At 42.2% G+C, this 57,671-nt stretch carries 48 protein-coding genes and 1 tRNA gene; 32 read left to right on the forward strand and 17 right to left on the reverse strand.

Going from position 1 to position 57,671, the window contains the following annotated elements; all coding sequences use genetic code 11:
- The 10 genes from KFV02_RS00820 to KFV02_RS00865 form a co-directional block, all read right to left on the reverse strand.
- Nucleotides 1-91, reverse strand: a tRNA-Ser gene (locus tag KFV02_RS00820).
- A gap of 60 nt (nucleotides 92-151) precedes the next feature.
- Nucleotides 152-685 carry a tRNA adenosine(34) deaminase TadA gene (gene tadA / locus KFV02_RS00825; protein ID WP_252379631.1) on the reverse strand — a complete coding sequence of 178 codons (534 nt, stop codon included), beginning with the start codon at nucleotides 683-685 and terminating at the stop codon, nucleotides 152-154.
- A 1-nt stretch (nucleotide 686) separates the two neighbouring features.
- The gene (locus KFV02_RS00830) at nucleotides 687-1,502 is read right to left on the reverse strand and encodes a phosphoribosylformylglycinamidine synthase subunit PurQ (protein ID WP_252379632.1); all 816 of its coding nucleotides are present in this window, start codon (nucleotides 1,500-1,502) and stop codon (nucleotides 687-689) included.
- Nucleotides 1,503-1,809: 307 nt separating this feature from the next.
- Complete coding sequence (locus KFV02_RS00835) at nucleotides 1,810-2,580, reverse strand: metallophosphoesterase family protein (RefSeq protein ID WP_252379633.1); 771 nt, start codon at nucleotides 2,578-2,580, stop codon at nucleotides 1,810-1,812.
- On the reverse strand, nucleotides 2,571-3,893 hold the full coding sequence (locus tag KFV02_RS00840; RefSeq protein ID WP_252379634.1) for a serine/threonine protein kinase: 1,323 nt from the start codon (nucleotides 3,891-3,893) through the stop codon (nucleotides 2,571-2,573). The genes KFV02_RS00835 and KFV02_RS00840 overlap by 10 nt, the downstream gene beginning before the upstream one ends.
- Nucleotides 3,894-4,177: 284 nt before the next feature.
- Nucleotides 4,178-4,495: a hypothetical protein gene (locus KFV02_RS00845; protein WP_252379635.1), complete on the reverse strand. Its 318-nt coding sequence runs from the start codon at nucleotides 4,493-4,495 to the stop codon at nucleotides 4,178-4,180.
- A gap of 9 nt (nucleotides 4,496-4,504) precedes the next feature.
- Nucleotides 4,505-5,059 carry a hypothetical protein gene (locus KFV02_RS00850; RefSeq protein WP_252379636.1) on the reverse strand — a complete coding sequence of 185 codons (555 nt, stop codon included), beginning with the start codon at nucleotides 5,057-5,059 and terminating at the stop codon, nucleotides 4,505-4,507.
- 5 nt (nucleotides 5,060-5,064) lie between these two features.
- Nucleotides 5,065-5,511, reverse strand: a complete 447-nt coding sequence (locus KFV02_RS00855) for a universal stress protein (RefSeq protein WP_252379637.1) — start codon at nucleotides 5,509-5,511, stop codon at nucleotides 5,065-5,067.
- Between the two features lie 100 nt (nucleotides 5,512-5,611).
- On the reverse strand, nucleotides 5,612-5,788 hold the full coding sequence (locus KFV02_RS00860) for a hypothetical protein (RefSeq protein ID WP_252379638.1): 177 nt from the start codon (nucleotides 5,786-5,788) through the stop codon (nucleotides 5,612-5,614).
- 14 nt (nucleotides 5,789-5,802) lie between these two features.
- Complete coding sequence (locus KFV02_RS00865) at nucleotides 5,803-7,443, reverse strand: putative sulfate exporter family transporter (RefSeq protein ID WP_252379639.1); 1,641 nt, start codon at nucleotides 7,441-7,443, stop codon at nucleotides 5,803-5,805.
- A gap of 443 nt (nucleotides 7,444-7,886) precedes the next feature.
- On the opposite strand from KFV02_RS00865, the gene KFV02_RS00870 reads away from it, so the two are divergent.
- From KFV02_RS00870 to thpR, 4 genes are all read left to right on the forward strand, one after another.
- A complete protein-coding gene (locus KFV02_RS00870; protein ID WP_252379640.1) occupies nucleotides 7,887-10,265 on the forward strand; it encodes a c-type heme family protein in 2,379 nt (792 codons plus the stop codon).
- An 80-nt stretch (nucleotides 10,266-10,345) separates the two neighbouring features.
- Complete coding sequence (locus tag KFV02_RS00875) at nucleotides 10,346-11,734, forward strand: sigma-54-dependent transcriptional regulator (protein ID WP_252379641.1); 1,389 nt, start codon at nucleotides 10,346-10,348, stop codon at nucleotides 11,732-11,734.
- 119 nt (nucleotides 11,735-11,853) lie between these two features.
- Nucleotides 11,854-12,336, forward strand: coding sequence for a CinA family protein (locus tag KFV02_RS00880; protein WP_252379642.1), 483 nt, complete (start codon nucleotides 11,854-11,856; stop codon nucleotides 12,334-12,336).
- A gap of 15 nt (nucleotides 12,337-12,351) precedes the next feature.
- On the forward strand, nucleotides 12,352-12,903 hold the full coding sequence (gene thpR, locus KFV02_RS00885; RefSeq protein ID WP_252379643.1) for an RNA 2',3'-cyclic phosphodiesterase: 552 nt from the start codon (nucleotides 12,352-12,354) through the stop codon (nucleotides 12,901-12,903).
- A gap of 36 nt (nucleotides 12,904-12,939) precedes the next feature.
- On the opposite strand, the gene KFV02_RS00890 is transcribed toward thpR, so the two are convergent.
- Entirely contained in the window at nucleotides 12,940-13,401 is a 462-nt protein-coding gene (locus KFV02_RS00890; protein WP_252379644.1) for a hypothetical protein, read from the reverse strand.
- 255 nt (nucleotides 13,402-13,656) lie between these two features.
- On the opposite strand from KFV02_RS00890, the gene KFV02_RS00895 reads away from it, so the two are divergent.
- Nucleotides 13,657-14,283, forward strand: coding sequence for an L-threonylcarbamoyladenylate synthase (locus tag KFV02_RS00895; protein ID WP_252379645.1), 627 nt, complete (start codon nucleotides 13,657-13,659; stop codon nucleotides 14,281-14,283).
- Between the two features lie 774 nt (nucleotides 14,284-15,057).
- On the opposite strand, the gene KFV02_RS00900 is transcribed toward KFV02_RS00895, so the two are convergent.
- Entirely contained in the window at nucleotides 15,058-16,035 is a 978-nt protein-coding gene (locus KFV02_RS00900) for a glycosyltransferase family 9 protein (protein ID WP_252379646.1), read from the reverse strand.
- 138 nt (nucleotides 16,036-16,173) lie between these two features.
- Here KFV02_RS00900 and KFV02_RS00905 point away from each other — a divergent pair, with 138 nt between their 5' ends.
- The 12 genes from KFV02_RS00905 to KFV02_RS00960 all read left to right on the forward strand — a co-directional run bounded on the left by KFV02_RS00905 (nucleotide 16,174) and on the right by KFV02_RS00960 (nucleotide 28,586).
- Nucleotides 16,174-16,629 (forward strand): NUDIX domain-containing protein, encoded by a 456-nt coding sequence (locus KFV02_RS00905; protein ID WP_252379647.1) that lies wholly within the window; start codon nucleotides 16,174-16,176, stop codon nucleotides 16,627-16,629.
- Nucleotides 16,630-16,640: 11 nt separating this feature from the next.
- Nucleotides 16,641-17,549, forward strand: a complete 909-nt coding sequence (locus KFV02_RS00910; protein WP_252379648.1) for an ROK family protein — start codon at nucleotides 16,641-16,643, stop codon at nucleotides 17,547-17,549.
- Nucleotides 17,550-17,633: 84 nt separating this feature from the next.
- Nucleotides 17,634-19,091: a glycogen synthase GlgA gene (glgA, locus tag KFV02_RS00915; protein WP_252379649.1), complete on the forward strand. Its 1,458-nt coding sequence runs from the start codon at nucleotides 17,634-17,636 to the stop codon at nucleotides 19,089-19,091.
- 91 nt (nucleotides 19,092-19,182) lie between these two features.
- On the forward strand, nucleotides 19,183-19,380 hold the full coding sequence (locus tag KFV02_RS00920; RefSeq protein WP_252379650.1) for a hypothetical protein: 198 nt from the start codon (nucleotides 19,183-19,185) through the stop codon (nucleotides 19,378-19,380).
- Nucleotides 19,381-19,413: 33 nt separating this feature from the next.
- Entirely contained in the window at nucleotides 19,414-20,433 is a 1,020-nt protein-coding gene (gene pdxA, locus KFV02_RS00925; RefSeq protein ID WP_252379651.1) for a 4-hydroxythreonine-4-phosphate dehydrogenase PdxA, read from the forward strand.
- A gap of 119 nt (nucleotides 20,434-20,552) precedes the next feature.
- On the forward strand, nucleotides 20,553-20,843 hold the full coding sequence (locus KFV02_RS00930) for an STAS domain-containing protein (protein WP_252379652.1): 291 nt from the start codon (nucleotides 20,553-20,555) through the stop codon (nucleotides 20,841-20,843).
- Between the two features lie 191 nt (nucleotides 20,844-21,034).
- Nucleotides 21,035-24,193, forward strand: coding sequence for a hybrid sensor histidine kinase/response regulator (locus KFV02_RS00935; protein ID WP_252379653.1), 3,159 nt, complete (start codon nucleotides 21,035-21,037; stop codon nucleotides 24,191-24,193).
- Between the two features lie 154 nt (nucleotides 24,194-24,347).
- Nucleotides 24,348-24,809 carry a chemotaxis protein CheW gene (locus tag KFV02_RS00940; protein ID WP_252379654.1) on the forward strand — a complete coding sequence of 154 codons (462 nt, stop codon included), beginning with the start codon at nucleotides 24,348-24,350 and terminating at the stop codon, nucleotides 24,807-24,809.
- Between the two features lie 22 nt (nucleotides 24,810-24,831).
- Complete coding sequence (locus KFV02_RS00945) at nucleotides 24,832-25,956, forward strand: SpoIIE family protein phosphatase (protein ID WP_252379655.1); 1,125 nt, start codon at nucleotides 24,832-24,834, stop codon at nucleotides 25,954-25,956.
- A 172-nt stretch (nucleotides 25,957-26,128) separates the two neighbouring features.
- The gene (locus tag KFV02_RS00950; RefSeq protein ID WP_252379656.1) at nucleotides 26,129-26,551 is read left to right on the forward strand and encodes an ATP-binding protein; all 423 of its coding nucleotides are present in this window, start codon (nucleotides 26,129-26,131) and stop codon (nucleotides 26,549-26,551) included.
- Between the two features lie 59 nt (nucleotides 26,552-26,610).
- The gene (locus KFV02_RS00955) at nucleotides 26,611-27,702 is read left to right on the forward strand and encodes a protein-glutamate methylesterase/protein-glutamine glutaminase (protein ID WP_252379657.1); all 1,092 of its coding nucleotides are present in this window, start codon (nucleotides 26,611-26,613) and stop codon (nucleotides 27,700-27,702) included.
- Between the two features lie 32 nt (nucleotides 27,703-27,734).
- A complete protein-coding gene (locus KFV02_RS00960) occupies nucleotides 27,735-28,586 on the forward strand; it encodes a CheR family methyltransferase (protein ID WP_252379658.1) in 852 nt (283 codons plus the stop codon).
- A 1-nt stretch (nucleotide 28,587) separates the two neighbouring features.
- On the opposite strand, the gene KFV02_RS00965 is transcribed toward KFV02_RS00960, so the two are convergent.
- Nucleotides 28,588-28,986, reverse strand: coding sequence for a response regulator (locus tag KFV02_RS00965; RefSeq protein ID WP_252379659.1), 399 nt, complete (start codon nucleotides 28,984-28,986; stop codon nucleotides 28,588-28,590).
- Between the two features lie 104 nt (nucleotides 28,987-29,090).
- Here KFV02_RS00965 and KFV02_RS00970 point away from each other — a divergent pair, with 104 nt between their 5' ends.
- The 5 genes from KFV02_RS00970 to thiC all read left to right on the forward strand — a co-directional run bounded on the left by KFV02_RS00970 (nucleotide 29,091) and on the right by thiC (nucleotide 41,312).
- Nucleotides 29,091-29,927 carry a biotin--[acetyl-CoA-carboxylase] ligase gene (locus tag KFV02_RS00970; protein ID WP_252379660.1) on the forward strand — a complete coding sequence of 279 codons (837 nt, stop codon included), beginning with the start codon at nucleotides 29,091-29,093 and terminating at the stop codon, nucleotides 29,925-29,927.
- A 557-nt stretch (nucleotides 29,928-30,484) separates the two neighbouring features.
- The gene (locus KFV02_RS00975; protein ID WP_252379661.1) at nucleotides 30,485-34,171 is read left to right on the forward strand and encodes a pyruvate carboxylase; all 3,687 of its coding nucleotides are present in this window, start codon (nucleotides 30,485-30,487) and stop codon (nucleotides 34,169-34,171) included.
- 360 nt (nucleotides 34,172-34,531) lie between these two features.
- Complete coding sequence (locus KFV02_RS00980) at nucleotides 34,532-38,104, forward strand: PEP/pyruvate-binding domain-containing protein (protein ID WP_252379662.1); 3,573 nt, start codon at nucleotides 34,532-34,534, stop codon at nucleotides 38,102-38,104.
- A 44-nt stretch (nucleotides 38,105-38,148) separates the two neighbouring features.
- Nucleotides 38,149-40,041: a 1-deoxy-D-xylulose-5-phosphate synthase gene (dxs, locus tag KFV02_RS00985; RefSeq protein ID WP_252379663.1), complete on the forward strand. Its 1,893-nt coding sequence runs from the start codon at nucleotides 38,149-38,151 to the stop codon at nucleotides 40,039-40,041.
- Nucleotides 40,042-40,043: 2 nt separating this feature from the next.
- Nucleotides 40,044-41,312, forward strand: a complete 1,269-nt coding sequence (gene thiC, locus KFV02_RS00990) for a phosphomethylpyrimidine synthase ThiC (RefSeq protein ID WP_434800273.1) — start codon at nucleotides 40,044-40,046, stop codon at nucleotides 41,310-41,312.
- A 76-nt stretch (nucleotides 41,313-41,388) separates the two neighbouring features.
- Here the strand turns inward: thiC and KFV02_RS00995 are convergent, their stop codons facing one another.
- Nucleotides 41,389-41,721: a DUF190 domain-containing protein gene (locus KFV02_RS00995; RefSeq protein ID WP_252379665.1), complete on the reverse strand. Its 333-nt coding sequence runs from the start codon at nucleotides 41,719-41,721 to the stop codon at nucleotides 41,389-41,391.
- Nucleotides 41,722-41,781: 60 nt separating this feature from the next.
- Here KFV02_RS00995 and KFV02_RS01000 point away from each other — a divergent pair, with 60 nt between their 5' ends.
- The 9 genes from KFV02_RS01000 (at nucleotide 41,782) to phoU (ending at nucleotide 51,979) form a co-directional block, all read left to right on the forward strand.
- The gene (locus KFV02_RS01000; RefSeq protein WP_252379666.1) at nucleotides 41,782-42,369 is read left to right on the forward strand and encodes a class IV adenylate cyclase; all 588 of its coding nucleotides are present in this window, start codon (nucleotides 41,782-41,784) and stop codon (nucleotides 42,367-42,369) included.
- Nucleotides 42,370-42,385: 16 nt separating this feature from the next.
- A complete protein-coding gene (locus KFV02_RS01005) occupies nucleotides 42,386-43,600 on the forward strand; it encodes an aminopeptidase (RefSeq protein ID WP_252379667.1) in 1,215 nt (404 codons plus the stop codon).
- Between the two features lie 1,138 nt (nucleotides 43,601-44,738).
- Nucleotides 44,739-45,554, forward strand: a complete 816-nt coding sequence (locus KFV02_RS01010) for a phosphate ABC transporter substrate-binding protein (protein WP_252379668.1) — start codon at nucleotides 44,739-44,741, stop codon at nucleotides 45,552-45,554.
- Between the two features lie 179 nt (nucleotides 45,555-45,733).
- Entirely contained in the window at nucleotides 45,734-46,624 is an 891-nt protein-coding gene (gene pstC, locus KFV02_RS01015; protein WP_252379669.1) for a phosphate ABC transporter permease subunit PstC, read from the forward strand.
- A gap of 415 nt (nucleotides 46,625-47,039) precedes the next feature.
- Nucleotides 47,040-47,888, forward strand: coding sequence for a phosphate ABC transporter permease PstA (gene pstA / locus KFV02_RS01020; protein WP_252379670.1), 849 nt, complete (start codon nucleotides 47,040-47,042; stop codon nucleotides 47,886-47,888).
- Between the two features lie 46 nt (nucleotides 47,889-47,934).
- The gene (locus tag KFV02_RS01025) at nucleotides 47,935-48,618 is read left to right on the forward strand and encodes a response regulator (RefSeq protein WP_252379671.1); all 684 of its coding nucleotides are present in this window, start codon (nucleotides 47,935-47,937) and stop codon (nucleotides 48,616-48,618) included.
- A 119-nt stretch (nucleotides 48,619-48,737) separates the two neighbouring features.
- Complete coding sequence (locus KFV02_RS01030) at nucleotides 48,738-50,519, forward strand: sensor histidine kinase (protein ID WP_252379672.1); 1,782 nt, start codon at nucleotides 48,738-48,740, stop codon at nucleotides 50,517-50,519.
- Nucleotides 50,520-50,537: 18 nt separating this feature from the next.
- Complete coding sequence (pstB, locus tag KFV02_RS01035; RefSeq protein WP_252379673.1) at nucleotides 50,538-51,299, forward strand: phosphate ABC transporter ATP-binding protein PstB; 762 nt, start codon at nucleotides 50,538-50,540, stop codon at nucleotides 51,297-51,299.
- 8 nt (nucleotides 51,300-51,307) lie between these two features.
- On the forward strand, nucleotides 51,308-51,979 hold the full coding sequence (phoU, locus tag KFV02_RS01040) for a phosphate signaling complex protein PhoU (RefSeq protein WP_252379674.1): 672 nt from the start codon (nucleotides 51,308-51,310) through the stop codon (nucleotides 51,977-51,979).
- A gap of 361 nt (nucleotides 51,980-52,340) precedes the next feature.
- Here the strand turns inward: phoU and KFV02_RS01045 are convergent, their stop codons facing one another.
- Entirely contained in the window at nucleotides 52,341-54,560 is a 2,220-nt protein-coding gene (locus tag KFV02_RS01045) for a bifunctional diguanylate cyclase/phosphodiesterase (protein ID WP_252379675.1), read from the reverse strand.
- 349 nt (nucleotides 54,561-54,909) lie between these two features.
- On the opposite strand from KFV02_RS01045, the gene KFV02_RS01050 reads away from it, so the two are divergent.
- Complete coding sequence (locus KFV02_RS01050; protein ID WP_252379676.1) at nucleotides 54,910-55,170, forward strand: transposase; 261 nt, start codon at nucleotides 54,910-54,912, stop codon at nucleotides 55,168-55,170.
- Between the two features lie 255 nt (nucleotides 55,171-55,425).
- Here the strand turns inward: KFV02_RS01050 and ftsY are convergent, their stop codons facing one another.
- Both ftsY and KFV02_RS01060 read right to left on the reverse strand, forming a co-directional pair.
- Complete coding sequence (gene ftsY / locus KFV02_RS01055; RefSeq protein WP_252379677.1) at nucleotides 55,426-56,796, reverse strand: signal recognition particle-docking protein FtsY; 1,371 nt, start codon at nucleotides 56,794-56,796, stop codon at nucleotides 55,426-55,428.
- 167 nt (nucleotides 56,797-56,963) lie between these two features.
- Nucleotides 56,964-57,641, reverse strand: a complete 678-nt coding sequence (locus KFV02_RS01060; RefSeq protein ID WP_252379678.1) for a Smr/MutS family protein — start codon at nucleotides 57,639-57,641, stop codon at nucleotides 56,964-56,966.
- Between the last annotated feature and the right edge of the window lie 30 nt (nucleotides 57,642-57,671).

Consider the following 57,671-nt stretch of genomic DNA (forward strand, 5'->3'; position numbering starts at 1 on the left):
GGAGAGGGTGGGATTCGAACCCACGTGCCCTGCCTTCACAGGACAAAGCGATTTCGAGTCGCCCCCGTTACGACCACTTCGGTACCTCTCCGTTTTTTAATGTTGAATTTAATAAGCATTGGATGCGGTTGATATTTCCTGGCTGCAATATCTAAGCTCTGTCAGTCTGTTTTCTTTTAAGAGCAAAGAAGCTTTTTAAAAGGGAGCCGCATTCTTGTTCCAGGACGCCGCCCAACACCCAAAATTTGTGGTTAATCCAGTCCATTTGCTTATAGTTTACGCGAGAGCATATCGCGCCTGCCTTGGGGTCTTTGGCCCCAAATACCAATCCCTCAATACGAGCCTGCACCAGGGCCCCGAGACACATTAGACAGGGCTCTAGGGTTACAGCCAGAATAGTACCGGGTAAACGATAATTTTGTCTTATTTTACTGGCCATGCGCAGGGCCGTTATCTCGGCATGGGCAGTAGGGTCACTTAAGCTAATAGGAGAATTTTTGCCTTTACCGATAATTTGGCCTGTATGTGTGTCAATGAGCACAGCTCCAACGGGTACTTCTTGGTTCCTTAGAGCATCAAAGGCCTGGTCCAGGGCTTTAAGCATTATCTCTCGCCACGACTTCCAGCCTGGAGGAAGGACTGCAGTTTGTGTGTATTCGGAAAAGTAAGTAAAGGCGTTGTCCATGTCAACTAGCTTTATTACTCAAGTACTTCACTCCGTTAGCAATAAGCTCTGTTCCCAAGGTGGCGCTTACATTTCTGGTCCAGCTAGGATGGTTAGTAGGATGATTATAGGCTTCTGGATGTGGCATAAGACCCAATATATGCCCGGATGGGTCAGTCAGACCAGCAATGGCTAAAGGTGAGCCATTTGGGTTGTATGGATATTCTTGAGTAGGCTCTTTGCTCAAGGGATGAACGTATTGCAGGGCGATAAGGTTATTTTCTTCTAATTTTTTCAAAATATGCTCATCTTTGGCCACAATCTTTCCTTCTCCGTGGCGGACAGGCAGATAAAGATAATCCAGACCCTTAGTAAAAACACAGGGAGAATTTTGATTGCATTTCAAAGCAACCCAGCGATCTTCAAAGCGTGCGGAATCATTATAACTTAAACTGACCTGACGCTGGAAATAATTTCCGTCAATGGCAGGCAAGAGGCCAAGTTTGACCAAAAGCTGGAATCCGTTGCAAATACCTAAAATAAGTTTTCCCGAAGAGTAAAATTTTTGCAGTTCTTCCTGTAGAGAGATCCCTGAGCTGGTTTTGGTATATTTCCAGCGTAAGGCCGCGGCCTGTGCCGCGCCCAGATCATCTCCATCTAAAAAGCCTCCGGGGAAAATGAGAAAGTTATAATCCGATAAAAAAAGTTTTTCTGCTACAAGGTCAGAAAAAAAGCAGATATCTACCTGCTCTGCACCGGCTTTTTGGGCCGCGTAGGCGGATTCACGTTCACAATTGGTACCATATCCGGTAATCACCAAAACTTTTACTTTGGACATATTTACCTCATTTGGAACTATTGTTTAACAGATTTTCCCTCAAGAGTCTGTGGCCAAACCCTACTTAAGAGGACAATTTTTCATATTTTTTTCAATCCTGATTTCTTTCATGCTGGCCGCAAATGCCCGGACCCAACCTATGGTTTACCAAGCTCTTTGCAATGCTATCAATAAAACAGGATTTCTAATCTGGTAGCCAAAACGGGGTTTGGCCACAGACTCTTAACATTGAATTTGAGATTCTAATGTAAGTTATGTGCTTAGTAAAGATGAGAGTTGAAGGAGTTATAAGGTGATATCCAAAAAACTATAAAATTCTGGGGATCTCTATTTCTTTATAGTCTGAATTGTCATCTTTTGAACTGTTCTTTTCCCGGATAAGTCTCTCGATTTTTTCTAGCTCACCAGCGGGATCAAAGGATATCCTTTCCCGGCGCAGCATCTGTTTTTTTGTATCGTAAAGCAAAATATCCGCAGCTGCATCACTTTGAGGCAGGTAACCAACAGTGCCGGATTGTATCAGGATTTTAGTTTTTGATGGCAAAATTAGATCTTTCTGCGGACAGAGCTCTTTTCTCGATAAATTCCAGTGATTTTTTCTGGTCCAGATCTGAGTTTTATGGGTATGCCCGGTAAAAACAATTTTTGGACCAGATCGGATCAGATTGGCTCCAACTTGCCATTTGTGAATGAGATAAGGAAAAGATTTTGCCTTGGTCCAAGATGCATGAGTAAAGCCAAGGTTATTAATTTCTCTACGCAGGGGAAGTTTCTGTAGCCAAATTTTTTCTTCCTGATGTAATATTTTTTGCGTCCAGATTAGACTGGCCAGAGCCCGTGGAGAATAACCTTCCAGACCAATAAAATCTCCGGCCACGCTTCGGTCATGATTGCCTTGAACAGCCAGCAGTCCTTTCCATTCAGAAAGTAACTGTATACATTCCCTGGGACTTGCCCCGTACCCTACAGCGTCGCCCAAAAAGATAGTCAGGTCGGGTTTTATTTTTTGAATGAATTGATACACTTTTTCCAGGGCGGTAAAATTTGCGTGAATATCAGAAAATATGGCTAAGAGCATTGGGTTACTTCCAATAAAGGTTTAAAGGTAGATTTTTGGATTTTTCTGACCACTCCTGGCTTAATAATAGCTTTTAAACCTTGTCGCCCGGGATTTCCAGCCAGAATTTTTTTTGGTTTATATTTATTGACCATGTTCATGGCAGCAACAGAAGGAACAACGTCTTCAATAATGCGCAATCCCCAGATGAGTCTTTCCTGTCTTAATTTAATTAATACCTTGCTCAATAATGAAAAGGTTTTAATTCTGAAAATTTCAGCCTCCTGGGGAATAAGGTTATTGGGAATAAAGGTGATGTAAAGTATCCCCCAATTTTTGCGGGCAAGTTTTACACTTTGTTCCAAAATCTGGGCAGCATACTGGTCTGGTCGGATAAAGACTATGCACAGTGGTTTTCCGGCCAAGTATCCGGGATTGAATAGTGGATGTCCACTTTCACCCAGGATGCATGGGGATAGGGAAGAAATATCTTTTAAATATGGTGAGAAAATTTTCCCTAGATAGACCAGGTCCGGTCTGTTTTCAGGTTTGGGTTCCAGACAGGCCATAATTGTCTCGGATATTTTCGTTGATAGCCCAGGTTTTAGTCTACTAAGTGGTGCCGGCTTTATCCATTTTCTAAGGTCGGACACAAACTTAGATTTGGCTTTGAGAAAAGGTAGCCGGCCTGTAATAAGCTCATAGCATAGTACACCTATGGAAAAAACATCACTTTGCCACAATCCTCGTTCTCCTTGCAGGCATTCCGGAGCAATGTAGTCAGGAGTTCCTATTGGCCTGTTCGTTTCTAACCAGAAATCATCCCAGTTTTCCCGCCAGGCCAGGCCAAAATCAATGAATTTCATTCGTTGTGTCTGTGGATGGTAGAGAATATTTTCCGGTTTGAGATCATGATGGACTATGCCCAGACCATGGAGACAACTTAATTCCAAAACTAATTTTGCGCATAAGTTTAGTGCCTGAGAAGTTTCCAAAGAGTGGTTTTGGAGATAAGTGCGCAGATCCTGTCCGGGAAAGTAGGGAAAAATTAGTCCCTTTTCCCATTCTTTTATAGGCCAGATAAAAGGGGAGGGATCAGATTTTTCTAATTCCAGAAAGCGTGATTCATTTTGCCAGGACAAAAATCCGTCCACAGTACTCCCTTTTAAAACTTTGATCACAAATTTTTGGCCATCAGATTCACCCAGATAGAGAAAGCTGAAAACACCCTGGTGGAGTACCTTTTTTATGGTTATGCCCAGGACACTATCTCCTGTCTGGAGCGTTGGTCTCTCGGAGGCGGAGAGATTAATATTTTGGAAGGGAGTCCACATGGTAACTTTATAATTTGTAAAGTTTCAGTTTCGACCAGGGTGGAAGTGGAGATAGATGATGTTTAAAGTTGGAAGTGGTGGGTATAAATTGTGGCAGGACCGGATTCACTTGTGGCTCACCCCATCCCTTGCGATGAATGAGGTGAGCGTTGGTTATATAAAGTAAAGTATTTTTTAATCCGTGCAGCGAAAGATTTTTATTTTCCCATATATGATTAAAATAAGTTTGAGAGAGGGCAGGAGATTTAAGATTGCATTTGGAGCTTATCTCGACCCGATTGATGTTAAAATCCGGGCTGACTTTCGATGTCAGAGTCACGGTAGTCACGGTAGTCGTGCCTCCTGAGAAAAGCATATCCTAGGGCAGCAATAGCTAAAATGCTTAAAAAAGAAATGAGCACCGGATGTGTCCAGTAAATACCTACCCACCAACTTCCATCAGCAGAGACACTTTTGTATAAAAAGATGCCTGGTAGATCTATCGCCAGCAGTCCAAGAAATTGGTAAATTAGCAGAAATGGGAGCAGGATATGATTAAGAGAATAGAAGGCCATCCAGAAATGACGTAAAAAATTAAGCCATACAGGTTTGTTTTGGTCCATAATTGCCTCCTATTTGTTTTTAATATAAACAAAGTAACCTATGAGAATGGCTGCAATGAGGACCATCTCCACGAAAGTAAATTTGAAAATAAAGAGAGAGATTTTCCTCTGGGTGGGGTTCATGGGCAGCCAGATTTTATTCATGATAAAACGCCATATGGTCTTGTTTATGCCTTTACCCGTGTATAAACGGTAATACTCACGTAGACTTGTTAGCCAGTAAAGGGCCCATTTGCTTAAGTTCTCATCTTCGGGCTCAGAGAATGAATAGGCGATTTCCGTGTTGTTGCCTGCATCAGCCTCTCTCGCCCATAAGCTTAGGCCTAAAGGTTCTATCTTAGCCTGCCAGATTTTATCCTGAGGATTAAATTTTTGTTCCAGACTTATCTTTAGGTTTTTTTTCAAAAATGCATCTTCTACTTCGAAGCTTTTAGTCTCAAACTTTTTGGGCAGATACCAATGGGGATTAAGTCTGGCTAAATTGTGCAAATTTAGATCTTCCCAAAATCTGTTTATCCAGGGAAGATTGATTTTATGCCAGTTTATTTTTTGTTGTGTATCCATAATATTTAGACAGCGATGACCAGAGGACATGGCATTATAGGATGAAGATCCTTGTTTGTTAGTCTGGCCTTAAATCCAGGTGCCTGTTTTTTTTGATAAGCACCGATTATTGCCACGTCTGCATTAATATCTTCGGCGACTTGGGCCAGTACTTCTTCTAATTTGCCCGCTTTTCGTATATATTCAGTTGGCAGATGGTTAAACTTTTGTTTTAGCCTGTCCCATAGCTTGTCAATCTCCGAGTTTATCTCATTTTCGACATACTGGGCAAAACGATTACGCGTAGCAGAGGTATTTAGCCAATCATCACCCGTCATAAACTGCCAGTCACTGTTAATAATACTCAAAACATAGAGTTGGGCCTTACTTTTTTCTGCCCAACTTAAGGCCAGGTCTTCAGCCTTTTGTGCACCAGGCGTACCGTGTGTGGCTAAGAGAATTTTTTTAAACATAAACACCTTCGTTAATTGTATAGGGCAAGTTTGAGCTTTACTCTTAAAATTTTTGATTAGAAAGGGGGCCTAAGGCCCCCTTAGTTTGTTTAAGCTGAGCTTAAGCCAGCCACTTGGTAAAAAGTAGAACAAAAAAGACAACGATCATGACCAGAACCAAGGCGGTCAGGTCTTCGTTGCGTTCGCTGGCAAACACAGACAGCGCACGCTCTTCCATTACTTTCTGGTCGTCTGCTCCAGGAACACCACATTTGTTTTCACAGTTATTTTCGGCCATATTTTATCTCCTTTTTACTTTAAGACAACATCCTTTACAAAGAACATGACCACGATAAAGGACAGTACTGCCTTGGCGGTACCGGAAATGGCACCCATGACCAGTGGCCATCCACCAGCTTGCGCCAGGGCTTTCTTGGTAATTTGCATGCCCAGACCAATAAGACCGTAGGCAAAGAACCAAATCATGGCATCAGTAAGAACAACAATGGTCTTGGATTTTTTATGTACCTGTTTTACCGCGTGTTTAATAGCACTTTTTAGCTCTTTGGAGATTGAGATTTGTTTAGCCTTGGCCTTTGCTAAGATTGATTGCAAGGCTTCCATTCTCTTGCGGGCTTTGGCATCAAATACTTTTTTATTGTTCCTGTCTTTGTAGTCACCAGCAATTTGTCTCTGTTTGTAAAGATCTTCCAGTGCTTCCTTTTCTGCCGCAGTTAGTCCTGGAACGCCTGCTTTTACAGCTTCACCAATGACAGCCAATTCTTCTGCTGTGACCTCAGTTCTCTTATTATAGCTGAAATCCAGGTATTTACCCTTATAGTGGCTTGGAGGGCTGAATAAACCTAAAGAGGAGAGGAAGAATAAGAGCAAGAAACCAAGTACGAAGATAGGGAACTTATCAATGACAACTTCTTTAAAAGAAAGCTTGGTGCCTTCGCTTTTACCATACCAGGTGGCCAGTACCAAAACAATAATGGGCAAGAACAAAACGCGTGTAATGTTGAAAATTTCACCCACTTTCAAGGTGTGAATATCAACAGCATTAAAAGCCAAGCAAGCAGCAGCTACCTGGGCGGAGTTCAGGATACCTGTTCCGGCCCAAGCACCGAACTGGGTGGGGTTCATACCCACGATCTTACCAATGGTTGGGAAAGCAAACATACAAAGGACACCCCAACCAAGAATAGTACCTATTGTATAGGCCATCTCTGAACACTTGGCCCGGACAACAGGAGCACAGGCTACAGTTGCGGAAACACCACATACGCCCATACCCGCAGAAAGAACTCCAGTCATAGACTTAGGCTGACGGAAAATGTGTCCAAGCCAGAGAACAAAGAAAACAGTGCCCAATACAAAAAAACCGATCATCCAGACGGAAACCATACCCAGCTTGGCCAATTCAGCGAAAGAATAACGGGCACCCAAGAGGATAACACCCATCTTCAGAACGAACCGGGCTGTTTTAACGCCTGAGGCCGCAAAGTTGGGAATTCCCCAAGTGTTAGTGATAATAATACCGACCAGGATACCCAATACAACATAGTTCAGGTTGAGTACCTTGTGGATCTTGAAGCCAATAACCGGAACCAGGTTGTTACTGATAATTTTAACAACTGGCTCTGCGTACCAGCGAATAGCCATGGCCAGAATCAAGATAAAAAGTATGCCTGGAATTGTTTCCAGGACAAAGGTATCAAAATTTGTCATTGGCTTATCTTTTCTGGCCTGACGCAGTACGGCAGCAGCAACACCCAAAACACCGCCGACGATGCTTAAAATAAATTGCAGATCAGCACTTTTATGAGTGTGCAGGCTGTGCATGATCCCATCGAGAACGCCGGCTTTGACCAAAAACGCATAGCCCAGCATAATGATACTGATGATCCACAAAGGACCATTGCTGGGACGACCAACTTGACCGTTTGCCATAAAAAACCTCCCGTTATAATTTTTTTTCTTTTACATCAGCAAAACACGTGCCACGTTCTTTGTTTTTCTAATGTGTTGAAATTATTAATTTTAATTTTTTGATTCCGTGTTGAGTGTAAACTTGAGTTAGCAGGATGTATGTTCGAGGTTGCAAAATTTTGTTTTTTGTATCAGCTAGAGAGTTTGGGTTTGGGGGGAGGTTATTACGAAACTTGATTTACACGGTTGATTTTCGTTTCCCTATCTTAACTATTTTTAATAAATACCAAGTTTGAGCTTGCTTATAGGTATTGTTTACGCTCATTTTCCCGGACATTCTGTCCGGTTCCGAGGTATTTCTCCTCACTGAACAACATCGCTATAAGAAAATATAACATAAAATGACAGGGATTGAAACAAAAGCAACCAAAAAATTTGAGTTTTGAATTTTATATGGAGGAAAGATGACTTTTTTTAAGTCTAAAAAGATACAGACCAAGTTTATATGCGGATTGACCTTAATCATGTTGAGCGTTGGGTTTTTTTTAGCTGCTACTCTTTATTTTCACTTAAAAAGCTTGCTAACATCCGAGGTTCAGCAAAAGGCACATCTTGTATTTGCCCAGGTTGATGCTGTCCAAAACTATGTTCGCCGTACACTCAGACCCCTGATGTATGAACTTTTGCCTAACAAGTTTTTACTTCAGGCCATGTCTACATCTTATGTTTCCCGCCAGATTATGGAGAACATGAATTTAATTAATGAGGATTTTTATTATCGCCGAGTGGCCATTAATGCCAGGAATCCAAAATTTGAGGCCAACACCATTGAACTTGAGTTAATTAATCATTTTCGGAATAGTTCTGAAAGTGATTGGGAGGGATACAAAAAGATTAATGGAAATGAGTATTATTTAATGGCCAGACCGGTCAGGTTTGAAGAGAGCTGCATGCGCTGCCATGGTCATCCCCTGGATGCTCCAAAGGAGATATTAAATATTTATGGTTCCAAAAGAGGTTTTGGACATAAAGTCGGGGAACTTGCTGGGCTGGATGCTGTTGGAATTCCTGTTCAATCAGCTGTAACGCATATTCGTGAGGCCTCTGTTTCATACGCGTTGATGGTCTTTGCCGGTGGCATTTTTTTCTTTGCCGTAGTCAATGTCTTGTTTAATCGTCTGGTTGTACATAACTTACGAAGAATACTTGATATTTTTAAAACCTATTTTGACTATGATTACAAGCAAAAGAAACTAATAGAAAATATTGAAGTGGACGATGAAATTGATGAAATTATTTATGCTACTGAGGATTTAGCCCAGCATTTGAGAAAGGCCAGAAAAGAATTACAAAACTATGCTCAGAACCTGGAAAGGATGGTCAAGGAGCGGACCAAGGAATTGGCCCAGGAAGCTGAGGAAAGAAGGTTAGATGTAAATTTATTTGTCGAGCTTTTGTCGAGGTTGAATGTAAGCTTGAGTAGGGCGGATTTACTTTCTGCTTCCATGGAACTTATAGGCAAGCGTTTCCAGGTGGACCAGGTAACCTATATTTGTTCAATCGCCAGCCATTTTTTCTATTCCTGGCCAGAAAAGGATAAGCCTCCCAGGCTACCCAAGAATTGGGAAATGCTGGTGGCTCAGAACCAGCCTGTGTTCGCTGAGGATCATTGTTATATCCCTGTTCTATCCGGTGAGGCAGCCTGGGGGCTTTTGTGTCTTTTTTGGAACCAACCGGTGCGGATTTCAAGACAGATGCAGTCAGTACTCCTGGCCCTGGGTCAGCAATTGGCTATTGCTATTGAGAACCTCCAGGCACTTGATGAACTGCTTAAACAAAAAACCATGCTGCAATCAATTTTTGAAGGGATTTCTGATCCTCTGTTGCTCCTTGATGGTAACGGTTCGATAATAATGAAAAATTCTGCGGCAGATAAAGTCGTTCACCTTTTTGAAGTCTCTCATAAGAAGCCATCGTTGAAAACTATTGTTCTTGAACAGGCTGCTTTACTTAAAGAACAAGGGAGGGACCATGATCTTCCCTTAAGTAAAGAGTTAACAGTTGATTCTAGAATTTTTGTATTTAATTTTTATCCTTTAAAAGGTGCTGATAGAATTGTGCTGTATGTGCGCGATGTTACCAAGGAAAAAAATATGCTCGTTAAGATGCAGCAATCAGAAAAGATGATTGCCGTGGGTAGACTAGCTGCAGGATTGGCCCATGAGATTAATAACCCTCTGGGAGTAATTTTATGCTATGCTCAAATATTGAGAGGCAGCCTTGAAGATGAGCAGCAGATTAAAGATCTGAGCGTGATTATTAAACATACTAAAATGGCCCAGAAAGTTTTACAGGATTTACTTAACTTTGCCAGGCCCAAACAAGCGAAAAATACCGAGATTGACCTGGAAGAAGTGATTTCAGGGTTAATATCTGTGTTTAAAGTGCAGGCTGATATGCGCAAGGTGGAGTTCACCGCGCATATAGTTAAACCTTTACCTTTAATTGTCGCTGATAGAACAGCCCTCGAACAGGTTTTAACCAATTTGTTTTTAAACAGTTTGGATGCTGTTCCGTCAGGCACCGGGCGAATTGAGCTCAGGGTTGATATTGATAAAGAAAGTAATCGCATTGTGCTCAGTGTAAGGGATAACGGGCCAGGCATTGAGCTAGAGGAAAAGGCAAAGATCTTTGATCCCTTTTATACGACAAAAGAGCCAGGCAAGGGAACAGGACTTGGACTGGCTGTTGTTTATACCCTGGTTGAGGAAATGGGTGGAGAAATCAGGGTTAGAAATGACAATGGAGCTGTTTTTGAAGTGCTGTTTAATTGTGTTTGTTAAGTTTATTGGATAGGGACAAGTGGCTAAGTCGTCCTTGGGTCAACTTTAACCGATCGCGGAATAATTAATCTTGGAGCGTCATGGAAAAAAAGTTTGGTGTTTTAATCGTTGATGATCAAGAAGATTTTGCACACGGTCTGTGTAGGTTGATTGGAAGCCAGTACCCTGATCTGGTTTGTTTTGCTGTAAGATCAGGAGATGAGGCATTGGATATTCTGGAGAGAGAGTCTATTGCCCTGATGATAACAGACCTACGCATGCCGGAAATGGATGGATTACAGCTTCTGGACAGAACTCTGGAGATTGAACCGACTGTCAGTGTGGTCTTACTCACAGGATACGGCAGCGTGGAGACTGCTGTACAGGCTTTGAAGGCAGGTGCTTATGATTTTTTGACCAAACCCATTGATCAAGATCTGCTGTTTCGGGTTGTGGAAAAGGGGGTGGAGCGTAGCAGGCTGCTCAGGGAGAATTTTCGTCTGAAATCTCTGGCTGGAGAATGTGAACTGGACCAGGTCATAATAGGTCAGAGTAAAAGTGTTCAGAGGTTAAAGGAAACAATCTGTGCTGTAGCAGGATCTGACTATACAGTACTTATTCTGGGTGAATCCGGTGTAGGTAAGGAATTAGTGGCCAAAATGGTACATAAATTGAGTCCACGGGCCAATAAGCCACTTGTTAGTGTCAACTGTCCTGCTATCCCTAGTGAACTCTTGGAAAGTGAGCTCTTTGGTCATGTTAAAGGTGCATTTACCGGCGCAAACAGAAACAGGAAAGGGCTGTTTCTGGCAGCCAATGGGGGAAGTATCCTTCTTGATGAAATTGGGGATATTTCACCACAAATCCAGACCAAATTATTGCGGGTCTTGCAGGATCAGGAAATCAGGCCAGTAGGTTCGTCTACAGCCCACAAGGTGAATGTACGTATTCTGGCCTCTACCAATCAGGATTTGGAAAGCAAGATAAAAGATAATAGTTTTCGCGAGGACTTGTATTATCGTTTGAATGTATTGACTATTGAGGTACCTCCTTTGCGAGAGAGAAAAGAAGACATTCCTCTTCTGGCCCAGCACTTTGTTTTAAAAACATGCCAGGAGTTAAATATTCCGCCCAAAGAGATCAGTCCGGAAGTTATGGCCTGGCTCAGTATCCAGGAATGGCCCGGGAATATTCGCGAACTGATCAACTTTGTCAGACGTCTGGTTGTCTTTTCAAGCAGGGATACCATTGATATGCCGGTTTTGTCCCTGGTAACTAAAGGAAACGGGGAAAAATCCATAGAATTGAAACCCTATAAACAGGCCAAGGCCGAGGTTATAGATAATTTTACGCGCAATTATGTCACAGTGCTCATGCGCAAGACAAAAGGCAATATCTCTGAGGCAGCAAGAATGAGTGGATTGGAAAGGGTTTCCTTACAAAAAATTTTAAAGAGACTAAATATTAATGCCCAGGAGTTTAAACAGTGATTTTCTTGCTGATCTCCTTGGTTGGGTTTGGGTTACTAGAGGCTAAGAAAGCCTTCTGTTTTGGGGGAAATCATGATTAGTAAAGTTGATTCTGAAGTGCAGACAAGGAGTGTCTTGTAATGGTTGAAGAAAGCAGGGTATTGCTTTTGGCTGAACTTTTAGTCCGTAAAAAGTGGACTCTGTCCACGGCTGAATCTTGTACAGGTGGACTCTTGGGTCACACCCTGACCAATATCCCTGGTAGCTCAAACTGGTATGTCGGCGGGGTTATTACTTATGCCAATGAAATGAAGATTTCTCTTTTAAATGTAGAAGCCGAGGTTATTGAAAAATATGGCGCTGTAAGTGAAGCCTGTGTGCTCCAGATGGTGCGTGGAGTATGCAACCTAGCCAACTCTCAGGTAGGGGTAGCCATTTCAGGCATTGCCGGGCCAGGCGGAGGAACAGAAGATAAACCAGTAGGTACAGTGTTTATGGCCTGGCAGGTAGGAAATAGACATTGGGCGAAAAGGTTTAACTTTTCCGGAGACAGGCAGGAGGTTAAGTTACAAAGTGTGCAACAGGCCATTGAAGGGTTGGTAAGTGGGTTGATGTGTAAGTAAGTGAGAGAGGGGAAAATGCGTTTGTTTATTGGTATTTCGGTACCCGAAGCATATCAACAAAAGCTGCAGGAAGTTCAGGACAAGTGGAAAAACCGTTTTAAATCCAGACTATCCTGGACCAAGAAAGGCAATTGGCATTTGACGTTGAAGTTTTTAGGAGAGGTAGAAGAGGCAGACCTGCAGGGGATAAAGAATGCCCTTGATAAGATTCATCTTCGTTCGGCCTGGTTAAAGGGTGGGCAAGCAGGATATTTTGCCAGTAGAAATGGAATTCGAGTGCTTTGGCTGGGGCTTTCAGGTGAAGTAGGTGTGCTTGAAGACTGGGCCAGAGAAATTGAAGAAGAGTTTTATGCTCTAGGTTTTAGTAAAGAGAACAGGCCGTTTCATCCTCATTTGACCATCGCCCGCGTGAAAAGGTTTTCGGATCATGATCCCTGGACCGAGTTTAGGGAATATGTTTCCGGACTTGAGTGGCCTGACTTCAAGGTACAGAGGATAAATTTGTGGCAGAGCAAGTTAACTCCCAATGGGCCTGTGTATAAACTGGTCTATTCGATTAAAGGTTAAGCCCGTGCCCCAGATTCTAGCCTCTTAACCTTTAAATTAAATATAGTCACCACGGTTGAACTTGATTTCTTCCGTGGTCGTCATAATTTCCAGCTCTTCTAGAATAGATCTAAGTTCAGGTTTTTGGGAAGTTAGATTGATATTTTCTTTTAACTCATTAATTTGCCCGGATATTTCCTGTAAAGTGGCATAGAGCCCGCGTAGGTCAGCCTGGGGGTTCTCCAACCCGGCGGCATAATTTTCCCATTTGCTTAAAAGTTGATCAACCTGTTCCATAAGACTAGTTTCCACGGGTTGATGGTTTAACAGGGCTGGCGAGAGTATGGGGTTTATTGATGGAGCTGAGATACCCGTCGAGCCAGAGACCCCACTGGAAGATACAGGTTTGGCACTTAATTCCTGGTTTAAGATTTTTGAGAAATCGTCCGCGGTCTTACTTTTTTGAGTTTTATTTTGTTCACTAATTAGTTTAGCAACTTGTTCCGGATTTATTTTCATGGCTATCCCCTTTGGAAAATTTTTCCCTTTTGGGTTGGTTAAAATCGATAAAGCAATAATTTTGCCAAGTGTACTTTTTTAGCAGGTCTGAGTCAAATTAAGCTTTAACAAATATCTAAGGGTTAAAGCTAAGCCGACTTTATAGGTTCTAATCATGAATTGCGTCTGCAAGGAATCCATAAAATGGATAACGTAATCCATACTACTCAATAAAACATAAAACAACAAACTCAAAAAACTCATAAAAGGGACTCAATGAACCTGATAAAGGATGCCATAAACACAGCCATAGATATTATTCGGCAGGGTGGGATAATTGTTTATCCTACCGAGACTTTTTTGGGCCTGGGAGGAAATGGCCTTGAGCTGAGCGTGGTACAACGAATCCAGGCGCTCAAGAAACGGCCGGCGCATAAGCCCCTACCTTTGATCATAGGCGGCCTGGGACAATTGGAGGAAATATGTTATTTGACCCCGTTTAGTTTGGAGCTGGCCAGAGATTTTTGGCCGGGCCCATTGTCCATTCTATTTCGGGCCAAAGAAATAATCCCTTTTGGAGTCAAAGATGCCGCCGGAATGGTCTCAGTTCGTTTGACCCCTCATCCGGTGGCCAGGCAACTTTGCACTTTTTCCGGATATCCTCTTATTGCTACTAGTGCCAACTTAAGCGGAAAACCACCCTGTACCTTGTGTAGTGATTTGGATCCTGAAGTCCTCGAAAAAGTCGACTTCGTTTTGGATGTGCCTCCGGAGCCAACCGGTGAACTACCGTCCACTCTGGTTCGCATGTTGGGAGGAAAAGAAATCGAAATCTTGCGACATGGTGTTATAAGCGAAGGAGAGTTGAGTCAAAAAGGGTATAAAGTAGTGCGTAAGGCATAAGCGGCTGTGGCCGAACCTTTTTATCAACTTAATTTCCATGGTTTATTCCAGTCTTGGTTCCTTTCATGCTGGTACAAAGCCTTGGACCCTTCTAGCACTTGCTTGCGGACAGAGCGTAATGGGATATTTTGAGTAAGCGAATAGTCTTTTAATTATACCTAAGTTGAGCGATTTTCACTCAATGGGTAGAGATTGCCACGGACAGCTTCGCTGCCCTCGCAATGACAATCTCGCCCCTGTCATTGCGAGTGGAACAAAGTGTAGCGAAGCAATCTCAAAGTTTGAACTGCAAAATAATCGCTCAATTTAAACTATAGATAGTTATCGTAGGGCTCGCAAGATATTTATCTTTGTCGCCCCGATGCTCTGTTTTTCCGCAAGCTTCGTTGAGATTGGGTTACCCAAGTCGTTTGTAATGCATTTCAGAAACCAGGACTTTCAATCAGCGCTAACAGGGTTTGGCCACGGGCTCATAGGGTGCATCATGGGGGTTCAAAAAATTTAACCGTTTCTTTGGTAGTGATTGTGAGGTTACCGCTTGAGTTTATTAACAAATCTACTTTAATCTACATTTAAGATTAAATTTTTGGTTTAAATTTTTGAACCAGTGTTGGGGCCGGATTGATTTGGTAACTTATTGAAAAATAAAGAAAAGAATAAGTTTTGTGTGTTGGCCCTGTTTTTGCTTGTAGATTGATATCTTCCTCCTTTTACCAAAGCCGGCTTTCTCTTTCTTTTTTTGGATATGGGAAAGCCGGCTTTATATTTGTGTATTTATGTTTTCTGGAAAGGTGCAGCAGCTAATCTTTCCAAGTTTTCAACATCCCTCTCTCCCAATTTTCCTAGTATCTTCCTTGCTGTTGCTAGAACGCTCCGGACTTTTATTTCCGCCATGCATTCAGGTGCGGGGCAAGATATCTTGCCTAAATCTGAGCAGGGGGCACATCCTTTAGGGCTGGTTAAGATGTGCATGCCTTGCGGTGCCCACTGTTTGGGCGAGGTAGGGCCGAATAGGGATATGCCCGGAATGCCCATGTACCCGGCTAGATGCAAGGGGCCGGAGTCATTGCCAATAACCATTTTGGCCCGGGCCAAAATGTCGAGCAATTGGTTGAAGTCTTGTGGGGTGACAACAGGAAAATCATTGATTGTCAATTTTCTTTCAACTTCCACAGGTCCGAGCACAAACCGTATGTTTTCTTTATCTTTTTGCAGGTTTTTTGCTAACATAAAAAAGCTATGCAGAGGCCAGTTTTTAGCAGGATGCCCTGAGCCGGGAAAAATAATAATGCTCTCTGGTTTTAGCGTGGGTAAATACAGATTTTGCCAGGCAAAAAGCCAGTTGTCATCCCAGATAAGTCCTAATGATTTTAATTTCCGGGCATAAACTTCGCGGACATGATTTTTACGGTTTAAGTCAATGCCTGTTAAAAAAATAAGGTTGGGATGAATTATTTTTATGATTCTTTGTTTTAGGCCAAACCAGAAAATCAGAGTATCTTTAAAGGTATCTGGCCACGAGGGGGCCGAGTAAAGACTTTGGACTGCTTTCCTGGTCATAGGGTCAGCCCTATTTATGCCCATCTTTTCTATCCAGGGGAGGTAAATCTCCCGGCCCGCCCAAAAGACTTTTGTTCGGCTAAAGTTTTGCTTTATATTCCAGATAGTTGGCCAGGCCAGTAAAAAATCACCTAAAGCCCCATTGTGGACAATAATTATCTTGCAAGCTTGGTTTATTTCATTTAAAAACATAATTTAATCTAAGAGTGTTAAACAGTTAACGGCCATGAAAAGGCCGGGACTTTTTTGTCGACCTCACACTTGAAAAGGTTTCTGAAAATAGTTTAAGCGCTTTTGTCCGTTTTTAATTTTCGACCATTTTAACAAAATATGTCTTACTCTATATCCTGTCCTAAATGTGGACAATCTATTCTTCATTATCGCAATCCGATTCCTACTGTTGATATTATTATTTTTTCTCCCCCCAAGCAGGTTGTCCTGATTGAGCGCAGGAACCCACCCCTTGGGTGGGCCTTACCAGGTGGATTTGTCGATTATGGAGAGTCTGTGGAGCAAGCTGCTCTGCGCGAGGCAAAGGAAGAGACCAACCTGGATGTAGTTTTAACAGGCCTTCTAGGTGTTTACTCTCATCCTCAGCGTGATCCCCGTTTTCATACCTTAAGTATTGTCTTTATGGCCAGTGCACAGGACTTAACTAGACTGAAAGCCAGTGATGATGCAAGACTAGCCAGATTGTTTTCCCTGGACGCGTTGCCTGAACTTGCTTTTGACCACGGTCAGATACTCAGGGATTTTGTAGCCTATCTTGAACGGTTCAAGGCTTAAATAGGAGAGCGATGTTTATTTGTCTTGACCTAGGGGGAACGCACGTACGCGGGACCTGGCTGGATGAACAGGGAAAACACGGTCCTGTCCTGGTTCTGCCCAGAAAGAAAACTCTAGAAGGAACAAAAGAGGCCTTAAGCGAACTTATTATAAGGCTTAAAGGTGACTGCCCGAGTCAGGTGCAAAAGATTGGCCTGGCCAGTGCTGGACCTTTTGACCGGCAAGGAAAAGTGTACCTCTCTCCCACCAATATGCCAGAACTTTCCGGTTTCAAAGTGGGCTCTTTTATTCAAGAACGGTTTGCTCTGGATGTTATTTTGGAAAACGATGCCCAGGCAGCAGCCCTGGGTGAGGTCTGGCAGGGGGGACTCAAGGGAGAAAACCATGCCATTGTACTTACTTTGGGTACAGGAGTTGGGTCGGGGGTGATTTTTAATGCTCGGATCTGGCGGGGTGCTCATGATACTGGACCAGAGCTAGGACATATTTATCTGGGACCGGGCCTGGGGGAAAAGTGTGGTTGTGGTCAGGTCGGTTGCGCTGAGACTTGGTTAAATAAAAAGGCCTTATTGGATTTGTTTGCGAAACATGAGCTAGCCTTGAATGACCCGAAAGAAATCTGGCCGTATTTAAAAAATGGGCATGCTGGAGGCATTAAAGCCTTGAGAGAATATGGTCACAGGCTAGGACTTTTTTTAACTCAGTTAATGATAATTTTTGACATCAAAGCTATTGGCCTTGCCGGAGGCATAAGTAGCCTTAGTAGGTATTTTTTGACAGGGACTTGGATAACAATAAAACAACGTTTGCAAAAAAGACCCTGGCTGTGGCCGGAAAAGATCGTCGCCAGTCCTGACCCCCAAATGAGCGCTCTATGGGGCATGGCCAGTTTGATGAGGGGGGATTATGAGGCTGAATAGTTAAGGGATAGTGATGATGGCAGGGGCTAGCGAGACGGGCGAGATACCTTAAAACCTAACCCTTAAAACTTAAAGTTTGTCAAAATGCTTCAACAACCTGAAATTTGTTTTTTAGCTTCTGAGGTTTATCCCTTTTCTAAAACAGGAGGGCTGGGTGATGTCATGGGTATTTTGCCCCTGACCCTGTCAAAGATGGGGGTTAAGGTTTGCATTATCACCCCTCTATATGGCCGAATATGTACGGCCAGTTATAAGCTGCGCCTGATGTATGAAAATATCCCTGTTGACTATCCCTGGCCGGGAGTTAAGGCTGATGTTTATAAAGCAGACTATCAGGGCATACCTGTTTATTTTATTGAAAGGGGAGAATATTTTGATCGGCGTCATTATTATTGCACTTATAAAGGAGATTATTTTGACAATTGCGAGCGGTTTATCTTTTTGTGTCGTGCTAGCTTGTCTTTGATTAAAAAATTTGACCGGGCGCCCATAATTCTCCACGCCCATGATTGGCATACTGCCTTGGCTGTGGCTTATATTTATTTCTGGCGACGAAACGATCCTTTCTGGTCCAAGACCTCTACAGTTTTTACAATCCATAACCTGGCCTTTCATGGCCGATTTTCTTCCAGGCTGTTCTGGGATTGTGGATTGCCTTATGAGGCTTGGAACATGGATGGGGTGGAGTTTTACAACAGCTTTAATTTTCTCAAGGCAGGCATTGCCTACGCAGACCAGATTACCACTGTTAGCCCAACTTATGCTCAAGAAATCCTGACTCCGGAGTTTGGTTGCGGACTGGAGGGGTTGCTTCAAAAAAGACGCAATTTTTTATCGGGTATATTAAACGGTGCAGACTATAGTGTCTGGAGTCCAGAAAATGATGCCTTCTTGGATGCCAAATATTCTTGGCAGGACCTGGAAGGGAAAAAGCAGTGTAAAATTAAATTGTTCCGATCTCTGGGCTTAAGAGATGAAATGTTGGATCGGCCTTTGCTCGGATTTATTGGTCGCCTCAGGCGGCAAAAAGGCATTGATTTATTGCTGGAGATAATACCTGACCTTGTACAGCGTAATGTAAGTGTGGTAGTTTTAGGTCAAGGCAATTCTTTTTTTGAAGTCAAGTTAATGGAAATGGTCGAGAAGTATCCCGGGTATGTAAGTGCAATTGTTGGCTATACAGAAGAGATGGCCCATAAAGTTTTAGCTGGTTCGGATATTTTTCTCATGCCATCCAGGTATGAACCGTGCGGACTGACTCAGATGTATAGTCTGCGCTATGGTACTCCCCCGGTTGCAACGGCTGTAGGAGGGCTTAAAGATACCATTATTCCCTATCCGCAAGAAGGGGCAACCGGGTTTATGTTTGATGAGCCACGGGCCGATGCTTTTTTGCACGGCATTGATCAGGCTTTGGATGTGTTTAAAAATAAAACAATCTGGCAGCAGATTCAGATCAGGGCCATGGAGGCTGACTATTCTTGGGATATGTCCGCAAAGATATATTTAGAGATATATAAGAGGTTAGGGCTGGAAGCGTGAATTTTAAACAAGAGCAAGGGCCGAACCTACAGGGAAAAAGATAAACCGGGCCGATTTTGAATCGGTCCAATTGCTTCTAGGAGGATAGACAATGAAGATGCAAGAAGTTCGTGAACTGGGTAGAAAATTGGGATTAAAATTCCCTGTAGGCACAACCAAGGTCCAGGCCATTAGACTGCTTCAAAAGGCAGAGGGCAATTTTGATTGCTTTGGCCGGGCTGAAAATGGTTTTTGTAACCAAAAAGAATGTTTATTTTATGTTGAATGCTTAAGAGTTTCAAAGAAATAGGCAATAGACTGTAGCCTGTAACGAGTAAGCGAAATGGGTAGGGTGTTGAATCGGAACACGGATCAGGAGCCCCAATTTATAGTCTACACCATGGGGGATCCCAACGGGCTGGGACCGGAGCTTATATGTAGCCTGGAACTGGAAAAGATTTGTTCTGAAAAGAAGATGTTAATAATCGGGTTGGAGGAAGCTTTAGACTATCATTGTCGGCATTTGAAAAAGGACAAGTTCTGGAGCAGGATAGATGATATAGCAAAGCTTAACAAGCTTGGCCCAGGTATTTATCTCATGGAACCTGAAGGACTGGAAAAAGTGGCTTTGAAGCCTGGCCATGCCCATGTTCATGGGGGGCTTAGTGCAGGCAGGTCTCTGGATTTGGCCTGCACTTTGTTGAAAGTGGGCATGGCCGGAGCCTTGGTCACCGGCCCTTTGAATAAAGCCATGCTCCAGGAGGCAGGATTTGATTTTGCCGGACATACGGAATTTTTGGGTGAACGGTTTGGAGTGGGTAAGGACAAAGTATGTATGCACCTCTGGGGTGAAAAGCTAAGGGTTAGTCTGGCCACCACACATCCTCCTCTACGCCAAGTGCCGGAATTGATTAGTATTGAACGCGTTGTGCGCTGCTTGAAGCTTACTTTTGAATTAATGAAAAAAATGGATCTGGCGAGCCTGCCGATTGGGGTGTGTGGATTAAATCCTCATGCTGGTGAGATGGGAAAAATCGGGCGCGAGGAAATCGAGATCATCGGGCCGGCCGTAGAAGAAGCCAAATCTTTGGGGGTAAATGCTGAGGGGCCATATCCTGCAGATACCCTTTTTTATCAAGCTGCCCAGGGCAAATTTTCTTCTGTATTAGCCATGTATCATGATCAGGGCTTGGGCCCTTTAAAACTTTTGCATTTTGGTCAGGCTGTAAACATTACTTTGGGATTACCTATTGTGCGTACATCCGTAGACCACGGTACAGGATATGATTTGGTGGGTACGGGTAAAGCAGATCCTGGAAGCTTAAAACAGGCGATTTTTATGGCTGAGCAACTGGCAGGCTAATGACTTGTTGGCATGAATTAGCGAAGAGCGCTTGTATTGAATAAATGTGTATAAAAATTCTTGACTTAAGACCAATGGTTATACGAAGTTAAATTTATCAAAATCAACTGGAGGGTAATATGGCCGAACAAGAACTTGTCCTGACTATTGATGGAGATATTGTTTCTACTAGTTCGGAGGAATTAAAGGAAAAATTACATAAGGCCGTTGGTGAGGATCCCAAAATACTAGTTTTAGATTTTAAAAATGTAGAATATGTAGATTCTATTGGTATTGGCATAATTATTGCTACACATAATAGCTTGAGAAATAAAGGTGCCAAACTGAAGCTTATCAATGTTAATAATGATATTTTAAATCTTTTTAAGACAATGCGTCTTGATAAGCATATTGATATGGAAGAAGCGTGAAAAAAATAAATGTTTGCCGCAAATTGAGCTTTAATTGAAAAGTTTAGATAGTTTGTTTGATAATCGTTTCTTTTTGCGACGCTATTTATTTTGTATGCTAAATGTTCGATTGTTTTAATATATTGTGTTGTAGATATGTTTGCCACAATTATAACATCCTTAGTTAGCCTGCATCCTTAAAGAGGTGAATTATGAGTATGATGGATGATGAAACCTTGCAAATGTATGTCGAGGAATCCAGAGAACATCTTGAAAACATTGAGAATGATCTTTTAGCTATTGAAGAAGCAGGTGAAAATATAGATGAAGAACTGGTAAATAAGGTTTTTCGAGCTGCTCACTCCATAAAGGGCGGTGCTGGTTTTCTGGGTTTAAGCAATATCAAGGAATTGGCTCATAAGATAGAGAATATCCTGGATATGATCCGGAACCGAGAAATTGTGCCTAACCCTGAGGTAATCAATATAGTCCTTTTGGCTTTTGATCGCTTGCGGGAACTGATTGAAAATATTTCTGAAAGCAATGAGTTGGATATTTCCGAACATATAGATGCTCTGACCAGAATTACTTCGGCTTCTTTACCTCAGGATGAGAAACAAAGTGTAGTCAATGAGGTAGTAATTAAAGACCGGAATGAGCGAATCATTTTTGTTCTAAAAGAATTTGATCTTATGCAGGCTCAGAAAAGGGGCAAATTTATTTATTTGATTGAATTTGATCTCATCCATGATGTCCATAGAAAAGATAAAAGACCCATGGATGTGGTCAAGGATATGCAGGCTACAGGAGATATTCTGGAAATTAAAGTCGATATTGATGCAGTAGGCACTTTGGAAGATGGCGGATTTTCCAATAAGCTTCCTATGTATGTCTTGTATGCCACAATTATCGAGCCGGATATTATTACCACTTTATTTGATCTCCCTGATGAGCAAATTAAAAATATTCAGACTGAAGATATTTGGGTTGAGTCACCTAAAGATACGCTAGAAGAGTCAATTCAGGAACAAGAAACAGTTTTGGAAAAAGTTTCTGTGACAGAGCCTGAAATTGTTCCTCATCCACCTGAAGAAATTGAACAAATACTGGAGCAAGTTCAGGTTGAGCCTTCCAAAATGCAGCAGGAACAGGAAGAGGTGGAGCCTAAATCTGTTTCGAAACCCTTATCACCGGGAAAAGCAAAACCCGTCTCTACCTCGGCTAAAGCAGTGCACGCCGAGACATTACGCGTCCATGTCAGCCTTTTAGAGAATTTGATGAATTTGGCGGGAGAGCTGGTTTTAAGTCGCAATCAGCTTTTGCAAGCTATATCCACAGATGACAAGCATGCCATTGCTATGGCCGGACAGCGTGTTGATCTGGTCACTTCAGAATTGCAAGAAGCCATTATGCTCACCAGAATGCAGCCTGTGGGCAATATTTTTAACAAATTTCCTCGTGTAGTCAGGGATCTTGCTCGTGAACTAGGAAAGGATATTGAGTTGAAACTGGAAGGTAAGGAGGTCGAGCTGGACAAAACAATTATAGAAGGTTTGTCAGATCCTTTAACACATTTGGTGCGTAATTCAGCTGATCACGGAATTGAGCCTCCGGAAGAGCGGATAGCCAAGGGCAAGAGCCCGCGAGGAACAATTATTCTTAAAGCCTTTCATGCCGCTGGCCAAGTAAATATTGAAATCATTGATGATGGTCGAGGAATGGATGCGGAAAAGATAGCCCGCAAAGCAATTGAAAAAGGTCTGGTCTCAGAAGAGCAGGTCAGCAACATGTCAGAAAAGGACAAGTTAAATTTGATTTTTCTTCCCGGCCTATCCACTGCAGAAAAGGTTTCTGATGTTTCTGGCCGTGGGGTAGGCATGGATGTAGTCAAAAGTAATTTGGATAAACTGGGTGGGCAGGTAGAAATCGAGACCCAAAAGGATAAGGGGACTTCTATCCGCATAAAATTACCACTTACATTAGCAATTATTCCAAGTCTGCTTATTTCCATGGGCCAGGAGAGGTTTGCTATCCCTCAGGTTAATGTTGACGAACTGATACAAGTTCCAGCCCATCAGGTTTCTGAGCGAATTGAAAGAGTCGGAGACGCAGAAGTGTTGATTTTACGGGGCGAGTTGATTCCTTTGATGAGCCTGGCCAATGTCTTGGGCTCCGGTAGAAGCTCAGATGAATTGAACTCTGCTCAGGATCAAAGTAGCCCTAGTGAATCGGAATTAGTTGAGGGTAGCCAGTCGTTAGTAAAAAAGACAAACGGGGATGTTAATATTGTCGTTGTCCAGGCAGGCTCATTTAAATATGGTCTGGTTGTGGATGAATTGCATGATTCAGTGGAGATAGTGGTTAAGCCGCTGGGCAGGCACCTGAAAAATTGTGAGGGGTATGCCGGGGCCACTATTATGGGTGATGGTCGGGTGGCCCTGATTTTGGATGTGGTTGGCTTAGCCAGGCTTGGAGAGCTGTCTTCTGTAGCTGGCACTGATAAGGCTAAGAAATTGGCTTTAGAAGCGGAAAGGCGGGCTGCCGAAGAAATTCATTCTCTGTTTTTATTCAATAATGGTCCGCATGAGCATTGCGCGGTGCCTCTTGCGTTGGTTGCCAGAGTGGAAATGATTAAGGCTGAAGATATTGAGATTGTTGGCGGTAAAAAAGTTATTCAATATCGTGGAGGAAGTTTGCCTGTTTTTGCCTTAGAAGAAGTGGCCGATGTTAATCACCTGGAATTGGAAGGAGAACTGGTGGTTATTGTTTTTGTTGTGGGCGGACATGAAGTTGGTCTTCTGGCTTCACCACCTGTGGATGCTGTTGAGGTTAAACTTAATATCGATCCTTTTACTTTAAAGCAGACTGGAATTTCCGGTTCAGCCATAATTAATGGTCATACTACCCTCATAGTGGATATTTTTGAGTTTGTGGAGACTTTGAATCCGGGGTGGTTTGAAGAAAGGGAAACTGTTACGGCCCTCCAGGAAGGAGCAAATAAGGTCTTGCTGGTTGAGGACTCGGATTTTTTCCGTTCTCAGGTCAAAAAATTTATTAAGGATGAAGGATATGAAGTGGTTACCGCTGAAGATGGAAGTGTTGCCTGGGAGTATTTAAATGAACATCCCAATGAGATCCAGGTAGTGGTCACTGATTTGGAGATGCCAAATATGGATGGTTTTGAATTAACCAAACTAATTAAAAATGATGAGCGTTTTGCTCACTTGCCAGTTATTGCTTTGACATCCTTGGCCGGAGAAGAAGATGTGGCCAAGGGTAAACAGATCGGCATTGATGACTATCAGATCAAGTTGGATAAAGAAAGGTTGTTACAAAGTATTTTTAACTTTTTAAATAAAAAAGCAGCATGATAGTGAAGGAAGTCGAGACGGGTGAGTACCTCTGCTTTTGGCGGGGATTAATAAGACGGAAGACGGTAAACCAGGGAAAAGAGCTAAAATTATAAAAAATAATGCCAGGTTCTTGTGTTCGTCTTAAAGTGAAAGATTTTGATGGGGTCGTATTATGGATAATGCCGAGAAAATTGCAGCTAAAGCGGGAAATTTTCAATTGTCTTGTTTTTATATTGGCGAGGCCCTGTGCGGTATAGATATTGATCAAGTTCAGGAGATCAATAAGCAGATATCGTTTACTGAGGTTCCCCATGCTCCTGAGTATGTATTAGGAATTATGAATTTGCGTGGGCGGATTGTGACTATCATAGATTTGGCCAAAAAATTGGGTCTGGGGCTCTCAAATCTTACAGAGGAAAGCAGAATTATCATTGTCAGTTCCAAAGAAGAACATATCGGTTTGTTGGTCGATAAAATCACAGATGTGATTATGGCTGATTGGAAGCAGGTGGCTCCACCACCATCTAATATTAAAGGCGTGCAGGGCAAATATTTTCAGGGTGTGCTCAATGTGAAAAATAAATTGGTGGCAATCTTGGATGTAGAAGAAGTCCTAGCAGTGGAGAGAGGTTGATTTTTTAGTAAACGTTAGATCGATGATTTATAATAGAACTCCTTTAATTCTTATTGTAGATGATTCTGCTTTAAACAGGCAGGTGCTGACTCTTTTACTAAAAAAAGCCGGCTATTTGACCGTAGAGGCTGGTAGTGGGGAGGAGTGTCGTAAGCTAGCTCGTGAACATAAACCAGACCTGGTTCTTCTGGATATCATGATGCCTAAGGAGGATGGATTCACCACGTGTATTAAACTAAAAAGTGACCCTCAAACAAGAGAAATCCCTATAATTTTTATTTCTGCTTTGGATGACACTGAAAATATTGTCAAAGGTTTGGAAGTGGGTGGAGTCGATTACATTGTCAAACCCTTTTCTCAGCCCGAAGTCCTAGCCAGAGTAAAGGTACATTTAAGCTTAAAATTTGCACAAGAAAAATTAATTGAAAGCCAGGCTCAAAAATTAGCCGATATCAAACAGGTTCAAAAGTCATTTTTAGTCCTTCCCGAAGAATTGCCAGAGGCAAAATTTTATTACCTATACAAACCAGTGTTAGAGCTCGGGGGCGATTTTTTAGATGTCATTCCTGTTGGTGAAAACTCTTTTGCTTACATAGTAGCCGACATAAGCGGACATGATTTGGGCACGGCTTATCTTATTTCAGCCTTAAAGGCCCTTTTTAACCAAAATATTAATGCCTTTACGCCCATGGAAGATAGTTTGAGGATGATTAATGCGGTTCTGCGACGGATATTTAAGGAAGGCCAATACCTGACAGCCAATGTTGCCCTTATTGAGCGAAATAAGCTTAAGCTTTCTATTTTCAATACCGGTCATCTTCCGGCTATTTTGTCTAAAAAGAATGGAGAAATTTTGGAAATCAATGGTGAGGGCGATATTTTAGGTGGATTTGAACATTTTCAGGTTCAAGAAGAAGTTATAGTTGTTGAAAAAGGTGATAGGGTTTTCTTGTTTACAGATGGGCTTATCGAAAAATTTAGAGGTCCCGGACGGCAAAGAAAAGAAGGGCTTAATTTGCTTAAAAGAAATATTGCCAAATTCAATAAATTTGACCTGGATGAAGTTGTGCGCAGGGTTGTTAATTCTCTCTGTTCCGGTCAAAATAAGAGTGAAGACGATGTAATACTTTTAGCTACAGAAGTCTGAAAATAAGCTAAAATTCATGAAAATTAGTTTTTCGCTGATGGATAAGCTTACTTATTTGTTTTGTTATAGATAACTGGTTTAAGCATTTCAGAGTTTCAAGTTTTTCTTCTTTATCTATTTTTTTCAGAATTTTTTCAAAAAGCAATTTTTTTAGCACATACTTAGGTTTGCTGTGTTTAAAATCAAGCACTCTTCCTCTTTAATTCAGATTGAATTTCCTGCAGTGTTTAAGAATGTGGATATTGTGCTTCAAATTGTTCAGAATTTTTTAAAAGAACGTAAAAAAAACATAAAGTTATTTAATTTGACTTTGGCCTTACGCGAAGCCTTAAACAATGCAATAGCTCACGGAGCTCGTAGAAACCCTGAGTTGTATATAAAGTGTATAGTTGAATTAAAAGATAATAAAGTTTTTTTTAGCGTTGAAGATCCTGGTAATGGGTTTGATTGGAAACATTTGGAAACAGATATGAGGCCAAGTGTCAATTCAGAACATGGTTGGGGTATTTTTCTTTTGAAACAGTGTAGTGATGGCTTGAGATTCTATGGTTCGGGAAATAAAGTAACTTTTTGGTTTAATGTGGATAATAGTTAGTTTTGTATTTTAATAAATTTTGAGTTGATGCAGGATTAGGTATATAAAGGTTGGTGAATATGAAATTAAGGGTATTAGTCGTCGACGATACCATTTTCTATCGCAAAATTATCAGTGATGTTTTGTCTCAGCTTTCTGAAGTTGAAGTAGTTGGAACGGCAGGCAACGGCCGAATTGCTTTGACTAGAATTGAATCCCTGAAACCGGATTTGATTACTTTAGATGTTGAAATGCCTGTTTTGGATGGTTTGGGGGTTTTAAAAGAAATAAAAAAGAGAGGTCTGGATATTGGTGTAATTATGGTCAGTACACTGACCAAGCGTGGCACAGAAATAACTATGAAGGCCTTGGAATTGGGGGCCTTTGATTTTATTACCAAGCCAGACGCTGAGACTCTCGAGGAGAATTTTAAGGCTTTGCTGCTGGCTTTGCGCCCTCGCATTCGGGCCTTTGTTAGAAGATACGAGTTAAGGAAGGCCCTGAGGAGAAAAAAAACAGATTTAAAGCTGAAGGAGAAGGTTGTTCATGTCCCAGGTGAGGTGGTCAGAAAAGTTGAGCTTGAAAGACGTGTGGAGAAGTCAGACATCGTGGCTATTGGCATTTCAACCGGAGGGCCCAATGCCCTGACTACAATGCTGCCTATGCTTCCGGGAGACCTGGGCGTCCCTGTGGTTGTCGTCCAGCATATGCCGCCCATGTTTACTAAGTCTCTCGCTGACAATCTGGATCAAAAATGTGCTTTGAAGGTTAAAGAGGGTGAAGATGGGGAGCCACTTGTGCCTAATACGGTATATATTGCCCCGGGTGGAAAACAGATGAAAGTAGCTGCAGGTGTGGCCGGAACCAAGGTCCTTCGCATAACTGATGACCCACCAGAAAATAATTGCAAACCCGCAGCTGATTATCTTTTCCGGTCAGTGGCCAGGCAGTTCAAAAGCAAGGCTACAGGGGTAATTATGACTGGTATGGGCAATGATGGGACTCTGGGTTTAAAAGTCATGAAGTCATTTGGTGCGGTGACCATCGCCCAGGATGAGGAGACATCTGTAGTTTATGGAATGCCCAAAATGGCTATTGAAGCCGGGGTGATAGATATTATAGCCCCGTTGGATAAAATTGCCCAAGAAATAGTTAACACTGTGCGTAGGTAGGTTTAAACGCAGGGCTAAAGGCTGTAGAGTAGATGAAGATTACCCCTGAAGAGGTTAAATTACTGGCTCAGTATATCTACAATATTTCAGGAATTTATTTAGACCAAAGCAAGGCTTATTTGCTAGAAACAAGGTTAAAGAGGCTCTTAGAGCAGGAAGGACTAAGTAGTTATAGGGAGCTCTATAATAAGGCCAAGTCTGATCCCACCAAGCGGTTGGAAAAGGCTATTATTGACGCTGTCACAACTAAGGAAACCCTGTTTTTTCGCGATAACGCCCCTTTTGAACTCCTCAAGTACAAAATACTTCCGGATTTAATCGATCGTCGGGTTAAAAAAGCATCTAAATTTATGCCTATTAAAATTCGGATCTGGAGCGCGGCCTGTTCAACAGGTCAAGAGGTATACAGTATAGCCATGGCGGTCAAAGAGGTTATTCCGGATTTAAACAAATACCAGATTTATATTTTGGGCTCGGACATATCTAATGAGGCTATTGCCCGCGCCAGTTATGGTAAATATAATAAGTTTGAGATTGAGCGGGGTATGCCCAAAGATAAATTGATCAAATATTTTAACCGCACACCTGATGGTAACTGGCGGATTAAAGACGAAATAAGGGCAATGGTCACTTTTAAAAAGATTAATTTAATGCAACCTTTTTCTATTTTGGGCAAATTCGATATAATTTTTTGTCGCAATGTGGCCATTTATTTTAAACCAGAGGACAGAAAAAAATTATTCGACCGTCTGGCCGAGGTTCTTCAGCCAGACGGCTATCTGGTAATCGGGGCTACGGAGTCTTTGGCCGGAATATCAGACAAATTTGTACCAAAAAGATATCTGCGGGCTATTTTTTACCAGTTTAAGGAATTTAAAGGTTAGGTTAATTGATTAATCCAGCTTCTTTTAAGGCCTGGATAAGTTTGTCTCGTGAAATGGGTTTAGTCAGATAACTATCAGCCATTCCTTTGAAAAAGGCGGTAGTCACATTTTTAGTATCTGAAAGGGCTGTAGTCATTATGGCCTTTGTTTCCTGTCCAATGGGTACATTTTTTTGTTTTTCGATGTTGCGGATTTCTTTCAATGATGTTTGCCCATCCATAACCGGCATCATAATATCCATGAAAACTACATCATAAGGATGGTTTTCATCCAAGGCTTTGGTAAAAAGGTCAATTGCTTCCTGGCCGTTCTGGGCTACGTCGCACTGGCCAAACTCAGATAGAAGTTTAGTCATCAATTTCTGATTTACCGGGTTGTCTTCAACTATGAGCATACGCATGCTATTTCTGTCCCCTTTTAAGTTTATTAAGTTGTTAAAGTTATATAATTAACTAAGATGCATTTTTTGGTCAATAATTGATATAGATAATCTTTTACGGGCTTATGAAAACCATTTACATAAAAAAGGTTTATCCTCGACTAGCATATCCGGTAGATAACAAAAAAAAGTCTGAAATTTTTGGTTTGAAAGATACCCAAAAATATCCAGGGTTTTCAGGTCGGATATATGTGGCGGGCAGGTGTTCTTCCAGTCTTGATCTCGCCTGGGCCTTAATGGATGAAGGCGAAATCCGTACCTGGGACTCTGTCCTGTGTCTTGAACAATGGGCTGGGAGAGGACAGTTGCGCAGAACCTGGGTTTCACCAGCAGGGAATATTTATGCAGCTTGGTCTTGGCCAGCTCTCCCAGCAAAATGGAAGCCACAGACTTCTATTTTAGCCGGTTATATCTTTGCTCGAGCCCTTGCGGAGTTGGGAGCAGAGGTTAAAGTTAAATGGCCTAATGACTTGCTGTTTCAAGGTAAAAAGGTTGGCGGTGTTTTAGTGGAGGAGAAGAAGGATAAAGTGATGGTGGGTTTTGGTCTGAATGTGGCTTCTAGTCCGGATAGAACGAGTTTGCGCGATGATACCGTTGTGGAGGCGGGAAATCTGGGGCGGGTATTCGGGAAACTAAATCCAATAATGTTTTGGGGCAAACTTGTGTATAAGAGCTATAATTGGTATATGCATATTTTAAGCCATTATACTCTGGGTCAGTTTACCTGCGCGGTTACCAAGTTATTGGCTTATTTGGGCCAGGAAGTGGCTGTGGGTTGGGGTAAAGATATTAAATATGGTCAAGTGCTTGGATTGGATGTGGATGGCAGTCTTCTTTTAAAGAATGGCTCGAAACTAGTTCGGGTTACTTCCGGAAGTATTATGTTGGAAGATGCTGGTTGAATTGATTTGCTTAGTTGTGCTTGAACCATGAATTTTTTCGCTCCATCTGTGTTGCAAGAGACCCGTACACAAACGTTGTTTTGGCGCGCCTTATTAAAATTATATTCTTTGAATATTGAATAAAATAACGTATTGTTTGACCTCACGGTAAGTTATTCAATAACTTGTCTGGTTTATGTTAGCCTGTTTGCCATAGGATAGATATTCAAAAATCTAAACCTAAGTTGAGCGATTTTTTGCAGTTTAAAGTTTGAGATAACGTCAAGGGTAACGCTTTTCGCAATGGCATAGCGCACATCCTGTCATTGCGAGGGCAGCGAAGATGCCCGTGGCAATCTCACCCATTAGGTGAAAATCGCTGGTTCAAAATGTACTTTTATTTCAATGTGTTTAATGTAAAATTAAATTAAAAATCGCTCAACTTAGGTTAAAGTTGTTGTTATTATCTGTCACATTGTGCCAGAATCTGAATTTGTTTATTTGCACTTATACCTAACTAAAAGGATTGACAGGTAACTTCAAACTCTAACCTCCAAACTATATACGGGAGAATTATTATGGCCATGAAGAAATTTGAGCAGGTAGTAGAGGAGCTTAAAGGTAAGAAGATACTGGTGGCCAACCGCGGTATACCAGCCAGACGGATAATGCGTTCTATTCACGAAGTTTTTCAGGCCACTTCTGTTCTTACAGTTACAGACGTCGATAAAACCGCACCATATACTTCCAGCGCGGCCGAACTTCTTCTTTTGGGTAAAGAGCATCAGGCCTATCTTGATATTGATCGGATTATCAGGAAAGCCAAATCATTAGGAGTCGTGGCAATTCACCCGGGATGGGGATTTGCCTCGGAAAATTTTTCTTTTGCCGATAAATGTAGAGAGGCCGGAATTGTTTTTATTGGTCCGGAATCCCGGGCCATGGAACTTTTGGGAAATAAGGTTGCCCTGCGCAATTTGGCCAGAAAGCTGGATGTTCCTATTGTGCCCGGCTCAGACGGTGCGGTGAGCATTGAAGAGGCCAGAAAAATAATCAAGGAGATGGGGTTGCCGGTCATGCTTAAGGCCGAAGGCGGCGGTGGAGGCCGTGGTATTTACGAGGTCTTTGACGAGGATCAGCTAGAAGATGCTTTTATTAAGGCCTCAACACTGGCCCAGGCCTCTTTTGGTAATCCCCGCCTCTTTATTGAAAAATTGCTCACCTCTGTCCGGCACATTGAGATTCAGGTGGTGGCCGATAAGTATGGTAATGTTTTTGCTTTTGATGAACGCGATTGCACAATACAGCGCAACCATCAAAAACTCATAGAGATTACTCCATCACCCTGGCCAAAAATGACTGAGGAACTCAGGGAAAAATTAAAGGAGTATGCTGTTCGCCTGATTAAGGCCGTGAATTATCACTCCTTGGCAACGGTAGAATTTCTGGTTGACCAGGAAGGAAATCCCTATCTTATTGAAGTAAATACCAGGTTACAGGTCGAACATGGTATTACCGAATGTCGTTATGGAGTGGACTTGGTAGAGGAGCAGATAGCAGTTGCTTTTGGAGCCGAGCTGCGTTTTAATGAAAAGAATACCATCCCCCTTCATCATGCCTTCCAGGTGCGTATAAATTGTGAAGACCCACAAAATGATTTTGCTCCTAATGCAGGATTGATCACCAGATACCAGTCCCCTGGCGGGCAGGGTATTCGCGTGGATTCATGTATTAGTGTAGGATACAATTTCCCTTCGCAATATGATTCTGCTGCTTCCTTGCTTATTGCCTACGGCAATAGCTGGCCAAAGGTATTGGGGATCATGAATCGTGCCTTGCGCGAGTATATTATCGGAGGGGTAAAGACAACTATTCCTTTTCATCGCAACGTAATTAACCATCCTGAGTTTAGAAAGGGAGAATTTGATACCAGTTTTGTGCAGAAGAATCCTGACTTGAGGATCTATCGGGACAGAGAGCCCGAAGCCTTGCGTTTATCCAGGCTGGTGGCCGAGATTTCAGCTAAAGGATACAATCCTTATGTTCAGCTCGGAGAATATCGAACAGTTCATGATAAACGTTTGGGCCGTTTTACTCCTGTTCTTCCGGAAATTGAAGAAGAGGGCTATGATTATCCATACCCGCGCGGAGATAGAGATGCAGTTTTAGATTATATTCGTGATTCCGGCTATGTTCATTTTACGGATACAACCCCCCGGGACATTACCCAGTCCAATAGCGGTAACAGATTTCGTCTGGCCGAAGACAGACTTATTGGGCCTTATCTGGATAATTGCGGATTTTTTTCCATAGAAAATGGAGGCGGAGCCCATTTTCACGTGGCTATGCTAGCCAATATGACTTATCCTTTTACTGAAGCCGAAGAATGGAATAGGTTCGCTCCCAAGACTTTGAAGCAGATTTTGATTCGCTCGACTAATGTCTTGGGATACAAGCCTCAGCCAAAGAATTTGATGCGTCTCACCGGTGAAATGATCTGCGAACACTATGATGTTATTCGCTGTTTTGACTTCTTGAACCATATTGAAAATATGCGTCCTTTTGCTGAGGTAGCTTTAAATTCCAAGAGCAATATTTTTGAGCCTGCCATTTCCTTATCCTATGCGGAAGGCTTTGATGTGCCTCATTATATGGGAGTGGTGCAAGAAATTCTGGATATGGTAAAAGATGTGGCCGGGGTTTCAAGCAAAAAGGCTCAGAAAATGATTATCCTTGGCTTAAAAGATATGGCCGGGGTTTGTCCTCCTAAGTTTATGCGCGAGCTGGTTTCAGCTATTCGCGAGAAGTATCCGGAACTGGTTCTTCATTATCATCGCCATTATACAGACGGCCTTTTTGTACCTACTGTAGTTGAAGCAGCCAAGGCAGGGGCCCATATTGTTGATACAGCTATCGGTCCGGCTGTGCGTTGGTACGGTCAGGGCGATGTTATGGCCACGGCTGCGTATATGGAGGAGATGGGCCTGAAGGTCAATTTGAACAAGGAGATGATCAGAAACTGCAGTTTTGTTCTCAAGCAGATTATGCCATACTATGATCGATATACAGCCCCATATTTTCAGGGCATTGATTATGATGTGGTTGAACACGGCATGCCGGGCGGAGCCACATCTTCATCCCAGGAAGGGGCTATGAAACAGGGCTATATCCACCTCTTGCCCTATATGTTGAAATTTTTGGCTGGAACTCGAAAGATCGTTCGTTACCACGACGTAACACCTGGTTCTCAAATCACCTGGAATACAGCGTTTCTGGCAGTTACTGGAGCTTACAAGCGCGGTGGAGAAAAAGGCGTGCGTAAATTGTTACGGGTTCTCGAAAAGGTGATCACAACTCCGGAAAATGAATTGGATGCTGAGACCAAGAAGGAGAGGTTGGAACTTTATCGGGAAAGTAACGATGCTTTTCGTGACCTCTTATTAGGTAAATTTGGGCGTTTGCCCTTAGGTTTTCCACCGGCATGGGTTTATGAGAGCGCCTTTGGAGAGCATTTTGAACAAGCCCTCTTGGAGAGAACTGAAAATTCTCCGTTAGTCGATTTGCAAGATGTTGATATTGAAGCCGAACGAAAGGCTCTGGCCGAACATCTGGGCCGAAATCCTAATGCCGAAGAGCTGGTTATGTACTTAAACCATCCGGGTGATGCTTTAAAGACAATAGAGTTTAATCGTCAGTTCGGCGATCCTAACCGCGTACCTTTGGATGTCTGGTTCGAAGGCTTAAAACCTGGCGATTCTCTTGATTTTGACGACTCTAATGGAAAGCCTCATCACATGGTTATTCTGGATATATCCAATATGGACGTCAATGGAATGAGTGTGGTCAGGTACAGTCTTGATTCCGAGTTCTTTACCTACCAGGTCAAGGTGGGCGAAGCCACAGGAGGTGAACAGAAAGGTATCGAGATGGCTGATCCTGATAATCCATACCATGTGGGCTCACCAAGCACAGGTGATTTATGGGTCATGCATGTAAAGCCGGGAGATAGAGTGAAAAAGGGTGAAGAACTCTTTAACATTTCCATCATGAAACAGGAAAAGGCAGTTCTTTCTCCTGTGGACGGTATAGTCAAGAGGGTACTCAAATTTGCTGACTATCAAGAAGATAAGAAAATGGTCCCGGTTAAGGAAGGAGAGTTGTTAGTCGAACTTATGCCTATTCCCACCCTTTGTCTTACTTGTAAGGAACCTGTTCTTCTTGAAGAGGCCAGATTCTGCCATCATTGTGGCCAAAAAATTGCTTAAACCTAAGATGAAGCCGGGAAGTTGAGAAGTTAGGCAAGAAAGGAGTTTTTTTTCTTAATTGCCTAACTTCGTATCTTCTTAACTTCTTTTTTCCCATTGTGGCCAGAAAATTGCTTAAATATCTATTGACTAGTCAAACAAGTCCGGGATAATGAGGCATAAAATTTTAGCTGGACTGAAAAGGTTGTGACGATAGGCGTGGACAGAAGAGAGTTTATTTTAGGTGAGCCATAAAATAATGTGGATAGGAAAGGTTTAACCTTTCCTATCCACATTCTATAATATGATATTTGTTGCACACTTTTTTCTAAACATAAACTTTAAATCAAGAATTACGAAATACGAAAAAAGGAGATGGTAATGGCCAAAGAAGAGAAGCAACAGGGTCAATGTAAAAAAAAGGCGGCCAAAAATCTGGAAAAGATCAAACAAAAATTGGTCTTAACCGGTGAGGATATTAAAGCCATTGGTGAAGAAGCAGAGCTATTAGTCGGTGGAAAAAATTATAATACTGCCATAATAAGTACCATCGATGACATCAGAGCCCCCCAATTTAGAGCCATTTCCTCTTTAGCCTTCCATAAACTCCTAGATGAAACCAAAGTCAATGCCGCAACAATTCGCTCTGTTGTGGATAAAGAATATGACGCCATTGATTGGAACGATGCTGAAATAAACAAGGATCCTGAGTATTTGAAAAAATTTGTTCGGAAAACTGCCAGGAAAGTGAGAAATACAACTGGGAAAGAGGGGACTCTTATTCCTTTGCGCACTTTTATCAACAATGTGGTTGAAGGGTTTGCCACTTCGCCAGAAGGAATCGATCAGCTAAGAAAGCGTTCTGTATTGGTTCAGGTAGCCATTCTTAGTGTGGATTTGCCGAAAGATGTTCAAGAGGCGGTGCGTCAGGCTTATCGGGAAATATGCAAGGAAGCTGGTCTTGAAAACGTCCCTGTTGCTGTACGTTCTTCAGCTGCTGGTGAGGACAGCAGAAAGAAAGCTTTTGCCGGACTCCAGGATACATATTTAAATATTGTTGGAGAAAATGCTGTAGTTGAAGCATATCACTGGGATTGTGCTTCGGCCTATAATTTACGGAGTATGACCTATCGCCGGGAGGCCATTCTGGATGCGGTAGCCAAGGCAGAAAGTACAGGCGATGATTCCATTGCCATTCAGGCTAAAAAGGAATGGGCCATTGAAAATACTTCATTGTCTGTATGTATCATGCGCATGATAAACCCGGTTATTTCCGGGACTGCTTTTAGTGCCGATACTGCGACTGGCTGCCGGGGTACAGACCGCAAGGATCTGGTATCTATCGATGCAAGTTACGGTCTGGGCGAGGCTGTGGTCAGTGGCATGGTCACACCGGATAAATTTTATGTCTATCAGCGTGACGATGGACAAGAAGTAGTAATCCGCTTCATGGGTTATAAAGGAAAGAAGATCGTCTATGATGATGACGGAGAAGGCACAAAGGTAGTTGAGGTGCCGGAAGATCAGGCATGTCGCTGGTCTTTGTCTCTTGCTCAGGCCGAAATGGTGGCCAAGGGGGTTCGGGCCATCAGCAAAGCCTACGGCGGCATGATCATGGATACAGAATTCTGCATTGATAAATGGGACAGGTTATGGTTTGTCCAGGCCCGTCCAGAGACAAGATGGAACGAGGAGTTAGAAAAGCATCCCCATACTATTTTCATGCGTCGGATGGAGGTTGATCAACAGGCTCTGGAAAATGCAGAGGTGATAGTTGAAGGTAATGGAGCTTCCAGGGGTGCCGGGCAAGGAACTGTACGTTTTCTAAGGTCCGCACTGGAATTAAATAAGATTGGCAAGGGGGATGTGCTCGCTGCTGAACGTACTGATCCGGATATGGTTCCGGGTATGCGTGTTGCTTCGGCTATTATTGCCGACGCAGGCGGAGACACAAGCCATGCCGCGATTACCTCCCGTGAACTTGGTATCCCTGCTGTGATTGGGGTGAAACGGTTGGAGGTATTGCGCAATCTGGATGGTGAAGAGGTCACAGTAGATGGTTCCAGGGGTAAAGTATATCGAGGTCTTCTGCCTTTAGTTGAGGTTGGTGGCGAGATTGATGTGAGCAAGCTTCCTGCTACCAGAACTAAAGTGGGGTTAATCCTGGCTGATGTCGGGCAGGCGTTATTTTTGTCCCGGTTAAGAGAAGTACCTGACTTTGAGGTGGGCTTACTTCGGGCCGAGTTTATGCTTGGCAATATAGGGGTGCATCCCATGGCCCTGGAAGCTTATGATAACGGAAGTTTGCAGATGCTGGTCGAAAAGAAATTAAAAGAAATGGAAGATGATTTGACCAAAATTATTAAAGACCAGCTTGCTGCCGGCGTTGTTACCCTTGATCTGAAACTTAGAAAATATGTGGGCATAGTCACGGGGCTGGCCCAAGAGATAAAAAAACTTACCGAGCAGGAAGGGGCTAAAGGTACGGACGAGGTTCTGGCCATCCATCGCCAGCTAAGAGAGTTGGATCATAAATGGGATGAACACCTTGATCTGGCCACCAAGAGATTGGATACATTAAAGACTTCCACTGATCTTCGTGAACATATAGCAGTAATTATGGGTTATACTGATGAACTTCTCCTGCATGGGGGAAATGATCCTGAGTCTACTCAAAAACGGCAGGAGATTGAAGACAGGATCAAAGAAATCGAGGAACGAATTAAGGACGATCCTTTTGTCCAGGAAGTAATGGCCAAAATTAAGGCTTTACGCACAGATGTAGCCCAGAAGGTGAGTTTGAAGCAGGGGATGGATGATGTGCGTTCTCTGCCTCAGAAAATTGCCGAAATTTTACACCTCAAAGGTTACCGTAGCGGAAAGGAACTCTACGTGCAGACCCTGGCCCAGGGTCTGGCTCTTTTTTCCATGGCCTTTTACGGCAAGCCGATTATTTACCGGACAACTGACTACAAGACTAATGAATATCGCAACCTTTTGGGTGGATTGCTTTTTGAAGACTATGAAGACAACCCCATGCTTGGTTATCGGGGCGTGGCCAGGGATGTGCATGATTGGGAGTTGGAGGCCTTCAAACTCGCTCGCGGAGCCTTTGGCGGTAAGAACCTACAGCTGATGCTTCCCTTCGTGCGTACCCTGGAGCAGGCCAGAAGTATGAAGCGTTACCTTGCTAATGTGCACAAGTTGCGCTCTGGCGAAGACGGCCTGAAGTTGATTTTGATGTCAGAAATACCAAGTAATGCCATTTTGGCAAAAGAATTCATCAAGGAGTTTGATGGATTTTCCATTGGCTCCAATGATATGACTCAATTGGTTCTGGGAACTGATAGAGACAATGCCAGATTGAGGCATATTTATGATGAAGAAGATCCCGCTGTTGTCTGGGCTATTTTAGTGACCATTTTTACCGGTCAAAAGTATGGAAAAAAAGTTGGCTTCTGCGGTCAGGGCGTATCCAATAGTAAAATAATCAGAGGGTTGGTGTGCATTGCCGGTATAGTCTCTGCTTCAGTTGTTCCTGACACCTATGCCCAGACTAAATATGATATTGCAGCCATGGAAAAGGAGAACATCAAACCTAAAGATTTGGGTAAGTGGCTTAAAAAACAACATTTAGAGAGGTTGCATAATCTGCTTAAAGAACATGGCTATGAGCATATTTTGAAGAAATATTCTTCAGATAGAGACCTTATGGATTGGTACGAGGGAGAGCTTTCTCGTTTACATGAACAATTGTATTCTAACTTAGGTTCGCCTAAAGAAGATTTTTATCGTCAGGAATTGGAAGCTTTTCGCTCCATTTTCCATAAACCAGTCATTTATGCCAACTGGGATTGGCAGACCACCGTAAACGATGCTCTCCATCAGGCAGGGTTTACTTCGTTTGAAGAGCAGGAAAAGGCAATGCAGGAACAGGCCGAAAAAGTCTGGTAAAAGAGGCGGCTTGATGGCCGCCTTTTTCGTGAGAGTATGCAACAATGACTAAAAAAATTCTTGCCCGAATTGATAGGCCGCAAGATATTTCCTCTCTTTCATTAGACGATCTGACCGAACTAGCCAAAGAGATTAGAGAGCTGATTATAGAAGTAGTGGCCAAAAATGGGGGGCATTTGGCTCCATCTTTAGGGGTCGTTGAGCTGACTTTGGCTTTGCTTAAAGTATTTGACCCGGGCCACGATAAATTTATCTGGGATGTGGGGCATCAGGCATACGCTTATAAGATTTTGACAGGCCGGAAAGACAATTTTCATACTTTGCGCCGCCTTGGTGGTATCAGCGGGTTTCCCAAACCATCAGAAAGTGTTTATGACCATTTTGGGGTCGGTCATTCCAGCACATCTATTTCCGCAGGGTTAGGTATGGCTGTGGCCAGGGATATTTTAGGGCAAAGTCAAAAGGTGCTGGCCATTATTGGCGACGGGTCCATGACCGGAGGTCTGGCCTACGAGGGGTTGAATCAGGCTGGCGACCTGGACAGGGATTTGATTGTAATCTTAAATGATAATGAAATGTCCATTGCCAAAAATGTTGGCGCCTTGTCTTCGTTTTTAAGTAGAAAGTTGACTTCTCGCTGGGTGCTCAGGTTGAAAAAAGAGATGGAAGCCTGGATGCGCCAGATTCCCAAAATTGGCGATGAACTTGTCCATTATGCCCGTCGGAGCGAAGAGTCTTTAAAGATTTTTTTTACTCCTGGTATGCTGTTCGAGGCCTTTAAGTTTAATTATTTGGGCCCTATTGATGGACATAATCTAAAAAGGCTTATTGAATTTTTTGACCACATCAAGACCTTGGAGGGGCCACTTCTGGTTCATGTGCTGACCAAAAAGGGTAAAGGGTATAAACCAGCAGAAAACAATCCTACTTATTTTCACGGTGTTGGCTGCTTTGAACCTGAAACAGGAGCAGCCAAGAAGTTTGGCACATGTTTTTTGCCCAGTTATACGGACGTATTTGGTCAGACACTATGTTCATTGGCTGAAAAAGATGACCGGATCGTAGCTATTACAGCTGCAATGCCGGAAGGAACAGGTCTGTCTTCCTTTGCCCAAAAATTTCCTGATAGATTTTTTGATGTGGGAATTTGTGAACAACATGCAGTGACTTTTGCTGCCGGACTTGCCACCCAGGGGTTTAAGCCGGTAGTGGCCATATATTCTACCTTTCTGCAGCGGTCTTATGATCAGATTGTGCACGATGTGTGTTTGCAAAACCTGCCTGTTACTTTCTGTCTGGATCGGGGTGGGCTGGTTGGTGAGGATGGGCCGACACATCATGGAGCTTTTGATCTGTCATACTTACGCCATGTTCCGAACATGACTTTAATGGCTCCCAAAGATGAGGCAGAGTTGCAGGATTTACTTTACACAGCTATAAACTATCCTGGTCCCAGTGCTGTCCGCTATCCGCGCGGGGTAGGAGTAGGCGTCGAATTAAAGGATAATTTTCAAAATATTCCCTTGGGCCAGGGGGAGCTGCTTCGCGATGGGCAGGATGGACTTATTGTAGCTATCGGCAGCCGCGTGTATCCAGCTTTGGAAGCTGCCCAGGAGTTGGAAGAAGAAAATGATTTACAGATAGCAGTTTATAATGCCCGTTTTGTTAAACCTTTGCCAGAGGATGATTTAAGGCAACTAGCTTCCAAGTTTAATAAACTCCTGCTGGTAGAAGAAAATGTTCTGGCCGGGGGGTTTGGCTCGGCAGTTTTAGAATTTTTAGCTGACAATGGTCTTTTAACCAATTTGATGATAAAAAGGATTGGACTTCCGGACAAGTTTGTTGAACATGGTCCGCAAAAGGTTTTGCGGCAAATGTTGGGTTTAGGGAAAGATGGCATAAAAAAGAGCGTGCTTAAATTGGTACAAGGAGAATAAAGTTGGATATGCTTACCAAAAATAAAGTTTTAGCTGAAATTTTAGATAAAAATCTAGATGCCATTGCACAAGCTGAACAATTATCAAGTGAGACAATTAAGCAAAGTGTGCAAAAAGGCTCCATGGTTGTCCTGGCAAATCCTAAACATGGTAATGTGTTACCGATTTTAATTGGCCAGCCAGCTCGTATTAAAGTTAACGCCAATATTGGTACTTCCCCCTTTATCAATGATCTGGAGTTGGAACTGAAGAAAGTTCAGGTAGCTTACAACAGCGGGGCACATACGATAATGGATTTATCTACAGCAGGCAATCTGGATGAAATCCGTAAACTAATAATTGAACATTCTCCTTTGCCTGTGGGCACGGTGCCTATTTATTCAGTGGCTCAAAAATATATTAGTCAGGGACAAGACCCGAGCCGGATGTCCACTCAGGAGATTTTTGAAGAGATCCACAAACAGGCTGAGCAAGGTGTGGACTTTATGACCGTGCATTGCGGTGTGACAAAGAGGGCGACCAGCCTGGTGAAAGAGGGACAGCGACTCTTGGGCATTGTTTCGAGGGGCGGGTCGATTCTGACCAAATGGATGCAAGTAAACGACAAGGAAAATCCACTTTATGAACATTATGATGATCTTTTGAAATTGGCCAAAGAATATAATCTGACTCTAAGTCTGGGTGATGGTATGCGTCCGGGAGCAGGCGCTGATGCCGGCGATGCACCTCAGTGGGAAGAGGTAATTGTCCTTTCAGAGCTTACCTTAAAGGCCTGGGAAGAAGGGGTCCAGGTTATGATCGAGGGTCCCGGGCATGTTCCTTTGCATCTTATAGAGAGTCAGATTCGAGGCATAAAACAACTTTGCCACAATGCCCCTCTATATGTACTTGGACCTCTCACTACGGATGTTGCCCCTGGTTATGATCATATTGCCGGAGCCATTGGCGGGGCTTTGGCTGCTATAAACGGGGCAGACTTTTTATGTTATTTAACCCCTGCTGAACACTTAACTTTGCCTACTTTAGAAGATGTCCATGAAGGAGTGGTTGCTTCCCTTATTGCTGCTCATAGCGCAGAAGTTGCCATGGGTCGGAAAGATGCAACTGAGCGTAATAACGAGATTTCCAAGGCCAGAAAAGAGCTTGACTGGGAGCGCATAACTACCTTGGCGCTTGCTCCTGAGACGGTAAAGAGAAGACGTAAGGATTTTGCGGGTAAAGAAGAATGTGCCATGTGCGGTGAATTCTGCGCAGTGAAGATGCTTAGATAAGAAAACGAGGAAGCGGAGAAACGTATAAATGGTTAATCAAATAATCCCCGCATCCCAGCTTCTCCGCTTCCTCGTTTCAGCTGTGCCGATAGAAAATAACCTGCACTGGTTCTCTGGTGATTAACCCTTCCTTGAGCATGGGGTCGATGGTTTGTAAAAAGGTATTGATTTTGTCGGATGTATCCACGATTTCAATAACCAGGGGCATATCTTCTGAAAGGCGCAAAATTTTTGAGCTGTGGATCCGGCTGTTTGCTCCATAACCCAGGACCCCGCGTAGCACCGTAGCCCCTGCCAGGCCCATTTCTCTGGCTTTAAGCACTAGCTGTTCAAATAAAGGTTTGTTATCAAACTTATCATTTTCTCCGATAAAAATACGGATACGTTCGGCTCGTTCAGGTAAATGCATCTTGTTACCTCCTATTGTTTTTTATATTAAAGCAAAGCCTTATCAGGTGCAAGGAGACAAATGGCTTTAGAAGTAGAACTCAAGTTCCCGCTAGAAAGTTTTGACTCACTTGTCTCGATTTTGGAAAACAAAGGGAAAAAGCTTTCGACCTGGTATTTTGAACAAAATATTGTCCTGGATACGCAGGAGCAGCTACTTAAAGGGAAAGATATACTTTTGCGTTTGCGCAAAGGCTTAGATCATGTCCTTACCTTAAAATTTCCTGAGGTAGACACGGATGGCCTAGTGAAGAAAAGAGAAGAACTGGAAGCCAAAGTGGAGGACATTTATATTTTAGAAGATATTTTTAAGACTTTGGGTTTTTTCCCTTTTTTAACTTATGAGAAATTCAGGCAGAAGTGGGAACTAGAGGATTGTAAAATTTGCCTGGATATTTTGCCTTTTGGAAATTTTATAGAAATCGAGGGCGATAAAATTTTTCAGGCAGCCAAAATATTACGATTGGCAGTCGAACAAGGAACAAAAAAGACCTATTATGAATTGTTTCAAGATTTTTTGAAAAGCCATAACTTGCCTTTGGAAGAGAGTTTTGTTTTTTCTGAGAAAGAAAAGGAGTTGATTGCCGCAAGACTTGGCGTGAAAATTTAAAGACTTGGAGAAAGATATGTTTACAGATACACAGTTGGACAAATATGCTAAAGTGTTGATTTGGGGGATGAGAAAGGCCCGCACAAAGCAATTTAGCAAAGGCGATGTTGTTCTGCTGCGCACAGACAAATCCGCTTTGCCTTTGGCAGACAAGGTGTTTCAAAAATTACTGGAACTTGGATTAAATCCCGTGGTGCGCATTAATTTGCCCGAGGACATGGAGAAGACCTTTTTTACCCATGCCTCTGACGAACAGATCACTTTCAAGGTGCCTGGAGATGAAGAACTTTATAATCATTTGAATGGTCTTATTTCCTTGCTTGGGCCTGAATCATTAACCCACCTCAAAGATATTGACCCGTCCCGTATCGGCAAACTGGCTGTGGCCAAAAAGTATTTGCGCGATATCCTGGAAAAGAGGGAAAACCAGGGGGATTTTGGCTGGACCTTGTGTCTTTATCCTACTCAGGAGCTTGCCAGCAAGGCCGGCTTAAGTTTTGAAGAATATACTGAACAGGTGATAAAGGCAGTATATCTGGATCATGACGACCCTTGTTCGGATTGGGAAAGGGTCTATAACCTGGCTCAAGAAGTAAAAGATTGGTTGAACAGCCTGGAAGTAGAATACTTTCATGTCCTGTCCGAAAACACAGACATGAAGGTTTACCAGGGAGAGATGCGGCGCTGGCTAGGTGTTTCCGGGCATAATATCCCTAGTTTTGAACTCTTTTTATCGCCGGACTACCGTTATACCGAAGGCGTTTATTTTGCGGACCAGCCATCCTATCGCAGCGGCAATGTCGTCCGCGGAGTGCGTCTGGAATTTAAAGAAGGCCAGGTGATTGATGTAAAGGCTGAGGAAGGAGAGGAGTTTGTGCGCAAACAACTGAACATGGATAGAGGCGCTTCCTTCCTTGGCGAGTTTTCACTGACCGACAAGCGTTTTTCCCGTATCAGTAAATTTATGGCCCATACCCTTTATGATGAAAATTTCGGAGGAGAATTTGGCAATTGCCATGTTGCTGTTGGAGCTTCTTATGCCGATACCTATGCGGGTGACCCGAAAGAATTGACTCCCGAGAAGAAAAAAGAACTCGGGTTTAATGATTCAGCTCTGCACTGGGATCTGGTGAATACGGAAGCCAAGGTTGTTTATGCCTATCTTAAAAACAAGGAACGGGTAACCATTTACGAGAATGGAAAGTTTTTGATGGATGGCCTGGAAGATTAATGCCTGCCAAGCCAAGCTGCCGCCAACACAGAGTGCCCCAGACATACTCAGCACCAGCGAAATGAGGAGTGGGCACTTCAAAAATAGTTGTTGGCGGCATTGAGCGCCTTGTTGGTCGCTCTTCTCCCTTCTTACTTGCTTGCCTCAAATTTTACGCATTGCATCTTCATGATAATCCTTCCCTTAATCGTTCGCTATCATTTAACATCATTTTGTCATTGATTATACCCCATGAAATTTTTGCCAAGGTGTTGTTATCACAGAATATAATCAAATTGTTTTGGTGGGTTACTGGGGACTGGCTCCTTTTGCGAAGCAGAAGCACCTGTTCACAGATATAGCAGGGCAAACCCTTCTGATTTTTAATAAAAAACCTCGCGCCAAGCCGCCAAGTCGCCAAGGAAAACAAAGGCTTTTGTTCGGCTTAAGGGAACAAGCCGAACAAAAGATTCTCAGCCCTTTGGGCCGATGTTTGATGTGCAATAACGATTTGTTAGATATATAAATTTTCGAATTCAGCTTAGGTTAGCTCATTTATCCTGGCCTGAAAGGCCAGTAAGTCAGGTCTGTCAGCGTCTTGCTGACAGACCTGACGCTTTCGCTATTTCTACCCTTGGCGTCTTTGCGTCTTGGCGCGAGAATTTTTGTAATTTAGGTGCGTTTGCCCTGGCAGATATATGGTTTAGGCTGTAAATTTTCGCGGATTTAAGTTAACATTAAAAAATTGCTCTTTTAGTCTGTTTCCAGTGGAATAATGCTGATTAAAAATTTTGTGGGAATACTAGCTTATAAAGGCCATATGGTTTATAGGGTATAATCATCAGGCGAATCAGAAAAGTTTTTTACTTTAACGTCAAGAGAAGGCTCTATTCCCGCCTTGTTTCCTCTTCCTCAACTAGTCACATACTCAGAGGAGACTCCGGAAAATCATCAGCCCCATACTCGCCTGTCACTTCGCCTGTCTCTGATACAGCGTTTGGCTAATTTGGACTGTTTGTCGTTATGTTTATGACTGGCTAAATTGTTGGACCAAAGAAGTTCTATTTGTCATCAAAATTTAGCATTCCTGTAACAAAACTGTAACAAATAAGTTCTACATACTTGTCAACAAAATTGGACAAGTCAAAAGGAGGTTAAGATGAAGAGGAAGTTATTTTTGTTTATGGCTGTTATAGCCAGTTTGTTGCTTACAGTTTCGGCGTGGGCCGGTTCCATCCAGATTAAGGGGTCAACCACGGTTTTGCCTGTGGCTCAAAAGATTGCCGAGCAGTTTATGAAAGAGTTTCCGGACATTAGCATTTCCATATCCGGAGGAGGTTCTGGAAATGGTATCAAAGCCTTGATTGATGGGACTACAGACATAGCTGACAGTTCAAGGTTTATTAAAGACAAAGAGATAAAACTTGCTGTTTCCAAAGGCAGGTATCCAGTTCCCTTTGCCGTGGCTTATGATTGTATTGTCCCGGTTGTTCATCCTTCTAATCCGGTGTCCAACCTAACATTGGAACAACTCAAGGCTATTTATACCGGCAGAGTTAAAAATTGGAAGGATGTTGGTGGAGAGGACAGAAGAATTGTAGTTATCTCAAGAGATACATCTTCCGGAACTTATGAAGTGTGGGAAAAGAAGGTCTTAAAGGGAGCACGTGTCTATGCCGGGGCGCAGCTCCAGGCCTCAAACGGAGCCGTGGCCCAGGTAGTGGCCAAGAATAAATATGCCATTGGTTATTTAGGTATTGGTTATTTGAACAAAGATATAAAAGTGGTTAAGGTTAATGGGGTGACCGGGACTCCAGCTACTGCCTTGGACGGCAGTTTTCCTATTGCACGCAGCCTGTTCATGTTTACACAAGGTTGGCCAAAAGGTGATGTAGCTAAGTTTATCCGGTATGTTCTCCATCCGCAAAAAGGACAAAAACTGGTCAGAGAAGTTGGTTTTGTGCCTCTTTATTAGAGGGAGCTAGCTTATGAGGCTAAAGGCTTAGGGCTAAAAAAATACCCCTAATGCCTTTAGCCCTTGGTTGTTGAATCGTGCCTGTCTCCAATGCAGCATTTAGCTGTTCTGGAGTTTTTTGTTGTTGCTACTGATGTGTAGGTAAAAGTCGGGTCGTTAATGAGAGGATAAGAAGAAGTATGTTTAGTCGTCAGAAAAGAGAACAACTGATAAAACTTGCTTTTTTAAGTATTGCCTGTGGGTCTATAATTATTTTGGGTCTGATCATGTTTTTTTTATTTTATGAAGGTCTACCCATTTTCAAGCACGTTTCATTTAAAGAATTTTTTCTGGGTACTGAGTGGTATCCAACATCTGAGCCGCCCTCTTTTGGTATCTTTCCTCTTTTTATAGGCTCGTTATTGGTCACGATTTTGTCTTCGCTTATTGCTGTGCCTTTAGGGATCATGACTGCCATTTATCTGGCGGAAATCGCGGGACCAAAGATACGGGGTATAGTTAAACCTGTGGTTGAACTTTTGGCAGCATTGCCTTCCGTAGTGATTGGTTTTTTCGGAATGGTAGTGGTGGCACCTTTTTTACAGGAATATTTTGATCTGCCCACCGGACTTAACGTTTTTAATGCCTCCCTAATGCTTGCTTTTATGTCCATACCCACTATTTGTAGTATTTCAGAAGATGCTATTTACAGTGTGCCCACAGAACTTAAGGAGGCTTCCTTAGGTTTAGGAGCAACTCACTTGCAAACCATTGTTCGGGTTGTCTTGCCGGCTTCGTTATCCGGTATAAGCACAGCAGTTATTTTAGGCATGTCCAGGGCTATTGGCGAGACCATGGTTGTGCTCATGGTCGCTGGCGGCGCAGCCATGATTCCGGAGAGTGTCTTTGATCCTGTCCGGCCCATGCCTGCAAGTATTGCTGCAGAAATGGCCGAAGCTCCCTTTAGGAGCGATCACTATCACGCATTATTCGCTATCGGCGTTGTGCTTTTTGTCTTTACCTTGCTTTTTAACATGGTTGCTGACCACATAGCTCACAAACATAAGCAAGTGGGGGCAGCTACATTATAGAGTCTGTGGCCAAACCCCATTTTAACCGCTGATTGAAAGTCTTGGTTTCTGAAATGCATTACAAACGGCTTGGGTAACCCAATCTTAACGAAGCTTGCGGGAAAACAGAGCATCGGGATGAATGGGCTAAATATTTTGCGATATTGACCATAACTATCGATAATAAAAAAATATTTGTTTACCTAAAATATCCCATTATGCTCTGTCCGCAAGCAAGTTTTAGTTGGGTCCAAGTCTTTGTACCAGCATGAAAGAAACCAAAACTGGAATAAACCATGGAAATTAAGTTTATAAAAAGGGTTGGCTACAAGCTCTATAGTTCTAGAAATTCGGTAACTAAAGATAGTTGAATAGTTAACTAGTTGAATAAATTGTACCTGTAATCTAATAAACCATTAAACCAATAAAGCTTGTGATGAAGAAAAGAAAAGTTACTCAGGCTATAGCCTTTGGATTCTTGCGTAGCTCAGCTATGATTAATGGCTTGGCCTTGGCTATTATCGTTTATTTTTTATTACAAAACGGTCTTACGGCCATAAGTTGGGAGTTTATCAGTCAACCTCCCAGGAATATGATGACCGAAGGGGGCATTTTGCCCTGCATTATCGGGACAATTATATTGAGTTTTGGCTCTATACTTGTGGCTTTGCCTTTGGGCGTGGCCTCGGCTATTTATCTCAATGAATATGCCCGTCCGGGCAAATTGTTACGGATTATACGTCTAGGCATAAATAATCTGGCTGGAATTCCTTCTATAGTTTTTGGTCTTTTTGGGCTTGCTTTTTTTGCCACAAAGTTGGGTTTTGGCATTAGTATTTTGTCCGGTATTCTGACCCTGGGATTTTTAATCCTGCCGGTTATGATCGGGACAACAGAAGAGGCCTTAAAGTCTGTTCCTCAAACTTATCGCGAGGCTTCTTTGGGGCTAGGGGCCACAAAATGGCAGACTATTTTTAAGGTAGTTTTGCCGGCAGCCACGCCAGGAATTTTAACCGGGGCTATTTTGAGCCTGAGCAGGGCTGCCGGCGAAACAGCAGCTATTATGTACACAGCAGCCGTGTTCTTTTCGCCTCATTTACCAGATTCAATTTTTGACGATGTTATGGCCTTGCCTTATCATATTTATGTTTTGGCTACGGCCGGTACAGAAATTGAGAAGACCAGACCTTTGCAGTATGGTACGGCCCTGGTGCTTATTGCTTTGGTTTTTGCCATGAATTTTATAGCTATTTATTATCGGGCAAAGATGCAAAAGAAACAATAGAAAAAAGCTAAAGAGAAATAACATAGAAGCGTAGAACTTTTATATTATGCCTAGAATTTTGATTGTTGAAGACGAGCCGGATATTCTCGCCCTTTTGAGTCTAAATTTAAACCGGGCAGGGTTTGAGACCATTGAGGCAGACAATGGTCTTGATGGCCTTAAACTAGCTCAGGATAAAGTTCCTGACTTGATAGTTTTGGATCTCATGCTTCCAAAAATGGATGGGTTGGAAGTTTGCCGGCAGGTTAAGGCTTCAGACAGGACCAGTCAGATTCCTGTCTTAATGCTTACTGCCAGAGCGGAAGAAGTCGATCGTATTGTAGGATTTGAACTAGGTGCAGACGATTACGTGATCAAACCATTTAGCATTCGGGAATTAATTCTGCGTATAAAAGCCATTTTACGTAGAAAGGTGGGAGAACATACAGAAAAGAAGTCCATATGGAAGGTTAAAGGTCTGGAGTTTGATCGAGATAAAATGCAGTTTAAGGTGGATGGAGAATTAGTCAAGCTGACCTCAACAGAGTTTAAACTTTTGAGCGAATTAATTGATGCACAGGGAAAGATATTATCCAGAGAGCAGCTTTTGGACAGAGTGTGGGGGTATGATTTTGCAGGTTATGCCCGGACAGTGGACACTCATATTCGTAGATTAAGGATGAAGATGGGGCCTTATTCTGATGTGATCGAAACAGTGCGCGGCATGGGGTACAAAATAAAAAACGGATAGCTGTTTTAACGTGTTAATGGGGTGGATGGGTTGATGGGGTAGTGTCAACTGTTGAACTATTAAACCGGTTAGCTATTACTACCTGCTTCGTGTCCCCTGGCAACTGAAAAGTAAAGAACATGAATAGTTTATCCTTAAAGTTAAGAATTATTTTATTGTTTTGGGCAGTTTTAACACTGGCCTTAATTTTACCAAGTTCATATTTTATAAATATTTTAAAACAAGAAGTTAGAAGAGATGTAATTTTTAATGTCCAAAAGGAAACGGATCTTGTCCAGTGGATACTTTTAAATCAAGCTGTTAGAAAAGAACAATCGGATCTGGACAAATTAATTAAAGAGATTGGCCGGAGAATAGAAGATAGGATCACCTATATTACAGAGAATGGTATTGTTATTGCCGACTCTCAAGTTTCTGAGAAGAGATTAAAAAAACTGGACAATCATGCTACCAGGCCAGAGATCATTCAGGCCAGGTCCGAAGGTGAGGGTGTAAGTATCCGGTTTAGCCCTACCCTAAAAAAAGAGCTGGTTTACTATGCTCGGCGCATTGACCAAGATGATGGTTTGCCTGAAGGTTATTTGCGCATTTCGCGGCCATATTCGACCATAGCTGCGGTTTTGTCCAGGATAAAGACTAATATCTGGAGCGTTACTATATTTTCCCTTTTTGTTTCGGGAATACTGGTCTATTTTTTGATTTATAATTTGACCAGAAGATTTGATGCTATGGTTAAAGTTACTCAGGCCATAGGCCAGGGCGATTTGGCCAAAAGACTTTATTCATCTCCTGGCAAAGAATTTGAGCCCCTTGTCCAGGCCATTAATGAAATGGCAGAAAATATAGAGAAAAATGTCGAGACTATATCCAGGCAGAAAGTAGAGTTGGAGGCAATTTTAAATGGCATGGATGCAGGAATCGTTGCTCTGGATAAACAAGGACGAGTACTCAAGTTTAATCGGGCTTTTGAACAAATATTTTCTTATACCCCGAGTTATTTGGGGAAAAAGCTTTTGGAAATAAGTATTAATCCCAAACTCCAAGAGGCTTGTAACAAAGCATTAAAAAGCAATACGGATATTAAAAATTTGGAGTTAAGTGTTGGTTCTAATTATTACAGTGTAAATATTGTCGTTACAAAAAAATCAAAAGATTTAGGGGCAATTGTAGTCTTTCATGATATATCAAAATTGAAAAAAGTAGAGAATATGCGCAAAGATTTTGTGGCCAACGCCTCGCATGAATTAAGGACTCCTTTAACTTCAATCAAAGGCTACACTGAAACTTTACTCGAGAATGAAGAGCTTTTAAAAGAAAAGGGAAGAGAACTTTTAAAGGTAATTTTGAAAAATACTGAGCAGATGATTTATCTGCTCGAAGATATACTCAAACTGTCCCGAATAGAGTCGGGTAAGACAAAATTCAGAATAGAAGAAGTAGATGTTGGTAAGGTTGCTCAAAAGGCCTGGGAGAATAGCCAACACATGGTCGGCGATAAAGAAATTGTATTTCGAGGTTTAGTCAAAGATGGATGTCCGTATGTCTTGGCGGATGAAGAAGCCTTGCTTCTCGTCTTTCAAAATTTAATTCAGAACAGTATCAAATTTGTGCCAAAAGAAAATGGTGAAATTAAAATAGTTTGTGAGGATAAAAATGATAAGGTCTGGATAGGAGTGGAAGATAATGGTCCTGGTATCCCCCAAGAAGATCAGGGCAGAGTTTTTGAGCGGTTTTATCAGGTGAAGAAGTATCGGGATAGGGGAGTAAAGGGAACCGGTCTAGGTTTGTCCATTTGTCGAAATATTATCCGCAATCTAAATGGGCAGATCTGGGTGCAAAGTCCTGTTCCGAATAAGGAAAACGGCTGCATAATTTGGTTTTCACTGCCAAAAGCGAATTAAATATTTATGAGGGAGTTAATGGGTAAGAAATTAAAAATACGGGTTAGAGACTTGGATTTTTACTATGGGAATTTTCAGGCTCTGCATAAAATATCCATGGACATCTTTGCACAAGAGGTCACAGCTTTGATCGGACCTTCCGGATGTGGCAAAAGCACTTTTTTGCGCTGCATTAACCGGATGAACGATTTAATCCCCGGGACAAAGGTGGAAGGCGAGTTAACTCTTGAAGGCGAGGATATTTATGCGCCAAAAATAGATGTAGTCGAAATCAGGCGTAGGGTAGGGATGGTTTTCCAAAAGCCCAATCCTTTCCCTAAATCTATTTTCGAGAACGTGGCCTATGGATTACGAGTTAACGGTATTAAAGATAAGGAGTTTATTGCCCATAAAGTTGAAGAAAGTTTAAAAATGGCTGCCTTGTGGGATGAAGTAAAGGACAGACTGCACAGCTCTGCCCTTGGGCTTTCTGGCGGACAACAGCAGAGATTGTGTATTGCCAGGGCTTTGGCTGTCGAACCAGAGGTTTTGCTTATGGATGAGCCTGCTTCAGCGCTTGATCCCATTGCCACCCAGAAAATCGAGGAACTTATTTTTGAACTGAAGAAAAAATTTACCATCATCATTGTCACCCATAATATGCAGCAGGCAGCGCGTGTCTCTGAGGTAACGGCCTTTTTTTACATGGGTAAGCTTATTGAAATAGACGCTACAGACAGAATTTTTACAAGGCCCAAGGAGAAACAAACTGAAGAATACATAACTGGTAGGTTTGGTTAGGAGAAAATATGAGAAAACAATTGCATCAAGAATTGGATAATTTGAAAACTAGTGTCCTGAATATGGTTGCTCAAGTTGAGCAAACCCTAAAAAAGACCATTGATGCCTTTGCCACATTGGACGCCGACTTGGCCCAGGAGGTTATTGAAGGTGATCAAGTTATCAATGAAATGGAAGTAGAGATAGACGAGTTGTGCCTGAAGCTTTTAGCCTTGGAAGGACCTGTGGCCAGAGATTTAAGGTTTATTCTTGGATGTATGCGTATTTGTGTGGATTTGGAAAGAATTGGTGATGAATCTGTTAATGTTGCCGAAGCAACGATTATGCTTAGTTTTAAGCCCAGGCTTCCTTTTTATGATCAGCTTCAAATCATGGGGCAGAAGGCCAATAATATGTTAAAACAGGCCGTAATATCTTTTTTTGCTCCTGACCCTGATAAAGCCTTGCAGGTGTGCAGGATGGATTTTGAAGTTGATGAATTAAATTCCAAGATAATTAAAGAAATTGTGCAGTACATGTCTAAAGAAAGCCCAGCTATTGTGCGTTCTGTTCATGCCATAAATATTGCGCGTCGATTTGAGCGTATAGCTGACCTCTCCACAAATATTGCTGAGAGTGCTGTGTTTATTACTCGCGGAATTAATATTAAGCATTATTGCCAGTTCGATAATCGCATCTAGTCAGAGTGACTTCGCGCAACTTTTATTGTGCCTGTACTAACACAAGAACGGATGCACGCTAGAAAACATACTTGTCTGTTGAGAAGTTACAAAAAAAAATATCTGAACAATTGGCTAGATTATTCGAAAAGGTCCTCATCAAGGCAAAAGATGTCAAGGCAGAACTCCTATGGAAGCATTCTTGGAAAACTTCGCATTGGCAAAATAAAAAATTATAATAGATATGCAGTACGAGACATCTGACAACATTAACTAAATCTTACAACTGCCAGAAAGGATAATCACTGTCAGATTTAGTATTGACTAGTACACTTATAACGGCGTTCTTCTGTCTCTGAAATAAGAATTACCCTGTATGACTTTAGCCTTTTTTTTTAACTTCAGCGGCCCGCTCGCAAATTTGCTGGAGACTGCATTTGCCGCTTTTGTTTTGACAATCCACAATAGCGAGGGAAACAGAAACCAGTCTGAACCAGGCGCTCTTGCCGTCTCGTCCTCTGGCTTTTATCCTGCCTCTTTTTTGATCCTGCTCTGAATAGCGACTTTTTATCAGCCTTTTAAAACACCTGACAATGGCTATGGATATTCGCTCAGCCTTATCCGGAGTAGTAATTAAAACAAAGTCATCTCCGCCCACATGTCCCAAAAAATCTTCTGAATTGCCATGTCTTTTGACAGCCCAACTCATAATATGTCCCAGCAGGGTGATTATTTCATCTCCTTTTTTAAACCCATAGGTGTCGTTATATACCTTAAAATTATCAAGATCAGCATAAATGATACTGAAAGGAAGACCAATGGCCAACCTTCTTTCCATTTCTTGTTCTATTGAACGATTGCCCGGCAATCCTGTTAATGGATTACTTCCCCTGGCCATTTCTATCTGAACCTGGGCCATGTAGTCTATTAATTTTTGAACAGACACTACGCCCAGAAGTTTATTTTCTTTTGTGACAACAATGTCATCGTAGGCCTTGAATCGTTCCCTGGACGTAGCTTTTTGCGCTACAATTTCAACCGGAGTGGCTTCATCAACGATTACAGGCTCTTTGTCCATTATTACAGAGACAGTTTTTTTATAGTATAGAGCAACGCCAAATTGTGATGCCAGTTTTTTGGTAAGGTGATAAGCCATTATCAGACCAAGTGGCGTCTTATCGTTATCGCATACCACAATGCTGGCTATGGAAGGATCTTTATCCAATGTTTGATGTACCACTTTTATTTTTGTATCTTTATGAACAGAATTGGCCTGGTCAACCAAGTTGCCAATGGGCAAAAGGCATGTTGCCTGTTTAATCTTATTGATTTTCGAGCCGTTAGCTACCTTGAAAAGGGTAAAATTTGCTGTAGTATCTGGCTTTGGATATTTCGGCCTGGCAAGATAATACCCCTGTCCAAAATGGACGCCCATATCTATAAGCGCGTTTAGTTCTGTCCTGGTCTCTATTCCTTCTGCAATAATTTTCGAGCCTACTTTATCCGCAAAAGTTACCAGAGTCTCCATTAGAGCTCTTTTTATGGGATTGCGGTCAATATTGTGAACAAGTTCCCTATCAATTTTTATATAATCAGGGCGTAGTTCAGCAATTGTCCATAACCCAGAATATCCAGCTCCGGCATCATCAACAGCTATCTGAAAGCCCTGGTTTCTATAGTGATTAAGTGTTTTATAAAAAAGAGAAAAGTCTTTGATGCTGTGTTTTTCTGTTATTTCGAACACTATATTTTCAGGGGCAAGACCATGTTTTTGCAAAATTTTTTGTGTTCTGCCCGGAGTAAATTCAGGGTCAGCGAGGGTGCGCGGATGAATATTTAAAAACAATTTTTGTCCATTCTTAAGCGGCCCCAGTTTGCAAATAGAATTTTCCCTGCATATTTTTTCCAGAGTAAATAGCTCGCCTGCTTCTTCAGCAAAATCAAACAGTGCTATGGGAGAGTGAAAAAAACTGCCTTCCGGCCCTCTGGTTAAAGCTTCCCATCCAAAAATATCGGTACTGCCAAAGTTTATTATGGGCTGATAAATGATGTTGACTTGTTTTTTTTGTAGAATGGAATGAAATTCATTTGCCAGTTTTAACTGTTTGACCTTAATCTTTACCTTTGCCTGATTTCTGAGCCTGGACAGACATTGTAAAAAAGATTTTTCCCATTCGTTCTCTTTGATAGGCAAAAAAGATGTACATGCTATTTTTAATCTTGGTTTTTGGCCAATTGTTTGAAGAAATTTGTGTTTGAGGTTGTTTTCCAGATTTATTTTGAGAGAAAAAGTTGTGTCCAAATCCCATGTGTGATTATGTATTGGAGATATGTTGCCCCAGAATATAACAAATTCATATTTAGTCGGGGTGATGTAATCAATATGACTTTCTATGTTGTTTTGTAATTTTTTAATTTCTTTCTTTAATATAATATTTAGCTCATCCATAAGAGAATTGATAAAATTTTTACCATAAAGTTCTTCTAGAAGTTCAGCATCATGTAACCGTAGATACGCTACACTGATAAGTGGATATTGAGAAATGATTTGTTGTATTTTAAAAGATATGTTTTCTGCTTTTTTATGGTTATCTTGAAACATTGTTTCTCCCTATTTTTGAAAATCTGTTAATGATTTTGCTTTAAAACCATAATCTAGCTACAAAAGGCATATTTTTAAAGATTAATCCATTTTATGATAACTTTTTTTTGTTACAAAAATATGACAGAAAGGGTGTATTCTTAAAAAAAATTATGTATGTAAAATATCTCTATTCATGATTCAGTTTGTAATGGGTCTTGATTAAGTCAGAGCTATGAAATTGATTTTTTGTAGATTAGCTAAACAGGGTACTGAAAAGTGTTTAGAAAATTTAATATATTTGTAATGCTTATGTCATAATTGATGGTTTATTGCCTCCTAAAACAAGTGAAAAAAGGGAGGTAAACAAATGAGAAGGTTTGATGCTGATTTTAAGGACAAAGTGGCTTTAGAAACAATAAGAGGTGAGAAATCAGTTGAAGAGATTGCTAGGTATTACCAAGTTTGTCCTGGCAGGATCAGTAATTGGAGGAAAAAAACTTTGGAGGAAATACCAACTCTATTCAGTGATGGAAATCGTTCTCAACAGCGTACTATGGAGAGGAACAAATTTGCTGCGTTGAATAGAGAAGTACAATTATACCGTTACAGATTAACTCTGTATCGTTAAATTCGTAAAATTTATATCTGATGCGATAGTAAAGACCCTGTTTCACAGGGCCTTTTTAATTAGTTAACTCCATTTTTGGAGTTAACATACGAGGCAACTGTTCGGGTTTTAAGGGGAAAGGCGTGGCGACCAAAGCTGACTTACGGTGTCGAGGTGCACCTGAAAGTTGAACGATCTACCACGCCCAAATTCAAATGCTATCTCTTCATTCTTTAATCCTCAAAATGGATGATGTAAACATACGAGAAAGTTGAATTAGTTAAGCAAGGCTGCGGCAAAATCCTGACCGTTAAATGGTCTTAAATCTTCCATTTTTTCGCCCAGGCCAATAAAGGTGATGGGTATGTTGTGTTCTAGGGCTATGGCCACTACAACCCCGCCTTTGGCAGTGCCATCCAACTTGGTCAGCACTATTTCGTCAATCGGTACAGCCTCAGAAAATAACTGGGTCTGAGAGAGGGCATTCTGGCCTGTGGTCGCATCAAGAACCAGGATGGTTCGATGTGGTGCGCCCGGACATTTTTTGTTCAGGACTCTTTTTATTTTTTTCAGCTCCTCCATGAGATTGACTTTGGTATGGAGTCTGCCGGCTGTATCCACAAACACAATATCATAACCCTGATCCATGGCCTTGTCTAAGGCTTCATAGGCCACCGCAGCCGGGTCAGATCCATGTTCTTTAGCATAAAAGCCAGCCCCTACTCTGCCTGCCCAGATTTTGAGTTGTTCAATGGCGGCAGCGCGGAAGGTATCACCAGCTACCATCATTACTTTTTTACCTTGCATCTGGGCTCTGTGTGCCAGTTTGGCAATGGTTGTGGTTTTGCCCACGCCATTTACGCCGATCATCAGGACCACTTCAGGCGGTTTGGATACCTTTATTTTTTTGGGTTCAGGAAACAGGGAGGCCAGTTCTTGCTTGAGCAATCCTTTAAAGGCTTCTCCATCTTCAATTTTTTCTTTACGAACTTTTGGCCTTAAGCGCTCTAGAAGTTTTTGAGTGGCAGTAAAACCCACGTCAGCCATGATCAAAATTTCTTCCAATTCTTCCCAGAACTCATCATCAAATTTGCTGGTGATGCTTAAAAGTTGATCAATACGTTTGGATAACTGTTCTTTGGTCTTGGAGAGTCCTTCGGAAAGTTTTAAGAACAGCCTGTTTCGTTCATCTTCTTCATCTTCCAAATCCAGGGCCAGGGCCAATCTATACTGCAATTCAGAACGAAATTCAGAAATCAATTCATAATCCATTTCGTCCAACCAGTGGGCGAACTTGGATACGAAGTTTTCTGCTTCTTCCCTGGGGACTTCCAAGTTTTCAAAGAGAAAATGAAGCCTGGCCCAGAGTTCATCTCCTTTCTTTTCTACGCCTTGAAGTAGGTGGTCCAGCCAGATACTGAGCTTTGGTTCGGCATTTTCCAGGGCCTTACGTACATTTTTTTGCCAATCAGTATCAGCAATGACTTGTTTTTCTTCAGCTTGCACCGGCTCCTGTTCAGGAACAACCTTTTCCTCTTCAATCTTAGGTGCAGATATTTTTTCTTCTTCAACGGACGGTTCGGTTTTTTCAGGAGCTGGCTCCTCTTTTCTGTTCCACAATTTTTTTATTTTACTAAAAAAACCCATTTTTAGACTCCTTTATTTAATTTCTGAGCTATGAGCTTAATGGATAAGCCTGTTGTTTCGAGTAGCAGCATAAATCGTTTATAAAACTTTGCGAGTCTTTTGTCATGTTTCTATGTCTTCAAAATTTTTGTTTTTGCCCACAGCTCACAACTCTTAATTTCTTTTTTTTAAGGCTGTAAATCCAGCAGATACTTATCCCATATTATTTTTCCTCTGGTCTTTTTATATTTGCGGAGCAAAACATATAGGGCACCTGTTCCGCCATGTTTGGGCAAAGCAGTACAAAAGGCCAGGACTACTCTTTTTAGTGGTTCTCTGGTTAGCCAGTGTTGAACTTCCTTCTTTAATACTCCCATCCCCAAAGGGGAATTTTTCCCTCGGCCGGGAATCAGTAAAACACATCTTTTATTGTGCACATATTGCTCGCGCATAAAGTATAGTAGGGCTAACTTTGCCTGGTCAGTATTCATGCCGTGCAAATCCAGGTGAGCCTGGATGCTGAATTGACCATTTTTAAGTTTGCGAAATATCCTGGAGTCAAGTCCATGCACGTAACCATGAACGTATTCATCACTAAACTCTATATCAAATTCGATTTCGCCACGTAAAAATTTTTCCAGGGCATCTTGTTCTGCGCTGTCTTTGTTTGGACGAGACTGCAGAAAATTTTTATGCCCAGGAACTTGGCGTCCCTTTTTTTTTAAAGGCTTAACTCCGGCCATGGCACTTAAAAAGAGGGCCTTTTCATCCTCGTCCTGGTCAACAGTTTCTTCCTTAATAGGAACAGGCTTTGGTTGCCTGTCCGGGATTTTTATTTTTTTCAGTTTGTCAAAAGGCTTGTACATAGTAATGTATAGGAAGCAACAAATATTATT

Source organism: Desulfovulcanus ferrireducens (assembly GCF_018704065.1).
GTDB lineage: Bacteria > Desulfobacterota > Desulfovibrionia > Desulfovibrionales > Desulfonatronovibrionaceae > Desulfovulcanus > Desulfovulcanus ferrireducens.

Bases quoted from the DNA above. Each gene is read 5' to 3' on its own strand.
- KFV02_RS00935 (WP_252379653.1), top strand. From the start codon at position 21,035: ATGAGTATGATGGATGATGAAACCTTGCAAATGTATGTCGAGGAATCC.
- KFV02_RS00965 (WP_252379659.1), bottom strand. From the start codon at position 28,986: ATGCGTATGCTCATAGTTGAAGACAACCCGGTAAATCAGAAATTGATG.
- KFV02_RS00895 (WP_252379645.1), top strand. From the start codon at position 13,657: ATGAACCTGATAAAGGATGCCATAAACACAGCCATAGATATTATTCGG.
- KFV02_RS00960 (WP_252379658.1), top strand. From the start codon at position 27,735: ATGAAGATTACCCCTGAAGAGGTTAAATTACTGGCTCAGTATATCTAC.
- KFV02_RS00900 (WP_252379646.1), bottom strand. From the start codon at position 16,035: ATGTTTTTAAATGAAATAAACCAAGCTTGCAAGATAATTATTGTCCAC.
- KFV02_RS00940 (WP_252379654.1), top strand. From the start codon at position 24,348: ATGGATAATGCCGAGAAAATTGCAGCTAAAGCGGGAAATTTTCAATTG.
- KFV02_RS00995 (WP_252379665.1), bottom strand. From the start codon at position 41,721: ATGCATTTACCTGAACGAGCCGAACGTATCCGTATTTTTATCGGAGAA.
- KFV02_RS01050 (WP_252379676.1), top strand. From the start codon at position 54,910: ATGAGAAGGTTTGATGCTGATTTTAAGGACAAAGTGGCTTTAGAAACA.
- KFV02_RS00870 (WP_252379640.1), top strand. From the start codon at position 7,887: ATGACTTTTTTTAAGTCTAAAAAGATACAGACCAAGTTTATATGCGGA.
- KFV02_RS00975 (WP_252379661.1), top strand. From the start codon at position 30,485: ATGGCCATGAAGAAATTTGAGCAGGTAGTAGAGGAGCTTAAAGGTAAG.
- KFV02_RS00955 (WP_252379657.1), top strand. From the start codon at position 26,611: ATGAAATTAAGGGTATTAGTCGTCGACGATACCATTTTCTATCGCAAA.
- KFV02_RS01000 (WP_252379666.1), top strand. From the start codon at position 41,782: ATGGCTTTAGAAGTAGAACTCAAGTTCCCGCTAGAAAGTTTTGACTCA.
- KFV02_RS00890 (WP_252379644.1), bottom strand. From the start codon at position 13,401: ATGAAAATAAATCCGGAACAAGTTGCTAAACTAATTAGTGAACAAAAT.
- KFV02_RS00865 (WP_252379639.1), bottom strand. From the start codon at position 7,443: ATGGCAAACGGTCAAGTTGGTCGTCCCAGCAATGGTCCTTTGTGGATC.
- KFV02_RS00920 (WP_252379650.1), top strand. From the start codon at position 19,183: ATGAAGATGCAAGAAGTTCGTGAACTGGGTAGAAAATTGGGATTAAAA.
- KFV02_RS01025 (WP_252379671.1), top strand. From the start codon at position 47,935: ATGCCTAGAATTTTGATTGTTGAAGACGAGCCGGATATTCTCGCCCTT.
- dxs (WP_252379663.1), top strand. From the start codon at position 38,149: ATGACTAAAAAAATTCTTGCCCGAATTGATAGGCCGCAAGATATTTCC.
- thpR (WP_252379643.1), top strand. From the start codon at position 12,352: ATGCGTTTGTTTATTGGTATTTCGGTACCCGAAGCATATCAACAAAAG.
- KFV02_RS00970 (WP_252379660.1), top strand. From the start codon at position 29,091: ATGAAAACCATTTACATAAAAAAGGTTTATCCTCGACTAGCATATCCG.
- KFV02_RS00910 (WP_252379648.1), top strand. From the start codon at position 16,641: ATGTTTATTTGTCTTGACCTAGGGGGAACGCACGTACGCGGGACCTGG.
- KFV02_RS01030 (WP_252379672.1), top strand. From the start codon at position 48,738: ATGAATAGTTTATCCTTAAAGTTAAGAATTATTTTATTGTTTTGGGCA.
- KFV02_RS00860 (WP_252379638.1), bottom strand. From the start codon at position 5,788: ATGGCCGAAAATAACTGTGAAAACAAATGTGGTGTTCCTGGAGCAGAC.
- KFV02_RS00905 (WP_252379647.1), top strand. From the start codon at position 16,174: ATGTCTTACTCTATATCCTGTCCTAAATGTGGACAATCTATTCTTCAT.
- pstA (WP_252379670.1), top strand. From the start codon at position 47,040: ATGAAGAAAAGAAAAGTTACTCAGGCTATAGCCTTTGGATTCTTGCGT.
- KFV02_RS00835 (WP_252379633.1), bottom strand. From the start codon at position 2,580: ATGCTCTTAGCCATATTTTCTGATATTCACGCAAATTTTACCGCCCTG.
- KFV02_RS00855 (WP_252379637.1), bottom strand. From the start codon at position 5,511: ATGTTTAAAAAAATTCTCTTAGCCACACACGGTACGCCTGGTGCACAA.
- glgA (WP_252379649.1), top strand. From the start codon at position 17,634: ATGCTTCAACAACCTGAAATTTGTTTTTTAGCTTCTGAGGTTTATCCC.
- KFV02_RS00850 (WP_252379636.1), bottom strand. From the start codon at position 5,059: ATGGATACACAACAAAAAATAAACTGGCATAAAATCAATCTTCCCTGG.
- KFV02_RS00980 (WP_252379662.1), top strand. From the start codon at position 34,532: ATGGCCAAAGAAGAGAAGCAACAGGGTCAATGTAAAAAAAAGGCGGCC.
- KFV02_RS00830 (WP_252379632.1), bottom strand. From the start codon at position 1,502: ATGTCCAAAGTAAAAGTTTTGGTGATTACCGGATATGGTACCAATTGT.
- tadA (WP_252379631.1), bottom strand. From the start codon at position 685: ATGGACAACGCCTTTACTTACTTTTCCGAATACACACAAACTGCAGTC.
- KFV02_RS00875 (WP_252379641.1), top strand. From the start codon at position 10,346: ATGGAAAAAAAGTTTGGTGTTTTAATCGTTGATGATCAAGAAGATTTT.
- KFV02_RS00880 (WP_252379642.1), top strand. From the start codon at position 11,854: ATGGTTGAAGAAAGCAGGGTATTGCTTTTGGCTGAACTTTTAGTCCGT.
- KFV02_RS01060 (WP_252379678.1), bottom strand. From the start codon at position 57,641: ATGTACAAGCCTTTTGACAAACTGAAAAAAATAAAAATCCCGGACAGG.
- KFV02_RS00845 (WP_252379635.1), bottom strand. From the start codon at position 4,495: ATGGACCAAAACAAACCTGTATGGCTTAATTTTTTACGTCATTTCTGG.
- KFV02_RS00840 (WP_252379634.1), bottom strand. From the start codon at position 3,893: ATGTGGACTCCCTTCCAAAATATTAATCTCTCCGCCTCCGAGAGACCA.
- ftsY (WP_252379677.1), bottom strand. From the start codon at position 56,796: ATGGGTTTTTTTAGTAAAATAAAAAAATTGTGGAACAGAAAAGAGGAG.
- pstC (WP_252379669.1), top strand. From the start codon at position 45,734: ATGTTTAGTCGTCAGAAAAGAGAACAACTGATAAAACTTGCTTTTTTA.
- KFV02_RS01010 (WP_252379668.1), top strand. From the start codon at position 44,739: ATGAAGAGGAAGTTATTTTTGTTTATGGCTGTTATAGCCAGTTTGTTG.
- KFV02_RS00945 (WP_252379655.1), top strand. From the start codon at position 24,832: ATGATTTATAATAGAACTCCTTTAATTCTTATTGTAGATGATTCTGCT.
- pstB (WP_252379673.1), top strand. From the start codon at position 50,538: ATGGGTAAGAAATTAAAAATACGGGTTAGAGACTTGGATTTTTACTAT.
- KFV02_RS00930 (WP_252379652.1), top strand. From the start codon at position 20,553: ATGGCCGAACAAGAACTTGTCCTGACTATTGATGGAGATATTGTTTCT.
- phoU (WP_252379674.1), top strand. From the start codon at position 51,308: ATGAGAAAACAATTGCATCAAGAATTGGATAATTTGAAAACTAGTGTC.
- pdxA (WP_252379651.1), top strand. From the start codon at position 19,414: ATGGGTAGGGTGTTGAATCGGAACACGGATCAGGAGCCCCAATTTATA.
- KFV02_RS01005 (WP_252379667.1), top strand. From the start codon at position 42,386: ATGTTTACAGATACACAGTTGGACAAATATGCTAAAGTGTTGATTTGG.
- KFV02_RS01045 (WP_252379675.1), bottom strand. From the start codon at position 54,560: ATGTTTCAAGATAACCATAAAAAAGCAGAAAACATATCTTTTAAAATA.